The 57386-nt window shown below is 69.6% G+C and carries 56 protein-coding genes, 3 tRNA genes and 1 other RNA gene (2 of these 60 running past the window's edge); 26 read left to right on the plus strand and 34 right to left on the minus strand.

The genetic code is table 11. The features are described 5' to 3' along the window. The 6 genes from PSS76_RS16510 to PSS76_RS16535 all read left to right on the plus strand — a co-directional run. Positions 1–102, plus strand: the final stretch of a protein-coding gene (locus PSS76_RS16510) for a GntR family transcriptional regulator (RefSeq protein WP_005512425.1). Its footprint begins 585 nt before the window's first position; the window shows 102 of its 687 coding nt (coding positions 586–687); its start codon lies beyond the left edge, outside the window; the stop codon is at positions 100–102. Positions 103–306: 204 nt separating this feature from the next. Then, positions 307–1464: an ABC transporter substrate-binding protein gene (locus PSS76_RS16515; protein WP_337456366.1), complete on the plus strand. Its 1158-nt coding sequence runs from the start codon at positions 307–309 to the stop codon at positions 1462–1464. Then, on the plus strand, positions 1445–2506 hold the full coding sequence (locus PSS76_RS16520; protein WP_041674302.1) for a FecCD family ABC transporter permease: 1062 nt from the start codon (positions 1445–1447) through the stop codon (positions 2504–2506). The genes PSS76_RS16515 and PSS76_RS16520 overlap by 20 nt, the downstream gene beginning before the upstream one ends. Beyond that, positions 2499–3284, plus strand: a complete 786-nt coding sequence (locus PSS76_RS16525; protein WP_041674303.1) for an ABC transporter ATP-binding protein — start codon at positions 2499–2501, stop codon at positions 3282–3284. Before PSS76_RS16520 ends, PSS76_RS16525 begins: the two co-directional genes overlap by 8 nt. Further along, positions 3281–3916: a hypothetical protein gene (locus PSS76_RS16530; protein WP_337456367.1), complete on the plus strand. Its 636-nt coding sequence runs from the start codon at positions 3281–3283 to the stop codon at positions 3914–3916. The genes PSS76_RS16525 and PSS76_RS16530 overlap by 4 nt, the downstream gene beginning before the upstream one ends. Continuing rightward, positions 3913–4593 (plus strand): hypothetical protein, encoded by a 681-nt coding sequence (locus PSS76_RS16535; RefSeq protein WP_286461684.1) that lies wholly within the window; start codon positions 3913–3915, stop codon positions 4591–4593. Before PSS76_RS16530 ends, PSS76_RS16535 begins: the two co-directional genes overlap by 4 nt. 84 nt (positions 4594–4677) lie before the next feature. Here the strand turns inward: PSS76_RS16535 and PSS76_RS16540 are convergent, their stop codons facing one another. The 4 genes from PSS76_RS16540 to PSS76_RS16555 all read right to left on the minus strand — a co-directional run bounded on the left by PSS76_RS16540 (position 4678) and on the right by PSS76_RS16555 (position 11284). Further along, entirely contained in the window at positions 4678–5178 is a 501-nt protein-coding gene (locus PSS76_RS16540; protein WP_084847513.1) for a hypothetical protein, read from the minus strand. A 14-nt stretch (positions 5179–5192) separates the two neighbouring features. After that, entirely contained in the window at positions 5193–8207 is a 3015-nt protein-coding gene (locus tag PSS76_RS16545; protein ID WP_337456368.1) for a bifunctional [glutamine synthetase] adenylyltransferase/[glutamine synthetase]-adenylyl-L-tyrosine phosphorylase, read from the minus strand. Positions 8208–8304: 97 nt separating this feature from the next. Next, on the minus strand, positions 8305–9645 hold the full coding sequence (gene glnA, locus PSS76_RS16550; RefSeq protein ID WP_013416420.1) for a type I glutamate--ammonia ligase: 1341 nt from the start codon (positions 9643–9645) through the stop codon (positions 8305–8307). A gap of 67 nt (positions 9646–9712) precedes the next feature. Continuing rightward, on the minus strand, positions 9713–11284 hold the full coding sequence (locus PSS76_RS16555) for an alpha/beta hydrolase (protein ID WP_064079273.1): 1572 nt from the start codon (positions 11282–11284) through the stop codon (positions 9713–9715). 189 nt (positions 11285–11473) lie between these two features. Between PSS76_RS16555 and panB the strand changes: the two genes are divergently transcribed. From panB to PSS76_RS16575, 4 genes are all read left to right on the plus strand, one after another. Then, the gene (gene panB, locus PSS76_RS16560) at positions 11474–12313 is read left to right on the plus strand and encodes a 3-methyl-2-oxobutanoate hydroxymethyltransferase (protein WP_005512410.1); all 840 of its coding nucleotides are present in this window, start codon (positions 11474–11476) and stop codon (positions 12311–12313) included. Between the two features lie 124 nt (positions 12314–12437). Next, entirely contained in the window at positions 12438–12899 is a 462-nt protein-coding gene (locus PSS76_RS16565; RefSeq protein WP_064079274.1) for a hypothetical protein, read from the plus strand. A 3-nt stretch (positions 12900–12902) separates the two neighbouring features. Further along, the gene (gene pip / locus PSS76_RS16570) at positions 12903–13859 is read left to right on the plus strand and encodes a prolyl aminopeptidase (RefSeq protein ID WP_064079275.1); all 957 of its coding nucleotides are present in this window, start codon (positions 12903–12905) and stop codon (positions 13857–13859) included. Positions 13860–13904: 45 nt separating this feature from the next. Continuing rightward, positions 13905–14801, plus strand: a complete 897-nt coding sequence (locus PSS76_RS16575; RefSeq protein WP_005512405.1) for a CHAD domain-containing protein — start codon at positions 13905–13907, stop codon at positions 14799–14801. A 75-nt stretch (positions 14802–14876) separates the two neighbouring features. On the opposite strand, the gene PSS76_RS16580 is transcribed toward PSS76_RS16575, so the two are convergent. Both PSS76_RS16580 and rnpB read right to left on the minus strand, forming a co-directional pair. After that, on the minus strand, positions 14877–15062 hold the full coding sequence (locus tag PSS76_RS16580; protein WP_005512404.1) for a hypothetical protein: 186 nt from the start codon (positions 15060–15062) through the stop codon (positions 14877–14879). A gap of 373 nt (positions 15063–15435) precedes the next feature. Beyond that, an RNA gene (gene rnpB / locus PSS76_RS16585) (RNase P RNA component class A) lies at positions 15436–15863 on the minus strand. 76 nt (positions 15864–15939) lie between these two features. On the opposite strand from rnpB, the gene PSS76_RS16590 reads away from it, so the two are divergent. Both PSS76_RS16590 and PSS76_RS16595 read left to right on the plus strand, forming a co-directional pair. Then, a complete protein-coding gene (locus PSS76_RS16590) occupies positions 15940–16467 on the plus strand; it encodes a DUF1697 domain-containing protein (protein WP_064079277.1) in 528 nt (175 codons plus the stop codon). Between the two features lie 23 nt (positions 16468–16490). Beyond that, the gene (locus PSS76_RS16595) at positions 16491–17726 is read left to right on the plus strand and encodes an SLC13 family permease (RefSeq protein ID WP_013416427.1); all 1236 of its coding nucleotides are present in this window, start codon (positions 16491–16493) and stop codon (positions 17724–17726) included. Positions 17727–17732: 6 nt separating this feature from the next. Here the strand turns inward: PSS76_RS16595 and PSS76_RS16600 are convergent, their stop codons facing one another. Beyond that, positions 17733–19118: a dicarboxylate/amino acid:cation symporter gene (locus PSS76_RS16600; protein WP_005512397.1), complete on the minus strand. Its 1386-nt coding sequence runs from the start codon at positions 19116–19118 to the stop codon at positions 17733–17735. A gap of 314 nt (positions 19119–19432) precedes the next feature. On the opposite strand from PSS76_RS16600, the gene PSS76_RS16605 reads away from it, so the two are divergent. Continuing rightward, positions 19433–19888, plus strand: coding sequence for a DUF4383 domain-containing protein (locus tag PSS76_RS16605; protein WP_217627395.1), 456 nt, complete (start codon positions 19433–19435; stop codon positions 19886–19888). Here PSS76_RS16605 and PSS76_RS16610 read toward each other — a convergent pair. The 4 genes from PSS76_RS16610 to cobC all read right to left on the minus strand — a co-directional run bounded on the left by PSS76_RS16610 (position 19866) and on the right by cobC (position 24048). Then, positions 19866–20999 (minus strand): bifunctional RNase H/acid phosphatase, encoded by a 1134-nt coding sequence (locus PSS76_RS16610; RefSeq protein WP_005512393.1) that lies wholly within the window; start codon positions 20997–20999, stop codon positions 19866–19868. The genes PSS76_RS16605 and PSS76_RS16610 overlap by 23 nt on opposite strands. Further along, on the minus strand, positions 20996–21733 hold the full coding sequence (locus tag PSS76_RS16615; protein ID WP_005512392.1) for a zinc ribbon domain-containing protein: 738 nt from the start codon (positions 21731–21733) through the stop codon (positions 20996–20998). The genes PSS76_RS16610 and PSS76_RS16615 overlap by 4 nt, the downstream gene beginning before the upstream one ends. Before the next feature lie 123 nt (positions 21734–21856). Continuing rightward, positions 21857–23005: a Nif3-like dinuclear metal center hexameric protein gene (locus tag PSS76_RS16620; RefSeq protein WP_064078067.1), complete on the minus strand. Its 1149-nt coding sequence runs from the start codon at positions 23003–23005 to the stop codon at positions 21857–21859. Continuing rightward, positions 23002–24048, minus strand: a complete 1047-nt coding sequence (gene cobC / locus PSS76_RS16625) for an Rv2231c family histidinol phosphate aminotransferase CobC (RefSeq protein ID WP_242420556.1) — start codon at positions 24046–24048, stop codon at positions 23002–23004. The genes PSS76_RS16620 and cobC overlap by 4 nt, the downstream gene beginning before the upstream one ends. 63 nt (positions 24049–24111) lie before the next feature. Between cobC and PSS76_RS16630 the strand changes: the two genes are divergently transcribed. Genes PSS76_RS16630 through PSS76_RS16640 form a run of 3 tightly spaced genes read left to right on the plus strand, consistent with a single transcriptional unit; the run spans position 24112 to position 26250 of the window. Beyond that, entirely contained in the window at positions 24112–24789 is a 678-nt protein-coding gene (locus PSS76_RS16630) for an HAD hydrolase-like protein (protein ID WP_081186688.1), read from the plus strand. A gap of 7 nt (positions 24790–24796) precedes the next feature. Next, positions 24797–25252 carry a low molecular weight protein-tyrosine-phosphatase gene (locus tag PSS76_RS16635; RefSeq protein ID WP_013416434.1) on the plus strand — a complete coding sequence of 152 codons (456 nt, stop codon included), beginning with the start codon at positions 24797–24799 and terminating at the stop codon, positions 25250–25252. Between the two features lie 29 nt (positions 25253–25281). After that, a complete protein-coding gene (locus PSS76_RS16640; protein WP_084978875.1) occupies positions 25282–26250 on the plus strand; it encodes an SURF1 family cytochrome oxidase biogenesis protein in 969 nt (322 codons plus the stop codon). Between the two features lie 15 nt (positions 26251–26265). Here PSS76_RS16640 and PSS76_RS16645 read toward each other — a convergent pair whose 3' ends face one another. The 8 genes from PSS76_RS16645 to PSS76_RS16680 form a co-directional block, all read right to left on the minus strand. Beyond that, positions 26266–26541 (minus strand): putative quinol monooxygenase, encoded by a 276-nt coding sequence (locus tag PSS76_RS16645; protein WP_064078070.1) that lies wholly within the window; start codon positions 26539–26541, stop codon positions 26266–26268. Further along, positions 26538–27524: a cobalamin biosynthesis protein gene (locus PSS76_RS16650; RefSeq protein WP_242420557.1), complete on the minus strand. Its 987-nt coding sequence runs from the start codon at positions 27522–27524 to the stop codon at positions 26538–26540. Before PSS76_RS16650 ends, PSS76_RS16645 begins: the two co-directional genes overlap by 4 nt. Positions 27525–27595: 71 nt before the next feature. Then, a complete protein-coding gene (locus tag PSS76_RS16655; protein ID WP_242420558.1) occupies positions 27596–28045 on the minus strand; it encodes a hypothetical protein in 450 nt (149 codons plus the stop codon). A gap of 95 nt (positions 28046–28140) precedes the next feature. Further along, the gene (locus tag PSS76_RS16660; protein WP_425355239.1) at positions 28141–29706 is read right to left on the minus strand and encodes a polyamine aminopropyltransferase; all 1566 of its coding nucleotides are present in this window, start codon (positions 29704–29706) and stop codon (positions 28141–28143) included. Continuing rightward, positions 29703–30173, minus strand: a complete 471-nt coding sequence (locus PSS76_RS16665; protein WP_037085118.1) for a DUF350 domain-containing protein — start codon at positions 30171–30173, stop codon at positions 29703–29705. Before PSS76_RS16665 ends, PSS76_RS16660 begins: the two co-directional genes overlap by 4 nt. 32 nt (positions 30174–30205) lie before the next feature. Continuing rightward, positions 30206–30619: a DUF4247 domain-containing protein gene (locus PSS76_RS16670; RefSeq protein WP_005512381.1), complete on the minus strand. Its 414-nt coding sequence runs from the start codon at positions 30617–30619 to the stop codon at positions 30206–30208. Then, positions 30607–31110: a DUF2617 family protein gene (locus tag PSS76_RS16675; RefSeq protein WP_337456369.1), complete on the minus strand. Its 504-nt coding sequence runs from the start codon at positions 31108–31110 to the stop codon at positions 30607–30609. The genes PSS76_RS16670 and PSS76_RS16675 overlap by 13 nt, the downstream gene beginning before the upstream one ends. After that, a complete protein-coding gene (locus PSS76_RS16680) occupies positions 31107–31703 on the minus strand; it encodes a DUF4178 domain-containing protein (protein WP_005512379.1) in 597 nt (198 codons plus the stop codon). The genes PSS76_RS16675 and PSS76_RS16680 overlap by 4 nt, the downstream gene beginning before the upstream one ends. 134 nt (positions 31704–31837) lie before the next feature. On the opposite strand from PSS76_RS16680, the gene PSS76_RS16685 reads away from it, so the two are divergent. Beyond that, entirely contained in the window at positions 31838–32584 is a 747-nt protein-coding gene (locus PSS76_RS16685) for a VIT1/CCC1 transporter family protein (RefSeq protein ID WP_005512377.1), read from the plus strand. On the opposite strand, the gene PSS76_RS16690 is transcribed toward PSS76_RS16685, so the two are convergent. The 4 genes from PSS76_RS16690 to PSS76_RS16705 all read right to left on the minus strand — a co-directional run bounded on the left by PSS76_RS16690 (position 32561) and on the right by PSS76_RS16705 (position 34294). After that, a complete protein-coding gene (locus PSS76_RS16690) occupies positions 32561–33106 on the minus strand; it encodes a protein-tyrosine phosphatase family protein (RefSeq protein ID WP_013416444.1) in 546 nt (181 codons plus the stop codon). The genes PSS76_RS16685 and PSS76_RS16690 overlap by 24 nt on opposite strands. Before the next feature lie 110 nt (positions 33107–33216). Next, a tRNA-Val gene (locus PSS76_RS16695) sits at positions 33217–33288 on the minus strand. A gap of 33 nt (positions 33289–33321) precedes the next feature. Continuing rightward, positions 33322–33786 carry a peroxiredoxin gene (locus PSS76_RS16700; protein WP_022596652.1) on the minus strand — a complete coding sequence of 155 codons (465 nt, stop codon included), beginning with the start codon at positions 33784–33786 and terminating at the stop codon, positions 33322–33324. Positions 33787–33871: 85 nt separating this feature from the next. Continuing rightward, entirely contained in the window at positions 33872–34294 is a 423-nt protein-coding gene (locus PSS76_RS16705) for a DUF3052 domain-containing protein (protein ID WP_022596654.1), read from the minus strand. 387 nt (positions 34295–34681) lie between these two features. Between PSS76_RS16705 and aceE the strand changes: the two genes are divergently transcribed. From aceE to PSS76_RS16735, 6 genes are all read left to right on the plus strand, one after another. Next, positions 34682–37540, plus strand: a complete 2859-nt coding sequence (gene aceE, locus PSS76_RS16710; RefSeq protein ID WP_037085115.1) for a pyruvate dehydrogenase (acetyl-transferring), homodimeric type — start codon at positions 34682–34684, stop codon at positions 37538–37540. A gap of 98 nt (positions 37541–37638) precedes the next feature. After that, positions 37639–38988 carry a PucR family transcriptional regulator gene (locus PSS76_RS16715; RefSeq protein ID WP_005512372.1) on the plus strand — a complete coding sequence of 450 codons (1350 nt, stop codon included), beginning with the start codon at positions 37639–37641 and terminating at the stop codon, positions 38986–38988. 127 nt (positions 38989–39115) lie between these two features. Further along, on the plus strand, positions 39116–40033 hold the full coding sequence (locus PSS76_RS16720; protein WP_081263959.1) for an ACP S-malonyltransferase: 918 nt from the start codon (positions 39116–39118) through the stop codon (positions 40031–40033). A 90-nt stretch (positions 40034–40123) separates the two neighbouring features. Further along, positions 40124–40435, plus strand: a complete 312-nt coding sequence (acpM, locus tag PSS76_RS16725; RefSeq protein ID WP_005512370.1) for a meromycolate extension acyl carrier protein AcpM — start codon at positions 40124–40126, stop codon at positions 40433–40435. A gap of 7 nt (positions 40436–40442) precedes the next feature. Continuing rightward, positions 40443–41690, plus strand: a complete 1248-nt coding sequence (locus PSS76_RS16730) for a KasA/KasB family beta-ketoacyl-ACP synthase (protein ID WP_145272800.1) — start codon at positions 40443–40445, stop codon at positions 41688–41690. 96 nt (positions 41691–41786) lie between these two features. Then, complete coding sequence (locus tag PSS76_RS16735) at positions 41787–43220, plus strand: acyl-CoA carboxylase subunit beta (RefSeq protein WP_005512368.1); 1434 nt, start codon at positions 41787–41789, stop codon at positions 43218–43220. Positions 43221–43446: 226 nt separating this feature from the next. On the opposite strand, the gene PSS76_RS16740 is transcribed toward PSS76_RS16735, so the two are convergent. From PSS76_RS16740 to PSS76_RS16765, 6 genes are all read right to left on the minus strand, one after another. Beyond that, entirely contained in the window at positions 43447–43956 is a 510-nt protein-coding gene (locus PSS76_RS16740; RefSeq protein ID WP_005512366.1) for a DUF3145 domain-containing protein, read from the minus strand. Positions 43957–44095: 139 nt separating this feature from the next. Beyond that, complete coding sequence (locus PSS76_RS16745) at positions 44096–44917, minus strand: serine hydrolase domain-containing protein (RefSeq protein ID WP_337456370.1); 822 nt, start codon at positions 44915–44917, stop codon at positions 44096–44098. Positions 44918–44951: 34 nt separating this feature from the next. After that, positions 44952–46079, minus strand: a complete 1128-nt coding sequence (locus PSS76_RS16750) for an NDMA-dependent alcohol dehydrogenase (protein WP_005512363.1) — start codon at positions 46077–46079, stop codon at positions 44952–44954. A 195-nt stretch (positions 46080–46274) separates the two neighbouring features. Next, positions 46275–47612: a WS/DGAT domain-containing protein gene (locus PSS76_RS16755; protein WP_005512362.1), complete on the minus strand. Its 1338-nt coding sequence runs from the start codon at positions 47610–47612 to the stop codon at positions 46275–46277. A gap of 72 nt (positions 47613–47684) precedes the next feature. Beyond that, positions 47685–48410: an MBL fold metallo-hydrolase gene (locus tag PSS76_RS16760; protein ID WP_005512360.1), complete on the minus strand. Its 726-nt coding sequence runs from the start codon at positions 48408–48410 to the stop codon at positions 47685–47687. Between the two features lie 582 nt (positions 48411–48992). After that, positions 48993–49066 (minus strand) — tRNA-Ile (locus PSS76_RS16765). A 165-nt stretch (positions 49067–49231) separates the two neighbouring features. On the opposite strand from PSS76_RS16765, the gene PSS76_RS16770 reads away from it, so the two are divergent. Then, positions 49232–49918: a 3'-5' exonuclease gene (locus PSS76_RS16770; protein WP_005512359.1), complete on the plus strand. Its 687-nt coding sequence runs from the start codon at positions 49232–49234 to the stop codon at positions 49916–49918. Between the two features lie 68 nt (positions 49919–49986). On the opposite strand, the gene PSS76_RS16775 is transcribed toward PSS76_RS16770, so the two are convergent. Further along, positions 49987–50059: transfer RNA gene (locus tag PSS76_RS16775), tRNA-Asn, on the minus strand. Between the two features lie 136 nt (positions 50060–50195). On the opposite strand from PSS76_RS16775, the gene PSS76_RS16780 reads away from it, so the two are divergent. Beyond that, the gene (locus PSS76_RS16780; protein ID WP_005512358.1) at positions 50196–50444 is read left to right on the plus strand and encodes a hypothetical protein; all 249 of its coding nucleotides are present in this window, start codon (positions 50196–50198) and stop codon (positions 50442–50444) included. A gap of 19 nt (positions 50445–50463) precedes the next feature. On the opposite strand, the gene dnaG is transcribed toward PSS76_RS16780, so the two are convergent. From dnaG to PSS76_RS16795, 3 genes are all read right to left on the minus strand, one after another. Further along, complete coding sequence (dnaG, locus tag PSS76_RS16785) at positions 50464–52392, minus strand: DNA primase (protein WP_037085112.1); 1929 nt, start codon at positions 52390–52392, stop codon at positions 50464–50466. An 81-nt stretch (positions 52393–52473) separates the two neighbouring features. Beyond that, positions 52474–53763: a deoxyguanosinetriphosphate triphosphohydrolase gene (locus PSS76_RS16790; protein WP_064078952.1), complete on the minus strand. Its 1290-nt coding sequence runs from the start codon at positions 53761–53763 to the stop codon at positions 52474–52476. Then, the gene (locus PSS76_RS16795) at positions 53760–54455 is read right to left on the minus strand and encodes a YdcF family protein (protein WP_005512355.1); all 696 of its coding nucleotides are present in this window, start codon (positions 54453–54455) and stop codon (positions 53760–53762) included. Before PSS76_RS16795 ends, PSS76_RS16790 begins: the two co-directional genes overlap by 4 nt. A gap of 67 nt (positions 54456–54522) precedes the next feature. Between PSS76_RS16795 and PSS76_RS16800 the strand changes: the two genes are divergently transcribed. Continuing rightward, positions 54523–56574 (plus strand): TPM domain-containing protein, encoded by a 2052-nt coding sequence (locus tag PSS76_RS16800; RefSeq protein ID WP_337456371.1) that lies wholly within the window; start codon positions 54523–54525, stop codon positions 56572–56574. A gap of 82 nt (positions 56575–56656) precedes the next feature. Here the strand turns inward: PSS76_RS16800 and PSS76_RS16805 are convergent, their stop codons facing one another. Further along, positions 56657–57386 carry the 3' portion of a glycine--tRNA ligase gene (locus tag PSS76_RS16805; RefSeq protein ID WP_337456372.1) on the minus strand. 662 nt of this gene lie beyond the right edge of the window, so only the last 730 of its 1392 coding nucleotides appear in the window; its start codon lies beyond the right edge, outside the window — the gene reads right to left on this strand; it ends in the stop codon at positions 56657–56659.

Raw genomic sequence — 57386 nt, forward strand, 5'->3', positions numbered from 1 at the left:
GAGGCGATCCGCGCTCGGGACGAACGGTCCGCACGGGAGCACATGCGCACCCACCTCGAGCGCAGCCGCGAGCAGCGGATCCACCTCTTCGCGAACGGCTGAGGCCGGTACGCCTCCACGGGTCCGCGGACGGTTTCGTCCGCGGACCTCGTCGTTTCGAAACCAGCCGGGGTCCAAAACCCGACAAAGGGTACTCAGGTAAGCCTTACTTTCTTTATTGTAGGCTTACCTGACCTTCCGATCCCGGAGGGTTGCTGCCGTTCCTCGAACGGCCACCGAGCCAACGACTTCTGCCTGCGGAGCCCCATGTCGACCCCTCCCCGTTCCCCGAACTTCACCGCCGCGATCACCCGCCGAGACCTCATGCGCTCGATGGGGGTCGCAGCGCTCGCGCTCGGCGCCCTCGGCGTCACCGCATGCTCGAGCCGCGAGACCGTCTCCCCGACGGCCGCCGACGCCGCGACCGGCGGTCCCGTCACGATCGTCGACCAGTACCGGAACACCGTCACGTTCGACACCCCGGTGGGCCGGATCGCGTCCGCCATCATCCCGGTGCCGTCGATGATCATCGGGTCGGACCAGTCCACCGCCCGCAATGTCGGCGTCAATCAGGTCGCGATCTCGATGGCTTCGAAAGGCATGCTGGGCACGATGTTCCCGCAGTTCCTCGACACCCCGGTGGTGGCGGGCAACGACTTCGTGCCGAACGTCGAGCACATCCTGAGTCTGAACCCGGACGTCGTGATCCAGTGGGGCGACAAGGGCGACGACATCGTCGCGCCGCTGCGCAACGCCGGCCTGAAGGTGATCCTGCTCAAGTACGGCACGCAGGAGGATCTCGAGGCCTGGATCCGGATCTTCGGCGAACTGCTGGGCAAGAAGGCCGAGGCCGACGCGGTGCTCGCGAAGATGGCCGACGACCGCGCGCTGGTCGAGAAGACCGCCACTGCACACGCGGCCGCGGCACCGCGGGCGCTCTACCTGTACAACGCGCCCGAGATCAAGGTCGGCGCCGACAACAGCTACATGGACTTCTGGATCGACCTGGCCGGCGGCCGGAACGTCGCGTCCGGCGCGGGTAGCGGCTCCAGCCTGGGGGTCACCCGCGAGCAGGTGCTCGGCTGGGACCCGGAAGTGCTGATCCTCGGCAACTTCGAGCCGACCACCCCCGCCGACGTCTACGCCGACCCCAAGTGGGCGTCGCTGTCGGCGGTGAAGAACAAGCGCGTCTACAAGGCCCCGATCGGCGGCTTCTCGTGGGACCCGCCGTGCAATGAGTCGAACCTCATGTGGCTCTGGGTGAACTCGGTGTTCTTCCCGGACGTGAACCACGGACTGCGCGAGCGCATCCGGGAGACGTACCGCGCGCTGTACGCGTACGACGTCACCGATGCGGACGTCGACCGGGTCCTCCAGATGCCGGCCAACTCGGGTAGCGCGGGCTATGACGCCTTCCGTGCTTGAGACCGCAACCGAGCAGCGGACGCGGCGGTCGTCGCGCTTCGTGGTGCCGGTGGTCCTCACCGTCGGGATCGTCGCAGTCGGACTGATCTCGCTGTCGGTGGGCCGGTACACGGTCCCGGTCAACGAGGTGGCCCGCATCCTGATCAACGAGGTGATCTCACTCCCCCGCACGTGGACCGACGCCGAGTCCAACGTCGTTCTCGGCGTGCGCCTTCCACGAGTCCTGCTGGGGATGCTCGTCGGCGGCGGCCTGGCGCTGGGCGGTGCCGCACTGCAGGCCGCGTTCCGCAATCCACTGGTGAGCCCGCAGATCCTGGGCGTCTCCTCGGGCGCCTCGTTCGGCGGCGTACTGGCCCTGATGTTCGGCCTGGGCTCGACGTTCCTCGTCGGCGGCGCGTTCCTGTTCGGACTCGCCGCACTCGGCATGGTGCTGCTGATCGGCCGGAGCCGGTCGGGTGGCGCGATCCTCATGATCGTCCTCGGCGGCGTGGTCACCAGCGCGTTCTTCTCGGCCCTGGTGTCGTTCATCACCTACGTCGCGGATCCGTACACGACGCTGCCGTCGATCGTGTTCTGGCTCATGGGATCCCTTGCGACCGCGGACATGGCGAAGGTGCTCGTCGCGGCGGTCCCGATCCTCGCGGGATCGGCCGTGATCATCGGACTGCGCTGGCGAATCAACATTCTCTCGCTCGGTGACGACGACGCCGCCTCGCTCGGGGTGAATCCCGGACGGCTGCGTGCCCTGCTGCTGACGATGGTGGCGCTCATGACCGCGGGCGCCGTCGCCGTGTCCGGCGTCATCGGGTGGGTCGGCCTGGTGGTTCCGCACATCGCCCGGCTGTGGGTCGGACCCGATCACCGGATCTCGATGCCCACGACGTTCGTGCTCGGTGCCGCCTACCTGACGATCATCGACACCCTCTCGCGCACGGTGAGTTCCGGCGAGATTCCGCTCGGCATCCTCACCGCGATCATCGGTGCGCCGGTATTCGTTCTGCTGCTGCGGAACTCGCGTAGACAGGCCTTCATCGATGCTTGAGATTCAGGACGCAGGTTTCCACTACCCGCGCCGGGACTGGGTGTTCCGGCACGCGAACCTGCGGATCGAGGGCGGCATCACGTCGATCCTGGGGCCCAACGGCCAGGGCAAGACGACGCTGCTCCGGTGTATTGCGGGGCTCACGCCGTTGCGCGAGGGGCGGGTGGAGCGGGACACCGCGATCGGCTACGTCCCACAGGCCGCGCTGTCGAGCTTTGCGTACTCGGTCTTCGACATGGTCCTGATGGGCCGGGCGAAGAAGGTCTCGGCCTTCGCGGTGCCCGGTAGGGCCGACATCGCCCGTACCCGCGAGGTGCTGGACCGGGTCGGCATCGGCAATCTCGCTCGGCGCAGCTTCGCCGAACTGTCCGGCGGCCAGAGGCAACTGGTGCTCATCGCGCGGGCGCTCGCCTCGGACGCCACGTTCATGATCCTCGACGAGCCCGTCTCGGCCCTGGACCTGCGCAACCAGGCGAGGGTGTTGGAACTGCTGCGCGACCTCGCCGCGGACGGCATGGGCGTCCTGCTCACGACGCACCATCCGGATCATGCGCTGCACCTCGGTGGGCGCGCGGTCGTGATGTGCTCGCCCGAGGACATCCGCATCGGCGCCGTCACCGATCTCGTCACCGACGACATGCTCAGCGAGCTGTACGGCATCGACGTCGTGAGCGCCACCGTCGACGACCGCGGGGCTCCGCGCACCGTCCTCTACACCCGCTACGACACATTCACGGCCGCCGACCCGGCGGCCACCCTGCAGAAGGCTTCACGATGACTCTCGACACGACTGCGCCGCAGTCATTTCCACCGGTCCTGCACCTGGTGATGGGCACCAACACCGGCATGTCCGGCGGCACCACCGCTGCCCGCCGGGTGCAGCCCGTCGACCTGTACGACCTCGACACTCTCGACCTCGTCTCGGTGCGCGGCTTGCTGGTGAACGGCAACTGCGACCAGATCTTCCTCGAGCGCCGACGCGACCTGCTCACCGGCTTCGTCACCGGCGGCGGCCGCATCGCGATCATGGGTCACCCGCTCACCGACTTCCTGCCAGGCCTCGGCCAGTGGCGCAAGCTGCAGTACTCGGGCCCCAAGGATCTGGCGATCACCGCCGGTGAACCGCACCCGGTGTGGGAGGGTGTCGACCGCGCCGACGTCAGCTTCCGGCGCGGGGTGTCCGGCTTCTACGGTCGCGGCTACAGCCAGAAGCTGCCCGACGGCGCCGTCGTGACCAACCGCATCGGACGGCACGCGCTGCCCGTGGACTACGTGTATCCGCTCGGTGCCGGCGAGGTGCTGGTGCACGGCGGCATCGATCTGGCCGTGTACCAGGAGGATCCGAACACCTCCGCCCGCATCTTCCCGAAGCTGCTCACGTGGCTGGCCCAGCAGGAGGCACAGGCATGACCACCATCGAACCCTTCGCCCGCACCGATCGAGCCCCCCGCTCCCGGCGTCGACTCGCACTGGTACACGGTGGATCGCACTTCCACCTGCAGACGCTGAAGGACCCGGCGGTGATCGCACACCAGCCCGAGTTCCTGTACCTCGCGGACCTCGCCGACGGTGACCTCGATGCGTTCGACACCGTGATCCTCGCCGACCGCCTGCATCCCGAGTTGTTGCGTCGGCACACCGCGCGGATCCTCGCGGTCGCCGAGCGCGGCGGAACGCTCGTCGTCCTCGGCGAGAACGCGGCGCACACGTGGCTGCCCGGCGTGACGTGGACGGCGCGACCCACCAACTTCTGGTGGTGGCTCGAGGGCGAGGATCCGCTGATCCGCACCCGCAGCCCCGAACACGAGGCGTGGGAATACCTTTCGACGAAGTCGGTGATCTGGCACCACCACGGGCTGCTGCACACCGACGCGGATGTCGTGCCGCTGCTGGTGTCGGAGGAGCCCGACGAGAACGGCGACCTTCGCGACGCCGGGATGATGCTGTTCGAGGACACCGTCACCACGCCGGGCCGGATCATCGCGACCACGCTCGACCCGACGTACCACCACGGCAACAACTTCATGCCGGGCTCGACGCGCTTCCTCTACGCGCTGCTGCGCTGGCTGGACAACACCGGCAGCTGAGGCAAGCCCCCCCCCACAGCTGAAGGGTCCCTTCGTGCGCTCGGGGGCGCCGAAGGGACCCTTCAGCTGTCGGAGGGGAGTTTCTCAGTCGACGTCGTAGACCTCGGTGGCCGGCACCGCCAGCAACCGGTCCGTCATCTCCTGCTTCAGCACGACCAGGCGGGCCTCGTCGGCGTCGTTGCGCCCACTCCTGTTCACCAGTTCGATGAACTCGTCCGCCACGAATCCGTCGCGCACCTGCAGCGTCACGGAGGAACCGCGGTAGTCGAGCCGAAAGACGTAGTTGGCGAGTGTGCTTCCGCGCTCCGGCCGGGCCAGCGCCGGATCCACGACGTACCGACCGCCCGAGACGGCGCGCGTCACCATCTCGAACGCGTCCCGCACGCCCGGTCCGCCGTGCGCCGTGGCGATCTCCACCTCACGACGCTCGATCGGGTGCCCCTCGTCCAGCAACGGCAGCGCGCGTTCGAGCACCTTGAACGCGTGCGCCACACCGCCGGGCGCGCTGGGCCCGTGGTATCTCATCAGATCGCCGAACGTGTAGACGAGCGGTACCCCGCCCTCGACGACCGATACCTCCGACACTTCCGACCTCACGATCACTCCCCTCCGAACACCCTCTGCACCACGGCCTTCGCCCGCCGGGTGACCCGCAGGTAGTTGTCGAGGAACTCGTTGGCGTCGCCACCCGGCCAGCCGGCCACCTGCGCGACGGCGGCGAGCACCTTGCCCGGTCCGGGCAACTGGTCGGTGGGCTTGCCGCGCACCAGCACCAGCGCATTGCGTGCCTTGGTGGCGAGCAGCCAGGCGTCGCGCAGCAGCTCGACGTCGCTCTCGCTCAACAACTCCGCCCCACCGATGGCGTCCAGCGTCTCGAGGGTCGACGTGTTGTGCAGTGACGGGATCTCGTGCGCGTGCCGCAACTGGATCAGCTGCACGGTCCACTCGATGTCGGCGAGGCCGCCGCGACCGAGCTTGGTGTGCGTGGCCGGGTCGGCGCCGCGCGGCAACCGCTCCGAGTCGACGCGGGCCTTGATCCGCCGGATCTCCCGCACCGCCTGCTCCGACACCCCACCCTCGGGGTATCGGGTCTTGTCGATCATGTGCAGGAACCGCAGCCCGAGCTCGGCGTCCCCCGCGACCGCGTGGGCCCGCAGGAGCGCCTGCACCTCCCAGGCCTGCGCCCACTGGGCGTAGTACGCCTCGTACGACGTGAGTGTCCGCACCAGCGGGCCGCTCCGTCCCTCGGGCCGCAGGCCGATGTCCACCTCGAGCGGCGGGTCGGTACTGGGAGCGCCGAGCAGGGTCCGCACCCGGTCGCCGATCAAGTTGGCCCACTTCACCGCCCGCGTCTCGTCGACGCCCTCGTGCGGCTCGCACACGAACAGCACGTCCGCGTCGGAGCCGTAGCCGAGTTCGCCGCCGCCGAGGCGACCCATGCCGATCACCGCGAACCGCGCCGGTGCGGGCTCTCCCGCCTCCGCCTCGTGCGCGCGGATCACCGTCGCGAGCGCGGCATTGAGTACCGCCGCCCACACCGACGACAACGCCTTGCACACCTGCGGGACGTCGAGCATGCCGAGGATGTCGGCGCTCGCGACGCGCGCCAGCTCGTAGCGGCGCAGCGAGCGGGCGGCACCGATGGCCCGCACGGGGTCGACGTACCGCGCCGACGACGACAGGATGCCCCGCGCGACATCCTCGGGCTGCGGCTCGAGCAGTCGCGGACCGGACGGGCCGTCCGCGAACAGCCGGATCACGTCGGGGGCCTTGATGAGCAGGTCCGGGATGTACGCCGAGGACCCGAGCACCGTCATGAGACGCTGCGCCACGGACGCCTCGTCCCGCAGAAGCCGCAGGAACCACGTGGCGTCGACCAGGGCGTCGGACAGGCGCCGGTACGCGAGCAGGCCGGCGTCCGGATCCGGTGTGTCACCGAGCCATTCGAGCAACGTCGGCAACAGCAGGGCCTGGATGCGTCCCTTGCGGGACGCCCCACCGGTGAGGGCGGTGAGGTGGCCGAGCGCGTTCTGCGGCGCCGAGTAGCCGAGCGCGGCCAACTGGCGGACCGCGGCGTCCGGGCTCAGCCGCAGGGCTTCCTTGTCGATCCGCGCCACCGACTCGAGCAGCGGACGGTAGAACAGCTTGGCGTGCAGGCGCCGCACCCGGTGCGAGTTGCGCTTGATCTCCGCATTCAGCACCCCGAGCGCGTCGTTGCGCCCGTCGGGGCGCATGTGCGCGGCGCGAGCGAGCCAGCGCAGCGCTTCCTCGTCGTCCGGCGGCGGCAGCGTGTGGGTGCGCTTGAGCTTCTGCAACTGCAGGCGGTGCTCGAGCAGGCGCAGGAACTCGTACGAGGCAGTGAGGTTCGCGGCGTCGTCGCGACCGACGTATCCGCCGGCGGCGAGAGCCGTCAGGGCGTCGACGGTGCTCTTGACCCGCAGCGACGTGTCGGCCCTACCGTGCACCAATTGCAGGAGTTGGACGGCGAATTCGACGTCCCGCAGGCTCCCGCGACCGAGCTTGAGTTCCCGCTCACGCAGTTCCGGCGGCACCGAGTTCTCGACCCGGCGGCGCATCGCCTGCACCTCCGGCACGAAGTCCTCGCGCTCGGCCGCCGTCCACACCATCGGGCCCAGGGCCTCGGTGTACTGCCGCCCCAGGTCGAGGTCGCCGGTCATCGGCCGGGCCTTGAGCAGCGCCTGGAATTCCCACGTCTTGGCCCACCGCTTGTAGTACGCGATGTGCGAGTCGAGGGTGCGGACCAGCTCCCCCCGCTTGCCCTCGGGACGCAGGGCGGCGTCGACCTCGAAGAAGGCCGCCGACCCGATACGCATCATCTCGCCCGCGATGCGGCTCGAGACCGCATCGGACGGTTCCGCGACGAACACCACGTCGACGTCGCTCACGTAGTTGAGTTCCCGCGCACCGCACTTGCCCATCGCGATGACCGCGATCCGTGCCGGGCACGGCTCGTCGGGCGACACCGCGGTGACGGCGACCGCCAGGGCCGCGGTGAGCGCGGCGTCGGCCATGTCGGAAAGCTGGTGCCCCACGGTCTGATATGGGACGACGGGCTCGTTCTCGACGGTGGCGGCGAGGTCAGCAGCCGCCAGCACCATCATCTGATCCCGATAGCACTTGCGGAGGGCGGCAATCGCTTCCGGCCCGGTGAGCTCGGCGCGGTACAGCATCGACGACGCGTTCGGGCCGGTCTCCGGGACGGCGCCGACGCACGCGAGCAGCCGCCGCGTCATCTCTTCCTTCGACGGCAGCGTCATGTCGCCCGCCAGCAGCTTCCACGACGACGGGTCCGCGACGAGGTGGTCACCGAACGCGCTGGACGCACCGATCAGCCCGAACAGCCTGCCGCGCAGGCCCTTGTCGGTGTGCAACGCGCTGTCGAGCTCGGCCCACGCGTCGCCGAGCCCCTCCTGGATGCGCACCAGCGTGCGGAGGGCCAAATCGGCATTCGCGGCGCGCGACAAGGACCAGAGCAACTCGACCGAGTCGAGGTCGGACCAGCCGATCGCCTTCAGCTCGTCCGGAGCCGTGGGCTCCACGAGCCCCAGTCGGCCGACCCCGGGGACCGCCGAGCGAGCATACGGAGGCTTCACCGGAGCACCCCCGTCCGGACGTCGTCACCAGCGGAACATGGACCGGCCGGACGGGGCACGCGCGTCACCTCTCGGGATCTTCCTGGTCGGATCGGCCCTACAGGCCGAGGTAGGCCTTCAGCTCGAAGGGAGTGACCTGGCTGCGGTACTCCTCCCATTCGCGTCGCTTGTTGCGGAGGAAGAAGTCGAACACGTGCTCACCGAGTGCCTCGGCGACGAGTTCCGACTTCTCCATCTCGGCCAGGGCTTCGGCCAGGCTGCCGGGCAGCGGCTTGTAGCCCATGGCGCGGCGCTCGGCACCGGTGAGCGCCCACACGTCGTCCTCCGCCTCGGGCGGCAGCTCGTAGCCCTTCTCGATGCCGCGCAGTCCGGCGGCGAGCAGGACGGCGAACGTCAGGTACGGGTTGCATGCCGAGTCGGGGCTGCGGACCTCGACGCGCCGCGACGACGCCTTGTTGGGCGTGTACATCGGCACGCGGATCAGCGCGGACCGGTTGGACGGGCCCCATGTCGCGGCCGTCGGCGCCTCGCCGCCGTGGACGAGCCGCTTGTAGGAGTTCACCCACTGGTTGGTGACGGCACTGATCTCGTTGGCGTGCTCGAGGATGCCGGCGATGAACGCCTTACCGGTCGCCGACAGCTGGTTGGGGTCGTCCGGGTTGTGGAAGGCATTGGTGTCGCCCTCGAACAGGCTCATGTGCGTGTGCATCGCCGAACCGGCCTGATCACCGAAAGGCTTGGGCATGAACGACGCCCGCACACCCTCGTCGATGGCGACCTCCTTGACGACGTACCGGAACGTCATCACGTTGTCGGCCATCGAGAGCGCGTCGGCGTAACGCAGGTCGATCTCCTGCTGGCCCGGCGCGGCCTCGTGGTGGCTGAACTCCACCGAGATGCCCATCGACTCGAGCGCGTCGATCGCGTGGCGACGGAAGTTCGGTGCCCGATCGTGCACGGCCTGGTCGAAGTAGCCGCCGCTGTCCGCGGGGACCGGTGGGCTGCCGTCGATCGGCCCGTTCTCCAGCAGGAAGAACTCGATCTCGGGGTGCACGTAGCACGAGAAGCCGAGGTCACTGGCCTTCGCCAGCTGGCGGCGCAGCACGTGCCGCGGATCGGCCCAGGACGGGGTGCCGTCGGGCATCGCGATGTCACAGAACATGCGCGCCGAATGCTGGGCGCCGTCCTTGTGTGCCCACGGCAGGATCTGGAAGGTCGAGGCATCCGGCTTGGCGACCGTGTCCGCCTCGGAGACCCGCGAGAAGCCCTCGATCGCGGAGCCGTCGAAGCCGATTCCCTCCTCGAAGGCGCCCTCGAGTTCGGCGGGCGCGATCGCCACCGACTTCAGGTAGCCGAGGACGTCGGTGAACCACAGCCGCACGAACCGAATATCGCGCTCTTCGAGGGTGCGTAGCACGAACTCCTTTTGGCGATCCATGCTCGCGAGCGTAAGCACATCGCGTTAAATCTGTGTTACATCGTGAAATCGGTCTCGTCGGCGCAGCTCAACACGTCAGGTCCGGATCGGGAACCGTGAGGTCCACGAAGTAGCGGGTGAGCGGATCGTCGATGCACGCGACACCGTCGAACGACGCGGTGTGCTGCGCGCCCCGGTACGTCACCAGCGCGGCGTCCAACTGTTTCGCCAGGTCCACGCCCGCCTGGTAGGGGGTGGCGGGGTCCTGCGTCGTCGACACCACCACGAGCGTCGGCAACCCCTCGACCGACGCCGGGTCGATCGCGTGCGGCGCACCGGTGTTCGGCACGGGCCAGAACGCGCACGCGTCGAGCGGTGCGTTGCCGGTCCCGCGCCCGTCGTCGAGGAACGGGGCAGCCTCCCGGTAGCGCATGTCGGCCTCCCCGGCCACGGCCCGGTCGGTGAGCGGCGGATCGTCGACACACCGGATCGCGTTGAACGCGTCGTTGATGTTCGAGTAGCTGCCGTCGTCGGCTCGCCCCTCGTACAGGTCCGCCAGCAGCAGGAGCGTGTCGCCGTTGCCTTCCGCGAGACTCGACAGCCCGCCGCGCAGCGAACTCCACAGGCTCGGCGAGTACAGCGCCTGCGTCACACCGGTGATCGCGTCCGAGTAGCTCAGGCCCCGCGGGTCGGTGGTGGCGGCCGGTCGCGCGACCAACGGATCGACGAGGGCCCGGAAACGCGCGTTCGCGGCGCTCGGATCGGTGCCGAGTGGGCAGTTCGACGTCTGCGCGCACTCCGCGGCGAACGCGTCGAACGCCTGCTGGAAGCCCGCTCCCTGGAGCACGACCTCCTCGACCGGATCCTGCTCGGGGTCGAGAGCGCCGTCGAGCACCATCGCCCGCACGTTCCGGGGGAATGTCTCCGCGTACTGCGTGCCGATCCGAGTGCCGTACGAGAATCCGAGGTAGTTCAGCTTCGCGTCGCCCAGCACCGAGCGGATGACGTCCATGTCCCGCACCACCTCGCGGGTACCGACGTGCGCGAGCAGGGGCAGCCCCGAGCGTTCCGCGCAGCGGGCGGCATACGTCCGGTTCTTCTCCTCGACGTACGCGATCCCCGCGGGGCTCATGTCGACGTCCGCGTCGCGCCGCTCGGCGTCGCTCTCCTGCGGGGTCAGGCAGCGCACCTGGGGTGTGGACGCGCCGATCCCCCTCGGATCGAAGCCGATCATGTCGAACCGCTCGGCCAGTTCGGTGCCCTCGGTGATCGACGCCGAACTCAGTCCGGACGCACCCGGGCCACCGGGATTGACGAGGATGGAACCCAGCCGGGCCCCGGTCGCCGGCGCACGCGAGATCGCGATCTGTGCGGTGTCCCCGGCGGGCGCGGCGTAGTCGAGCGGGACCGTGACCTTCGCGCACTCGAGCGACGGGCTCAACTCGTCCCCGTCGGTGGCGAAGCCGTCGCACGACCCCCACGTGATCTGCTGCGTGTAGAACGCCTCGAGTCCGGGCGGCACCTCGCCCGCGCCGGCGACGGCCTCGGCCACAGGCGTCCCGACGACGGTGTCCGATCTGTCCGCCGAGCTGCAGCCGGCCGCCAGGACGGCCACCGTCCCGATCGCAGCGGCCACGAACAAGCGGGGTCTGGACTGCATACTTAGATCGTGCCACGCGACCCTGAACCCCCGGTCGAGCCGCTGAACGCGGGAGAGGGGCGCGGCCGGGTGTGACGAACGGCACCGAAACAGCCCTACGAGGCTTCGCGACGCGGTGGCAGACTGAGACGCGTCAGCATCCCACCCGGGGACCCGCACGGCGGGCCTCGAGGCCAGAAAGGGACAACGATGTCCGAAAACGCTGTCTACGGCTCCGCCGCACCCGCGGCCCCCAAGCGCAAGACCCGCATCCATCACCTGCAGGCGATGAAGGCCGAGGGCACCCGCTGGGCCGAACTCACCGCATACGACTACTCGAGCGCCCGACTGTTCGAGGAAGCCGGCATCCCGGTCCTCCTCGTCGGCGACTCGGCCGCGAACGTCGTCTACGGATACGACACCACTGTGCCGGTCACGATCGACGAGATGCTTCCCCTGGTGCGCGGCGTGGTGCGCGGCGCACCGCACGCCCTGGTGATCGCCGACCTGCCCTTCGGCAGCTACGAGGCCTCCCCGCAACAGGCGCTCGAGACCGCGTTCCGCTTCATGAAGGAGGGACAGGCGCACGCCGTCAAGCTCGAAGGCGGCGAGCGTGTGGCCCCGCAGATCGCGGCGCTCACCGCGGCCGGCATTCCCGTGCAGGCCCACATCGGCTTCACTCCGCAGTCCGTCAACAGCCTCGGCGGATTCCGGGTGCAGGGCCGCGGCGACGGCGCCGAGCAGCTGGTCGCCGACGCGATCGCGGTCCAGGAGGCCGGTGCGTTCTCCGTCGTCATGGAGATGGTCCCGGCGGAACTCGCCGGACAGGTGACCCGCAAGCTCACCATCCCGACCGTCGGCATCGGCGCCGGTAACGAGTGCGACGCCCAGGTGCTGGTGTGGCAGGACATGGCCGGGTACACCAGCGGTAAGACCGCGAAGTTCGTCAAGCGCTTCGGCGAGGTCGGAACCGCTCTGCGCGACGCGGCGGCCGCCTACGCCTCCGAGGTGGAGTCCGGGGCCTTCCCCGCCGCGGAGCACAGCTTCTGACGCTGCCCACACGACAGACGACGGGAAGGCCGGCCGACGAGATCGGACGGCCTTCCCGTTTTTTGGCACACTCGACATTCCGGACTGCGCAGCAGCCACCCCCGATCAGAACCGAGGTGCATCCATGACCGCACGCCGAGGACGCCTCGCGGCGACCGCCGCCGCGACCGCCGCACTCGCCGCCCTCGTCGGCGGGTGCAGCAGCACCGGCGATTCCCCGACGCCCGGTAACAGCGCACAGACGTCCGCGCTGACGTCGGCCCCGTCGGCCCCGCAGCCCTCGGCCACAGCGGGCGGGAACAGCGGTTCCGTCACCGGTGTCACCGACGCCCAGGCTGCGCAGCTGTGCTCGGACATCGACGAGCAGCTGCAGAACTGGCGCACCTACACGCCGACGATCGGCAAGGGCGGGCTCAACACCGTCGTGATCTCGTGGGCCACCTCGAACGGCGTCGACCTGCTGAAGCTCGCCGGTGACCGCGGGCAGGTCGACGCGATCACCAGCGCGCAATGTCCGCAGGTGCGCGACGGTGCGCTGTACGCGCTCGAGATCCCCGATCTCGCGTCCGCGCTGATCGGATTCTGAGCCGTGCGGACGCCGTACCCCCCGATCGCGCCGCACCGCACGGGATTCCTGTCCGTCGGTGACGGGCAGAGCGTCTACTGGGAGGTCAGCGGAAATCCCGACGGCAAGCCGGTCGTCTTCCTGCACGGCGGTCCGGGCGGCGGCACCGATCCCGCGCACCGCAGCTTCTTCGATCCCGCGGCCTACCGGATCGTGCTGTTCGACCAGCGCGGCTGCGGGCGGTCCACGCCCCACGTCGCCGACGGCGCGGACCTCTCGGTGAACACCACCGATCACCTCGTCGCCGACATCGAAGCGCTACGAGAGCATCTCGGCGTCGACCGCTGGCAGGTCTTCGGCGGCTCCTGGGGATCGACGTTGGCCCTGACCTACGCGCAGCGATACCCCGAACGCGTCACCGAACTGGTGCTGCGCGGAATCTTCCTGCTGCGCCGCACCGAAATCGACTGGTACTACAACGGCGGCGCCGGGAACCTCTTTCCCGAGCGATGGGAGCAGTTCCTCGCGCCGATTCCGCCCGAGCAGCGCTCCGGCGACCTCGTCGAGGCGTACCACGAGCTGCTGCACTCCGACGATCCCGATGTCGCCGTGCGAGCGGCGATCGCGTGGTCCGGTTGGGAGGGCGCCACCAGCACGCTGCTCCCCCGCCCCGAACGGATCGACGAGACGTCCGAGCCGCGATTTGCCTTGGCATTCGCGCGGATCGAGAACCATTACTTCCGCAACGCGGGCTTCATCGACGAGGGCCAACTGCTGCGCGATGCCGCTGTTCTGGAATCCGTCCCGGGTGTGATCGTGCAGGGCCGCTACGACGTCGTCTGCCCCGCCACCAGCGCGTGGGAGCTGCACCGGGCGTGGCCCGGCTCCGAACTGCACATCGTCGACGACGCCGGCCACGCGGCCGCCGAGCCCGGCATCACCCACCACTTGGTCGAGGCCACGGACCGCTTCCGCGCCTGACGGTTTCGGTCGACGCGTAGCCACCGGCACTGGTAGACCTGAAGCGTGGCCGCACAGAAGCACGGGCGTGGAGATTCGGTGCCCGACGTGATCGTTCCCGCGGCGCGGGGACACTACGAGCGACTGGTGTCGCTCGCCGTCGACGTGCGCGCGGACGCCGACGATTCCGTCCACCAGATGCGCGTGTCCACCCGCCGCCTGCGCAGTCTGCTCGGCTCGTACAAGCACGCGTTCCCGTCGGAGGCAACCCGCACGGCGCGCGCCGAACTGCGCTGGCTCGGATCGGTTCTCGGCAAGGCCCGGGACGCGGAGGTGCTCGCCGAGCGCTTCTCCGCCCTCATCGACGCACAACCCGGTGACCTCGTCGTCGGGTCCGTGCACCAGCGGCTGGTCGGGACGCAACAGGACCTGTACCGGGCCGCCCACGCGAGCGCGGTGGAAAGCCTCGACGAGCCGCGGTTCGCGGCGCTGTGCGCGCTGCTCGACGAGATCACTTCCGGCCGGCACCCCGTCCCCGCGGAGGTGACCCTGCGCTCCGGCCTCGACAAGGCCCACCGCCAGCTCCGCAAGGCTGCGAAGAAGGTCCGCCGGCTCCTCGACGACGGCGCCGAGGCGGGGCCGGCACTGCACCGGGTTCGCAAGCGGGCCAAGAAACTCCGGTACGCCGCCGAGGCCGTCGCGGTGGCCGAGCCGTCGGCGGCCGATGTCGGCAGTGCCGCAAAGGCTCTGCAGACGGTCCTGGGCGATCACCAGGACGGTGTGCTCGCCCGCGCGTGGATCATCGACACGGTCGCGCAGGCCCGCGAGGACGACGAGGACACCTTCACGTACGGGCTGCTGTACGCCACCGAGGAGCAGCGGGCCGATCGCGCCGTCGACGCCCTGCCGCAGCACGTCAAGGCGATTCGGCGCGCCTACCGGCGGCTCGAGCGGAAGTCCTGAGGCAGCTCCCGCGCAACGCCCCGGGCGTCCCCGGCCGTCGGCGCGAGCCGCGCCGACGGTTCGAGGCGGGTCAGGTCAGGCGTTCCACTCGTCGTCCGCGTCGTCCGCGGCCTTGTTCCGTTCGGCCGCGGTCTGCAGCGCCCGCTCGGCGCTCTCCCGGTCCGGATACGGTCCCATCCGGTCGAACACGTTGGCCGCCTTACCCTGGCTGACCGATCCGTCGCTGAGGCTGAAGTACCACTGCTTGTCGTCGTCGCTCATACCCCACAGTGTGCCCCGCCGAACGCACAGCCACCACGCCATCCGGGATCGGCGCGTGACGGCCGCGTGACATCACGGTGAAGTCGTGGACGTGGGTCTGTGACAAAACGCTGCCGACTGCTAATCTCTGCGCGTACCGCGCATTCTCGCCGACGCCTCGCGTCACTGGATTCTCGACGCGCTGGCGTCACAGATCGGAGCCCCGCATGTCCTACATCATCTTCGACACGCTTCTTCCCTACCTCGGCCAGACCGGCGCCGAGTACTGGGCCAAGCTGCTCATGATCAACCCGATCGGCGGCTACTTCCAGTAGGACATGCAGACGAAGGCCCCCGGTGTGCACCGGGGGCCTTCGTCGTATCGGCGTGTGGGCGGACGAGTTGGCGTGTAAGCCGGATCCTGTCCCCTGCGCTCGCGCGCCGGGTGGCGACCATCCATCTGGGCACACCGTCGCCGGGTACCTCGAGCAGTCCACCCGCAGGCTCGGGCGAGCAGCCCTCGAACACCTGCGCAGCCGCACCCGTGGTCCCGGAGGACACCGGTGCGGCCTTCGACCTTGCTCCGGGCGGGGTTTACCTAGCCGCCCCGGTCACCCGGGGCGCTGGTGCGCTCTTACCGCACCTTTTCACCCTCACCGACGCCTGAGCGTCGGCGGTCTGTTTTCTGTGGCACTGTCCCGCGAGTCACCTCGGGTTGCCGTTAGCAACCGCCCTGCTCTGTGGAGTCCGGACTTTCCTCGGCCCCGGGCCTGACACCTCGAGGATGTCGGTTCCCGTAGCCGCGGCCGCCCGGCCAACTCGTCCGCACGACAAGACTACTGGGTGCGGTCGCCGTGTCCGAACCCGCGGTGTCGGTGCTCGGCACTATCGTCGCGCCATGACGCGTTACGTGGCACTTCTGCGGGGAATCAACGTCGGCGGGATCAACATCAAGATGGCCGACCTGCGGCAGGTCTTCGTGGACCTCGGGTTCGACGAGGTGAAGACCGTCCTCGCGTCGGGCAACGTCCTGTTCTCCTCCGACCAGGTGGACGTCGCCGGCCTGAAGGCCACCATCGAGACCGCACTCCGGAAGGTGTTCGGGTACGAGGCGTGGGTGTTCGTGCTCGAGACGGCGACGCTGGCCCGGATCGTCGACGCCTACCCGTTCGATCCCGAACGCGCCGGCTGGCACCCGTACGTGATGTTCACCGCCGAGCCGTCGGTGCTTGGCGGACTGCTCGAGGTGCAAGACCGGCTCGACCCGGACATCGAGCGCATCGCGGGCGGCGACAATGTCCTGTACTGGGAGGTCGAGCGTGGGCGCACGCTCGACAGCACCTTCGGGAAGAACACGGGCAAGCCGAAACTCAAGTCGGTGACCACCACTCGCAATCTGCGCACCCTGGTGAAACTGCTGAAGTAGCCGCTGCGTGACATCATTCGTCGGTGACGATTGTGGCGGTGCTGCTGGTAGCCGCTGTGCTGATCTTCGCCGTCACACGCCCGCGCGGGCTGCCGGAGATAGTTGTCGCCGGCCCGGCCGCCCTCGTCGCACTCGCTGTCGGCGTGGTGACGCCGAGCCAGGCATGGGACGAGATCACCGCCCTGGCACCGACGGTCGGATTCCTCGCGGCGATCCTCGTGCTCGCCCACCTCGCCGACGCGCACGGGGTGTTCACCTGGGTCGCGGGTGTCCTGACGCGGACGGGCGGGGGTCATCCCCGACGCCTGCTCGCGCTCGTCTTCGCGGTCGCCGCCGCAACCACTGCCGTCCTCAGCCTCGACGCGACCGTCGTACTGCTCACACCGGTCGTCATCCGGGCGGCGCGGGCACTGCGCGTCTCGGTGCGTCCCGGCGCGTATGCGACGGCCCACCTGTCGAATTCGGCGTCGACGCTGCTGCCCGTGTCGAATCTGACGAATCTGATCGCGTTCTCCGCGACGGGGTTGACCTTCGTCCACTTCACAGCGGTGATGGCGCTGCCGTGGCTGGTCACGGTGGTGATCGAGTTCGCGATCTTCCTGGTGTTCTTCCGCCGCGAACTGACCGGCCCGGACGGCCCCCTCCCCACAGCGACGACGGCGGCGGAGCCCGCTCCGGTTCTGGCGTTGGCGGTGCTCGCCGCGACACTGGCCGGATTCGCGCTGGGCGGGCTGGTGGGTGTCGCGCCGGGGTGGATCGCGGCGGCGGGGGCCGCCGTGCTCGCGGTGCCGGCGCTCAGGGACGGACGCACGACGCCGAAGCGCATCGTCTACGCCGCCGACGTGTGGTTCTGCGCGTTCGTCCTGGCGCTCGGTGTGGTGGTGGCGGGTGTGGCCGCCGGACCGATCGGCGAGTGGATCGGCGAACGTCTGCCCGACGACGCCGGTCTCGTCGGCATGCTGGCGACCGCCGCGATCGCGGCCGTCGCCGCGAATCTGCTCAACAATCTGCCGGCGACGCTGCTGCTGCTCGCAGCGCTGGGGCCGGGCGCGCCGACCGGACTGGTGCTGGCGCTGCTGATCGGGGTCAATCTCGGACCCAATCTCACCTACGTCGGTTCGCTCGCCACGATGCTGTGGCGCCGCGTCGCTGCGGCCGGCGGGTGCCGGCCCGAGCTCGGCACGTTCACCAAGCTCGGGCTGGCCACCACACCACTGACGATCGTCGCGGCGACGACGGCGTTGTGGTTGGTCCTGTGACCGCGGTCAGCGGGCCGGTTCGAGCGATTCGTCCGCGAATGGATCGCCCTGGCGCGGTGCGTTGTACAGCTCCTCGTCGAGGATGCCCTCCCGCTTCGCGACGATCGTCGGAACCAGCGCCTGGCCGGTGACGTTGAGCGCGGTGCGGCCCATGTCGACGATCGGTTCGACCGCCAGCAGCAGACCCACACCGGCGAGCGGCAGGCCGAGGGTCGACAGCGTCAGCGTCAACATCACGGTGGCGCCGGTGGTGCCCGCGGTGGCGGCGGAGCCGATCACCGACACCACGACGATGAGCAGGTAGTCGGTGATGCTCAGATCGATGCCGTAGAACTGGGCCACGAAGATCGCCGCGATCGCCGGGTACACCGCCGCGCAGCCGTCCATCTTCGTGGTGGCACCGAGCGGCACCGCGAACGACGCGTACTCGCGCGGCACACCGAGGTTGCGTTCGGTGACGCGCTCGGTGAGCGGCAGCGTGCCGATCGAGGACCGCGAGACGAAGCCCAACTGGGTCGCCGGCCACACACCGGAGTAGAAGTTCTTCACCGACAGGCCGTGCACGCGAATGATGATCGGGTACACGACGAAGAAGACGATGGCCAGGCCGATGTAGATGGCGATGGTGAACACGCCGAGCTGGCCGATGGCATCCCAGCCGTAGGTCGCGACGGCCTTGGCGATCAACGCCGCGGTCCCGATCGGGGCGAGGCGGATGATCCACCACAGCACCTTCTGCACGATGGCGAGCAGCGCGGCGTTGAAGTTCAGGAACGGCTCGGCCTTCTCACCCACCTTGAGGGCGGCGATGCCGATAGCGATCGCGACGACCAGCAGCTGCAGCACGTTGAAGCTCAGCGACGTGGTCGCGGAGAATCCGGAGGCCGCGTCGCCGGTGACGGTGGTCTTGGCGCCGAGCCCGAGGAAGTTCTGCGGTACCAGGCCGGTGAGGAACGCCCACCACGACCCACCGCTCTTGGGAGCGGACGCCGTGTCGGCGTCGACGGTGGTGTTCGACCCGGGCTGGGTGATCAAGCCGACGACGATGCCGATCAGTACCGCGATGAACGCGGTGATCGCGAACCACAGCAGCGTCTGCACTGCGAGACGGGCCGCGTTCGCGACGTTGCGCAGGTTCGCGATGGAACTGACGATCGCGGTGAAGATCAGCGGGATGACCGCGACGGTCAGCAACGCCACGTAGCTCGAGCCGATCGTCTTGACGGTGCCGACGAGCCAGTTCTCGTTGCCGTCGGCCGCGTCGGGCATGGCGCGGGCGATCAGTCCGAGGACGACGCCGAGGATCAGACCGGCGACGATCTGCGGGCCGAACGAGGTTGCCCACTTGGGCAGGGCGCGCCGGGAGGGCGCGTCGAGGGTAGGGGCCGACATTTTGGCCTTTCGGGTGAAGATGTGGAGACGGCGGCGCACGACGACACGCGCGCGACCGGGATGGACGCACGGAAGGCTCGGAGATGGAGAGCCGTCCCGGGACTCGAGTGGTCGACCGGGTGTCAGCAGTGACAGACCGCGCTCGCCTGCAGACAGTTGTCGACGTAGCGGCGACAGGTCAGCAGGGCGTTCACAACGGTCGAGGCTACGCCTGCCGTCCATCCGTAATCCAATCGGATGCCCACCGCGTGGGAGTGCTGGGAGAATGGGTAGCCGGGAGTCGAGCAACCGTGCTGCCACCGGAGGTGGAATCGATGGACGAGCCCGAGGGCCTCGCCCGGACGACGACCCAACTCGCCACGACCGTCGTCGCGGCCGCGCTGCTGGCCACCGGGCTGCTCGGTTTCGTGCCCGGTGTCACGTCGGGTGTCGACGACATCGCGTTGGCCGGCCCCGGAACGGGCGCGCGCATGTTCGGGCTGATGGAGGTGTCCGTCCTGCACAACCTCGCCCACATCGTCAGCGGGGCGATCGGACTGGCGATGTCGCGCAAGCTGGCCACCGCGGAGATGTTCCTCATCGCCAGCGGCCTGGCCGCCGTGATGCTCGCCGTGTACGGGCTGGTGATCCGGCCCGACACGGCATCGAACTTCATGTCGATCAACTACGCGTCGAGCTGGCTCCACCTCGTGGCCGGCGTGGTACTGGTGTTCCTCGGCGTCGCGTTGCCGAGGCACGACGACGGCCCTACAAGTGCGACGTATCGTTGACCAGCCGGACCGACGAACCGCCGTCCGGGTAGAACTCGGCGATGCTCAGCGACGCCAGATCCAGATGCAGGCGATACAGCAGCGACGGTCCGACGTCGAGCGCCAGTTGGAGCAGTGTCTTGATCGGCGTCACATGCGTCACGACCAGGATGTTGGCGCCGGGATAGGACGCCGTCAGGTCGTCCCGGACCGTCTCGATCCGGGCCCGCACCTCGTCGAAGCTCTCGCCTTCCGGCGGGCGCACCGACGTGTCCGACAGCCAGCGGGTGTGAACGTCGGGGTCGCGCTGCTGGGCCTCGGCGAACGTCAGCCCCTCCCACTTGCCGAAATCGGTCTCGATCAGGCCGTCGTGGACGGTGACCGGCAGTCCCAGCGCCTCAGCCGCCGCGGCGGCGGTCTCGCGGGCCCGGCCGAGTGGTGAGCTCACGACCGCGGCGATCGCGCCCTTGTCGGCGATCCGCTGCGCCGCCGACCGCGCCTGGGTACGCCCGAACGCGGTGAGCGGCGGGTTGCCGCGGCCCGAGTACCGGCGTTCGACGGACAGTTCGGTCTGGCCGTGGCGCAGCAGCAGCATGCGGGTCGGCGCCCCGACCGCGCCGGTCCAGCCGGGGGACGTCGCGGCGGCGGACTCGGTGTCGGTCGCGGGGGAAGTCTCGGAGCCGGTCGCCGGGTCGGTATCCGCGAACCCGGACGTGATGGCGTCCTCCCCGTCCATCGCCTCGTTGGCGAGGCGATCGGCGTGCGAGTTCTCGGCTCGCGGGATCCACGTGAAGTCCACCCGGGCGAACCCGTCGGCCAGCTCCCGCGCGCGCTGTGCGAGCGGGATCATGTCCGGGTGCTTGACCTTCCAGCGTCCCGACATCTGCTCGACGACGAGCTTGGAGTCCATCCGGACGTCCACCTCGTGGGCACCGAGGTCCCGGGCCGCGGCCAGTCCGGCGATCAGTCCGCGGTACTCGGCGACGTTGTTCGTGGCCACCCCGAGGAACTCCCGACGCTCGGCGAGCACCCGGCCACGGTCGGCGTCGAACACCACCGCGCCGTAGCCCGCCGGGCCGGGATTACCGCGGGATCCGCCGTCGGCCTCGACGACGACACGATCCGAGGTCACAGACCGGACTCCTTGGTGCGCACCATGATTGCGCTGCACTCGGGGCATCGGACGACGACGTCGGCGGGGGTGGCGGCGATCCGGGCCAGCTCACCCCGGTCGATCTCGATGCGGCACGCTCCGCAGCGGCGGGCCTGCAGCAACGCCGCACCGACACCGCGCTCGGCGCGCTGCTTCTCGTAGATCGCCAGCAGCTCGTCGGGGAAGAGCCCGACGAGGCCGGAACGATCGGCGTCGCAGCGCTCCTGCGCCTTGTCGAGGTCGGCGACGGCGTCGTCGCGGCGGCGTTCGGCGTCGATGAGTTCGTCCTCGACCTGGGTCAGGCGTGCGCCCGCGTGGTCGTGGTCGGCCTGCGACGCCTCACGGCGCTCCATCACCTCGAGCAGCTCGTCCTCGAGGACGCTCTGCCGGCGCTCCAGGCTGCCGAGTTCGTGCTGCAGCTCGGACAGCTGCTTCGGCGCCAGCGTGCCGCCCTCGAGCAGCTTCCGGTCCCGGGTCTCGCGCTGGCGGACAGCGTCGACCTCACCCTCGAGCTTCTTGATGTCGCGATCCAGGTCGTCGAGCACGATCTCCACGGCCACGGCGGCGTCCTTGCGGGAGAGCCGCTCGGCCTCGAGCCGCTCCACTTCCTGCTGCTCGGGCAGGGCGGAGCGACGGTGCGCGAGCCGTGCCAGCTCGGTGTCCACACCGGCGAGCTGGAGAAGCTTGGACTGCACTGAGGGATCGACGTTCACGCGTGGAAGCTCCTGCTGTGTTCTTGTTGGTCACGAGTTCTCGAACGGGCCGAGATCAGGTGTCAACCGTACCCCCGACGGCGCGGTGTACCGACCACATCGGGCACCCCGCCGCCGCCTGCGTCAGTGGCAGGCGACCGTCCACGGGTCGGTGCGCAGTTCGGTGACCCGCACGTCCCACCCGTCGACGCTTCCGAAGCGGCCGTCGAGCACGCCCTTGGCCTGCGCACACCACGGCTGTTCGCTGGCCCAGTGCGCCACGTCGACGAGGGCCGGCCCGCCTCGGCGCAGGTGCTCGTCGGCCGGATGATGTCGCAGATCCGCGGTCACGTAGACGTCGGCACCGAGCCCGGACACCGTGTCCAGCAGCGAATCGCCCGAGCCACCGCACACCGCGACGGTCCGAACGACGCGGTCGGGGTCGCCGGCCGCCCGCACGCCCCACTCCGTCCGGGGTAGCGCCGCGGCGACACGGGCGGTGAACTCCCGCAGGGTCTGCGGTTCGGGTAGTTCGCCGATACGTCCGAGCCCGCGGCTGCCGGGGAAGTCCGCCGTCTCGAACACGTCGAACGCCGGTTCCTCGTACGGATGCGCGGCCCGCAACGCGGCCAGGATCCGGGCCCGCGACCGGCGCGGTGCGATCACCTCGACACGGTCTTCGCGCACCGTCTCGACCTCCCCGACGACGCCGAGCGTCGGGGCCGCCCCGGGCAGCGGGCGGAACTGACCGTCGCCGGTCACCGTCCAACTGCATTCGCGGTAGTCGCCGAGCTCGCCGGCCCCCGCCGCGAACAACGCCTCGCGGATCCGAACGGTGTCGGTGGTGGGGACCATCACCACCCACTTGTCGGTGGCGGTGTCCGGAATCGGGACCAGCGGGCGCGTCGCGACGAGGCCCAACGCGCCCGCGAGCGCGTCGGAGACTCCCGGGTCGGCGCGGTCGGCGTTGGTGTGGGCGCTGTAGAGCGCGCAGCCACCGCGGATCAGGCGGTGCAGCAGCGCACCCTTCGGCGTGTGTGCGCCGACGGTGTCGACGCCGCGCAGCAGCAGCGGGTGGTGCACCAGCAACAGCTGGGCACCGCTCGCGAGCGCCTCGTCCACCACGGCGGCGGTCGCGTCGACCGCGACGACCACCTTGCGCACCTCGTCGGCGGGGTCGCCGGCCACCAGGCCCACCGAGTCCCAGGACTCGGCGAGCGCCGGGGGGTACGCCGTCTCGAGTGCGCCGATCACGTCCGCCAGGGTCGGGACGGTCGTCGAGGTTGCGGTCACAGAATCTCCCTCATGGTCGTGATCAACTGTTCGGTCATCGCTCGCGGCCGGACCGCAATGCGCAGGAAATCGGGGCCCAGGCCCGGGAAGGTGTCACAGCGGCGCACCGCGACGCCCCTCCCCCGCAGGTGGGTGCGCATGCGTTCGCCGTCGGGCAGGTGCAGCAGCAGGAACGGCGCGGCAGCCGGGGTGTGCACCGCGATCCCCGCGTCCCGCAGCAGCGCCACCGCGGTGTCGCGGTCGGCCCCGATCCGCAGCGCCATCTGTCCCGCCTCGGCCACGGCGGCGGGCTCGCTGCACGCGGCGATCGCTTCGAGCTGCAGGCTCCCGACGGGCCAGTGCGGGCGCCCCACTGTCAGCCGGTCCAGGACGTCGGGATGGCCGAGGGCGTACCCGCACCGCAGTCCGGCGAGCGCCCACGTCTTGGTCAGGCTGCGCAGCACCAGGACGTCGGGCAGGGAATACCCGGCGACCGACGCCGCCTCGCCCGGGACGGCGTCCATGAACGCCTCGTCGACCACCAGGATCCGGCCCGGCCGCCGCAGCGCGAGGACGTCGGTCGCCGGGTGCAGCACCGACGTCGGGTTGGTGGGGTTGCCGATGACGACGAGGTCGGCCGATTCCGGCACCGCCGACGGATCGAGCCGGTACGGCGCGTCCAATCTCACGTGCGTGACCGGAATCCCCGCCTCGCGCAGGGCGAGTTCGGGTTCGGTGAACGACGGGTGGATCAGCGCGGCCTCACGCGGCCCCAGTCGCGGCAGCATCGCGAACCCCTCGGCGCCGCCCGCGAGTGCCAGCACCTCGTCGGGCGCACGCCCGTGCCGGGCCGCGACCTGCTCCCGCGCCCGCCGGTCGGACGCCTCGGCGGGATACCGGCCCAGCCCGGTCAGTGTGTCGGCGAGTCGGCGCCGCAGCCACTCGGGCGGGCCGTCTCCCTGCACGTTCACCGCGAAGTCGAGCAGTCCGGGAGCCGCCTCGGCGTCGCCGTGGTGCCGCAAGCGCGCGAGCGCGTCGAGCGCCGTTCCCGAACCGAATTCCATAGCCGTCGAGCCTACGGCGCGAGCCGGTGCTCACCGCCACGGACGTCCGATCACAATGGATGGGTGACGACGACCGCTGCACCCCTCGCGCCAGTCCTGCTGTTCGACCTCGACGGCACCCTCACCGACTCCGCACTCGGCATCCACAACGGCTTCCGGCACGCGCTGGCCGCGGTCGGTGCGCCCGCCCCCACCGCGGAAATGCTGGGGACGGTCATCGGACCACCGCTGATGGATTCGATGCGCGGCATGGGGCTCGACGACGCGGCCACCGCGGCGGCCCTGGCCGCGTACTTCGAGCGGTACGACGCCGTCGGCTGGTCCGAGAACCAGGTGTACGACGGCGTCGAGGCGATGCTCGCGGCGGCCGGTGCCACCGGGGCGAGGATGGCGGTCGCGACGTCCAAGACGGAGAAGTTCGCGATCCGGATTCTCGAGCACTTCGGGTTGGCCGACTACTTCGAGGTGATCGGCGGCGCCAGCAGCGACGGGTCGCGGCGCGCCAAGGCCGACGTCATCGGACACGTCCTCGGCGGGCTGGGGCTGTCGGCGACGACGGGCGGCACCGCCGACGTCGTCATGATCGGTGACCGCGAGCACGACGTACACGGCGCCGGGCACTGGGGTATTCCGACCGTGTTCGTCGAGTGGGGCTACGGCACCACCGCCGAGGCGGGACAGGCACGCTGGACGGCTCCGACGGTCGCCGACCTCACCCGGATCCTGACGGGGACGGCGTGACACGAGCATGATTCACGTCACTTTCGTGTGCACCGGAAACATCTGCCGCTCCCCGATGGCGGAACGCATCTTCGCCGAACACGTGCGCCGCGAGGGCCTCGGTGACCGGGTCCGGGTCACCAGTGCGGGCACCCACGGCTACCACGTCGGTGACGGGGCGGACCCGCGCACGGACAAGGTCCTCGAGGCCGCCGGGTACCCGACCGGGCACCGCGCCGCGCAGGTCGGCGACGACCATCTGTCCGCCGACCTGGTGGTTCCCCTCGACACCGGCCACGACCGGATCCTCGCGCGACTGGGGGTGCCCGCCGAGCGGCGCCGTCTGCTGCGCAGCTTCGACCCCCGCGCCGACGGCGATTCGGTGCCCGACCCGTACTACGGCGATGTCACCGATTTCGAACTCGTCCGCGACCAGATCGAAGCCGCCGTGCCCGGCCTGCTGGACTGGGTGCGGGAGAACTGACCTGCGCGCGAGCCAGTACCGTGGTAGCCGTGCGTAGGCTGACGTTTCTGCTGCGACCCGGCTGGCTGGCATTGGCTGCCGTCGTCGCCGGTTTCGCCTTCATGTGCTTCACCGTGCTGGCCCCGTGGCAGCTCGGGAAGAACACCCGGACCGAGCAGCGCAACGGGCTGCTCGAGCAGTCCCTGAACGCCGAGTCCGTGTCGATCGACACGCTGCTCGACGGGGGCGGACCCACCGAGAACGACGAGTGGCGCAGGGTCCTCGTCACCGGCACCTACGTACCGGACAGCGACCTGCTGGTGCGGCTGCGCTCGGTGGAGGACAAGCCGGCCTTCGAGGTGCTGACCCCGCTCAGGATGTCCGACGGCGACACCCTGCTCGTCAACCGCGGCTACGTCCGCCCCGAACAGGGCACGCAGGCTCCGCCCATCCCGGCTCCGCCCACCGGCGAAGTGACGGTCGAGGGCCGGATCCGGATGTCGGAGGGCACCGTCCCCGGTAAGGAGCCGATCAACGAGGCCGGCACCCGCCAGGTGTACTACATCGACTCCGGCCAGATCGGACAGTTCATCGGCACCGATCTGGTGACCGGCTACCTGCAACTCGACGACGCCCAGCCGGGCGGACTCGGCACGATTCCGCTGCCGCAGATCGACGCCGGGCCGTATCTCTCGTACGGCCTGCAGTGGCTGGCATTCGGCATCATGGCCCCGCTCGGTCTCGCGTACTTCGTTCGTGCCGAGCTGCGCGAGCGGCGGAAGGCCAAGCAGCGCACCGCGCCGACTGCGGCGCCCGACACTCCTGCGGCGCCCGACGCTCCCCCGGTGCCCGCCCCCGTCGAGGCGGCCGCGGAACCGACGCCCGCGCCGGCGGTTCACACAGCCGACGACTTCCAGCTGCCGGCCCGACGCGGACTGCGCCGCAAGAAGAAGACCGAAGAAGCCCCGGTCACGGCGTCGGAAGCGAAGCTCGCCGATCGCTACGGCAAGCACCGCTGACGGAGCGTCGGCCGGTCACGGCCGCTCGCACTCGAATTCGCGGACGTCGATCGCGAGGATGCGCGCCGTCAGATCGTCGCCCGGCCCGTCGCCGCGGAAGTCGTCGAGCGCGGACCGCGTCGTCCACATCTCCAGCACGTTGATGCGGTCCGGTTCCAGGAGGTCGGCGCCGAGCGCGTACTCGATGCAGCCGGACGCCGAGCGGGCCCGCGAGACGACGTCCCTGCACGAGTCCAGGTAGTTCGCGCGGTCGTGCGCCGCCACCGTCAGATGTCCCGCCACGATGATCATCGTTGCCTCCTCTCCGACATTCTTCCGGAGACGAGGACCGTCAGTGCAGCAACGAGTGCGGCCCCCGCCTGGACCGCCGACGACAGACGCGCGGCCCGCTCGAGGTCCGCGATCACCGGTGCCGGACCCGAGCCGAGCGTGGGCCGCATCTCCACGCCGTGCGCGTACTCGGTTCGGCCGCCCAGTTGCACGCCGAGCGCACCGGCCGCCGACGCCTCCGCCACTCCCGCGTTGGGGCTCGGATGCGCGGCCGCATCCCGGCGCCACGCCTGCACCGCGGCGCGCGGCGAGCCACCGACGACGGGGGCCGCGGCGACCGTGAGGGCTCCCGCCAGCCGCGCCGGAGCGAGGTTCACCACGTCGTCCCAGCGCGCCGCGGCCCAGCCGAAGCGGCCGTACCTGTCGTTGCGGTAGCCGATCATCGCGTCGAGCGTGTTGGACGCCCGGTACGCGAGCAGACCGGGCACCCCCGTGACCGCGCCCCAGAAGAGCGCCCCGACGGTGGCGTCGGAGGTGTTCTCCGCGACGGATTCGAGGCTGGCGCGCGCCAACCCGTCGGCGTCGAGGACACTCGGATCCCGCCCGCACAGCGACGGCAGGAGCGCCCGCGCGGATTCCAGATCGTCGGCGTCGAGGTGCCGGGCCATCGTGCGCCCCGTGTCGGCGAGTGATGTGCCGCCGAGGACCGTCCACGTCGCCGCGGCCGTCACTGCCGTCTGCCCCACCCAACCTGCGCGCCTGCCGCTGCGCTCGGCGAGCACGCCCAGCGCAGCGGTCGCGCCCACCAGGATCGCGGTGTGCGTGGCACCGGAGAGTCGGCTGTCCGCGTAGGTGCGCTTCTCCAAAGCCATTGCCGCGAGCCCGAAACCGGCCACGGGGTGCAGGCGTCGGGGATCACCGAGAGCGCGGTCGGCGAGGTATCCGAGGACGAGTCCCGTCGCGCGGGCTGTGGGCCGGGAACCTCGGCGGGGCAAAGAAGACACGACGGTATTTCTATCAATCCGGGCGTCCGGCGACGTAGCCGGTGCGACGAGGCCGTCGTGCGGTCGAGTCCCTAGGGGGTCCGCCACAGGTCGGCGTGTTCACACAGCTCACCGACCGGGCCGACCGTGACGTCACCGTGGGGGTCCACCCAGACCGGCTCCCCCGCACGCAGCCGAGGAACGAGTAGGTGCCGGCCTCGGCTCGGCCACTGGACGAAGTCGTATCCCGCGAGATTGTCCTGAACCACTTCGGCGACCCAGGTTGCCGATTCACCGAAGGTGGCGTCCATCGACAACGCGCCACCGATCCCGAAGCCCCCGATCCCTCGGACACCATGCCAGCCGATCCAGACGTGGTAGTTGCCGTCGATCACCAAGTCCCACTCCAGCCGATCGGTGTCGGCATACCGTCCGTACCGCAGGCAACGCAGGTCACGGCCAACCGCGACGAGCGCCCGCGTCCACGGGGCCGGAGGGTCGAAACCGGGTCCGTCGATGAATCCGGATCCGCCATCGATCATGGGTAGACGCCACACCAAACTGTCATTCCAGGGATCGAAACGGGGCATCGCACCATCATTGCCGACACGCCACGGCGAGGGACGTAGCTCGTGGACTACCGCTCGAACCCGCGCCGCATGTCGTCGACGATCCGCGGCCGGTCGAGGGTCGACGGCTCGAGGTCGCGCCGGGGCCGGTCGAGCGGGAAGACCGCCGCCGCAGCGAGGGTCGCGTCGTCGAGGAACCTGCGCGGCGGCGCGGACGGCGAGAGCGCCAGGGTCGGGGCCGGTCCGGCCTGCGCGAGAACGTATCCCCAGTCCCCGAAGCTGGGCACGTAGGCGTGGTACGGCGTCACCCCGAGCCCCACCGATGCGACGGTGGACACGGTGCGCCAGTAGGCGTCGGGCGTCGAGTACGGGCTGCCCGACTGCACCACCATCAGCCCGCCGGGGTTCAGCGCGGCCGCGACCAGCCCGTAGAACTCGGTGGAGTAGAGCCGGCCCAGTGTCGGGGTGTCGGGGTCGGGCAGGTCGACGATCACCGCGTCGAAGCCGTCCCCGCCGCGTTCGCGCAGCCACCGGAACGCGTCGGCGGTCACGACGTCCACCCGATCGTCCTCGAGCGCGCCACCGTTGAGGTCACGCAGCTTGGTGTTCGCCAGCTCCAGGACGGCGGGATCGAGCTCCACCTGCACGATCTCGCGGACCCCTTCCTGCCGCAACACCTCTCGCGCCGCGAGGCCGTCGCCACCGCCGAGGATCAGCACACGCTGTGGATCCCGGGCGAGCGCCGGGTAGACGAGCGACTCGGTGTAGCGGTGCTCGTCGCGGCTCGAGAATTGCAGGTCACCGTCCAGGTACAGGCGGATGTCGCCGGAACGCTCGGTCACCACGATCTCCTGGTACTGCGAACGCTGCGCGTACACGACCGGGTCGGGGTAGAGCCGCTGCCGCGACGTCGTCTCGATGTTCGACGCGCGCACCAGCAACGTGCCGAGCAGTGCGGCGGCGACGAGCAGCGCCAGCATCGACGCGGCCCGCGCCACGGGCTTCAGGTGCCCGCGGAGCAGGAACAGCGCGGCGACGGCCGCGGCCACGAGATTCACCATGCCGGTGAGCGCGGTCCCGCGGATCAGCCCTGCCGCCGGCAGCAACAGGAACGGCCACGCCAGTCCACCGATGAGAGCGCCGGCGTAGTCGGCGGCGTTGAGATTGGCCAGGACCTTGCCCGTGTCGGCGGCGTCGGTGTCGCGGCCGGTCTGGAGCAGCGTCATGAGCAGCGGCACCTCGGCGCCGACGAGCATGCCGATGGCCGCGGTCGCCAGCACCAGCACCCACGTCGACGAGCCCAGGAACGTGAACGCGACGTAGAGCGCGGCGGCGCTCACGCCGCCCACCAGACCCAGTACCACCTCGACCGCGACGAACGCCGGCGCCGCCCGCGTCAGCAGCGGCTTGGCGGCCAGTGCGCCGAGACCGAGCGCCGCGACGAATCCGGCCACGATGAGCGAGGTCTCGGTGATTCCGCCGCCGGTCAGGCTCGCCGACAGCGTCAGCAGCGCCAGCTCGTAGACCAGCCCGCACGCCGCGCACGCGGCGACGGCGGCGAGCAGCAGCACCCGCGACCGTCGCCCCAGCGCGGGGGCCGCCGCGACGGTCTCCGGCGGCGCGGTCACGGTCACGACAGGGCGGCGGCGTTGACCAGGCCCACCGAGAACAGGGTCACCGCGACGGCCCACGCCGCGCCGCACATGCGGGGCTCGCCCACCAGCGCGACGAGCCGACCAGGCAGAAGCACGTTCATGATCGCCAGCGCGGCGGCCTGCAACACCACACCCACCACGCCGTAGACCAGCGAATCGGCCAGACCCTGCGCGAAGCCGTCGGAACTGGTGAGGATCGCGGTGACGACGATGATGGCGAGCGCCAGGTGGTTGGCGCCGAGCAGCAGCGCCGCGTTGGGGTTCTTCTCCACGTACACCTGATGACGCAGATTGCCCGGGGTGAGGGCGTCGAGCATCGCGAAGCCTGCCGCCAGCACGGCGACGCCCACCGCGAAGAACGCGAGGGTGGCGAGCACGCCCCCGACCATCGGCAGGAACTCCACGGTTCCGATCTCGGTGGCGGCGGCCAGGTTCGTGACGGTCATGTTCGCGCTCCCGGATTGCTGAGTGATGGTGGTCATTTCGCGTCCCCGGATCCCCCGGAGGTGTTGCCGGCGGCCGGCGATCCGGGCGTGAACCCGGGCCCGAGATAGACGAAGTGGCCGCCGCGGTATCGGCCGTCGAGGTCTTCGACGGAGATGTTGCTGCCACCGCCCGCCGCCGGGCCGACGGTGACGATGTCGTCGTTGTAGCGCAGGTACTCGTTGCCGCCGTCGGCCTTACGTGCCGCCGGTTCGTCCTCGTCGACGATCCGGGTCACGGTGGTGCCCACCGGGTCCGGTGACCAGTAGTTGGTGATGTCGCCCTGCGAGCCGCGGTGCTCGAATCGGTCGGCGAGGTGGTCCCGCACATTGCTGCCGCCGCATCCGGCTGTGAGCGCGACGACCGCGCCGAGCAGCGCGCCGGCCACGACCCGCCTCACGGCCGCCACCGGCTCTCGGTCGAGACCACGGTGCCGCCGCCGCCCCCCGGATACAGATGCCAGGTGCGCCAATGCCATTGCCCCGCACGTGCGGCCGCGGTCAGCGCGGTGAGCGCGTCGCGATCGCCCGGGAATGCCCCGCACACCCAGCCCTCCCCCGACGACTGCTCGCGCAGCGCCGCGGCGCGAAGACGGAACTCGTCCTCCGGCACCAACTCGGTTCGGGAGACGAATCGATAGCCGTGCCGCTCTTTCACTTCCGGCAACCGCATGCCACCGGAGCGGACGGCCTCACACGAGACCTGCTCGGTGAGCATCCGGCCGCCGGCCTCGGCGACCACCACGTGCGACGCGCCCAGCACGCCCAGCGTCAGCGATCCGGCGAGCCCGTCGTGCAGGTGCAGTTCCGCGAGCGTCGCGGGTACGGGAGCGTCCAGCACGAGGCCGAGGGCATCCGCGGCGACGTCCGCCGGTTCGACCTCGAGTAAGTGGACGCTCACTGCGCGGGACCGGCGTGGATCACGGTCAGTTCGCTGCGAGTGACGGCGCGTCCGGTCGACACCTCCCACGACGAGGTCCGGGCCCAACGCTCGAACGCGAGCAGGCCGGTCTTGTCGGCGGTCTCGTAGTCGGCGTAGTCCATCGATCCGGTCGGAGCGGTGCCGGTGGTGCCCTCGGCGGTGAAGCGTGCGGAGCCGGACTCGATCTTCCGGTAGACACGGTCGTCGAGGACGACGTCGCCGCCGGGTTCCAGACCGGTGCCCTCGCGGCGCATCCACAGCGTCATCTCGAGCTCACCCTCGTCGTCCTCGACGGTGAGCCAGCGGCGGCCGGTGGAGCCGTCCAGCAGGTGTTCACGCCACTGGTAGCCCTCCTCGTCGAGGACGATGGTGCCGCGCACGACGTGGTCGATGCCCGCGTACGTGACGATGTCGCCGACACCGATCTTGTGCGGGTCGTAGACCTCCGGGTAGTCGGCCAGCGGATCGACGCGGCGCGGCGCCGACTTGGGCTTCGTGCGCTGGACGACCACGACGATCCCGACGATCACAACCAGGATCAGCAGGACGACGAGAAGAATCATCACACCCATCAGGACATTTCCCCCATACTCGATGTGTTCCGGGGCACGACCCTACCTGCGCCTCGCGGGCCGCATCCAACCCACGACTTCGGACAGCCTTCCATTGCTGGTCGAGGGGACGCGGCCGCAATAGTCTTCGAGACGTGACCTCACACAAGGAGTCGCCCGAGCAAGCCGGCCCCGCCGGAGTCCACGACGCGGAACCGCACCTGGGATCGCTCTCGTCGCGGCTGAACTGGTTGCGCGCAGGCGTACTCGGCGCCAACGACGGCATCGTCTCGGTCGCCGGCCTGGTTGTCGGCGTCGCTGCGGCCACCACCGACCGTGGACCCATCCTCACCGCGGGCCTGGCCGGTCTCGCGGCCGGCGCCGTGTCGATGGCGTTGGGCGAGTACGTCTCCGTGAGCACCCAGCGCGACACCGAACGGGCGCTGCTGGCCAAGGAGAAGCACGAGCTGTCGACCATCCCCGAGGCCGAACTCGAGGAACTGGCGTCGCTGTACGAGGCGAAGGGCCTGTCGTCCGAGACGGCTCGAAAAGTGGCCGAGGAACTGACCGAGCACGACGCGTTCGCCGCGCACGCCGAGGCGGAACTCGGCATCGACCCGGACGAGCTCACCAACCCCTGGCAGGCGGCCGGCGCCTCGGCGATCTCGTTCACCGTGGGAGCGATCCTGCCGATGCTCGCGATCCTGCTGCCCCCGGCCACCGCGCGAATTCCCGTCACGTTCGTGGCCGTCCTGGTCGCACTCGCGATCACCGGCAGTCTCAGCGCCCGACTGGGCGGCGCGCGCCGGTCCCGCGCCGTGCTGCGGGTGGTGACCGGTGGTGCACTCGCGATGGCCGTCACCTACGGGATCGGTCAGCTACTCGGGGTTGCGGGAGTCTGACGCGGGTTCGACGGGTTCGCCCAGCAGCCAGGCCTCGAACGCCTCGTTGCACAGGCAGGCGGGCGAACGCCGCTCCCGCAGCACCGCGATCGCGCCGGCCGGATCGGCCTCTTCGGACAGCACCATCGCCCGCGCCGCGACCAGACTCGACCGGTTGAGCCCCACCTGGCAGTGGATCAGTACCGGGCCGGTCTCCCGGCACACGTTCACCCACGCCGCGAGTGCGTCCACCTGTTCGAAACCCTGCTCGGCGCTGTCGTACATGCGCACGTACATCTCGGAGTCGACGGTGTGCCGGATGTCGTACTGCTCCCACGGATACAGCGAGACGAGGTGTTTGACGAAGTCCGGCAGGACCAGCCCCTCCCGACACCCGCCCTGCCACAGATTCCGCGAAATCTCACTGATCACCGGGACATCGAACGGCAGGTGCTTGTGCGCGGTGATCCCGATCAGATGCTGCCGCATCGGGTCCAGCGCGATGTCGATCGCTGTCGGATCGACGGTGGGGTCCGTCGCCATCTTCGTCCGTTCCGTCGTCGTCCTTCCAGTATCGACTCGGCACGCTCCGGATTCGGGGCGAACGCACGCGAAAACCCCGCATCGCAATTCGCGAGTGCGGGGTTTCGATGTGGGCGCGGAGGGTTTCGAACCCCCGACCGCTGGTGTGTAAAACCAGAGCTCTACCACTGAGCTACACGCCCGAAATCCGGCGACCGAGGTCGCCGGATTTGCCTTCAGGACTTTAGCGCGGTGAGCGCTTTCTCCCAAGCTGCCTGGTCACGGGGTTCGCCGGGGCCGTTCATCTCGGCGAACCGGATGACGCCTTCCTTGTCGATGGCGAACGTGCCGCGGTTGGCGAAGCCGAGTTTGTCGTTGAAGACGCCGTAGGCCTCGGCGACGGCTCCGTGCGGCCAGAAATCCGACAGCAGCGGGAAGGTGTATCCCTGCTCGGCGGCCCAGATCTTGTGGGTCGGCGACGGGCCGACGGAAACCGCGAGGATCTCGGCGTCGTCGTTCTGGAACTTCGGGAGCTCGTCCCGCACGCGGCACAGCTCGCCCTGGCAGACACCGGTGAACGCCAACGGGTAGAACACGAGCAGAACGTTCTTCTTCCCGCGGAAGTCCGACAGCGTGACTTCCTGGTTGTTCTGGTCCTTGAGTGTGAAATCGGGCGCGACTGCGCCCACCTCGAGAGGCATGCCTGTTCCTAACGTCGGGTACGGCAGCACGTCCGTCACGACCAAAGTACGCCGTGCGGAAGTGCGTGGATGAGGCTTCGAGCGGTCAGCGCTTGGGGGCGCGGGCCTTGGGCTGCACCAGTCGGCTACCGCTCCACATGCCGAGGTTCGCTGCCGAGGTCTGGGTCAGACCTGCGGTGGGTGCGGATTCGGCGATCTCACTGGGCTCGACGTGCCCGGGCTGCCCGGTCTTCGGGGTGAGCACCCACACGAATCCGTCGTCGGACAGCGGTCCGATCGCATCCATCAGCGCGTCGACCAGGTCACCGTCGCCGTCGCGCCACCACAGCAGCACGACGTCCATGACCTCGTCGGATTCCTCGTCGACCATCTCGCCACCGATGGTCTCCTCCACCGCCGAACGAATGTCGTCGTCGGTGTCCTCGTCCCAGCCCAGTTCCTGAACCACCATTTCGGGGGTAATGCCAAGCTTCTGAGCGTAGTTCTGAGCGTCCGCCGCGGCGACCACGGTGGTGTCCTCCTCTGTTCGGTCGGCCGCAGCATCCGCGAAACCCTCCGCGAGGTGCTGCTGACCTTGGTGGCGATCGAGCGTCCGTCGATCAATAGGTGAAAGCGAACATGGTCGGAAGCTTTCGCGCAAGCCGACGAACCCGAAAACCTCGAGAAAGTCCGCGCGAATTCCTGAGAATCGCCGCGAACTGGACGTTCTCCGACCGAACCGTCGGACCGCGACGCGCCGGGTACCGGACAACAGGAGCGGGGGTGCCTCCGGAGTCCGGATGGGGAAAGATGAGGGCTGCGCCATATTCATATGGAAAGTCGGACGGTCCTAACAAGGACCGCCCGGATGGAGCGGACGCGATACCGCGCGTCCCACCACAATGAGGAGCACACCTTGTCAGACCTGATCCAGGGGCCCGCGTCTCAACCGAACGCCGACACACCGGGCGTTTCCGGAGCGGTCCAGCCACCTGCCGCGAACGCGCAGCCCGGAGCCGACGGCCGGGTCCGCGTCATCCGCGAGGGCGTGGCGTCCTACCTGCCGGACATCGATCCGGACGAGACCACCGAGTGGCTCGAATCTTTCGACGGTCTGCTGGACCGTTCGGGTTCCGCCCGTGCCCGCTACCTGATGCTGCGCCTCCTCGAGCGCGCCGGCGAGAAGCACGTGGCGATCCCCGCCCTCACGTCCACGGACTACGTGAACACGATCCCGACCGAGAACGAGCCGTGGTTCCCCGGTGACGAGGACGTCGAGCGCCGGTACCGCGCCTGGATCCGCTGGAACGCCGCGATCATGGTGCACCGCGCGCAGCGGCCCGGTGTCGGCGTCGGCGGCCACATCTCGACGTACGCGTCGTCCGCCGCCCTCTACGAGGTCGGCTTCAACCACTTCTTCCGTGGCAAGGACCATCCGGGCGGCGGCGACCACATCTTCGTGCAGGGCCACGCCTCGCCGGGCATCTACGCCCGCGCGTTCCTCGAGGGCCGCATCCCGGCCGAGCAGATGGACGGCTTCCGCCAGGAGGCCAGCCACGCCCAGTCCGGCGGCGGCCTGCCGTCGTACCCGCATCCGCGCCTGCTCCCGGACTTCTGGGAGTTCCCGACGGTGTCGATGGGCCTGGGCCCCATGAATGCCATCTACCAGGCACGCTTCAACCACTACCTGAACGACCGGGGCGTCAAGGACACCTCGGATCAGCACGTGTGGGCCTTCCTCGGCGACGGCGAGATGGACGAGCCGGAGTCGCGCGGCCTCGCGCACGTCGCGGCCACCGAGGGCCTCGACAACCTGACCTTCGTCATCAACTGCAACCTGCAGCGCCTCGACGGTCCGGTCCGCGGCAACGGCAAGATCATCCAGGAGCTGGAGTCGTTCTTCCGCGGCGCCGGCTGGAACGTCATCAAGGTCGTGTGGGGCCGCGAGTGGGACGCGCTGCTGCACGCCGACAAGGACGGCGCGCTCGTCAACCTCATGAACGAGACGCCGGACGGCGACTTCCAGACGTACAAGGCGAACGACGGCGCGTTCGTCCGTGAGCACTTCTTCGGCCGCGACCCGCGCACCAAGGCGCTCGTCGCCGACATGAGCGACCAGGAGATCTGGAACCTCAAGCGCGGCGGCCACGACTACCGCAAGATCCACGCGGCGTACGCGGCGGCGATGGCACACAAGGGCCAGCCGACGGTGATCCTGGCGCACACCATCAAGGGCTACACCCTCGGTAAGCACTTCGAGGGTCGCAATGCCACGCACCAGATGAAGAAGCTCACGCTCGACGACCTCAAGCGGTTCCGCGACATCCAGCGCATCCCGATCTCCGACGCGGAGCTCGAGAAGGATCCGTACCTGCCCCCGTACTACCACCCGGGGCCGGATTCGCCGGAGATCCAGTACATGCTGCAGCGCCGCAAGGCCCTCGGCGGCTTCCTGCCGTCGCGCCGCACCGACGCCGCCCCGCTCCCGCAGCCGGCGGACAAGACCTACGACGTCGTGCGCAAGGGCTCGGGCAAGCAGGAGGTCGCCACGACGATGGCCGTCGTGCGCATCCTCAAGGAACTGTTGCGCGACAAGGAAATCGGCAAGCGCATCGTGCCGATCATCCCCGACGAGGCCCGTACGTTCGGTATGGACTCGTGGTTCCCGTCGCTGAAGATCTACAACCGCAACGGCCAGCTGTACACGTCCGTGGACGCCGAACTGATGCTCGCCTACAAGGAGAGCACCGTCGGCCAGATCCTCCACGAGGGCATCAACGAGGCCGGCTCGACGTCGTCGTTCACCGCGGTGGGCACGTCGTACGCCACGCACGGTGAGCCGATGATCCCGGTCTACATCTTCTACTCGATGTTCGGGTTCCAGCGGACCGGCGACGGCCTGTGGGCGGCCGCCGACCAGATGGCCCGCGGCTTCGTCCTCGGCGCCACCGCCGGCCGGACCACCCTCACCGGTGAGGGTCTGCAGCACGCCGACGGCCACTCGCTGCTGCTGGCGTCGACCAACCCCGCGGCAGTGTCCTACGACCCGTCGTTCTCGTACGAGATCGCGCACATCGTCAAGGACGGCCTGCGCCGCATGTACGGCGGAACGCCGGGCGTCGACGGCTTCGGTGGCGAGAACATCTTCTACTACCTGACCGTCTACAACGAGCCGTACCAGCAGCCCGCCGAGCCGGAGAACCTGGACGTCGAGGGCCTGCTCAAGGGCATCTACCTGTACAAGCCGGCCGAAGGTTCGGGACCGCGCGCCCAGATCCTCGTCTCCGGCGTCACCATGCCCGACGGTCTGCGCGCACAGCGGCTGCTCGCGGACGAGTGGGGCGTGGCCGCGGACGTGTGGTCGGTGACGTCGTGGGGCGAGCTGCGCCGCGACGGTGTCGAGTGCGAGCGCGAAGCGCTGCACAACCCCGGCGCCGACGCCCCGACGCCGTACGTGACCAAGGCGCTCTCGCAGGCGCAGGGCCCGTTCGTCGCCGCCTCCGACTGGATGCGCGCGGTGCCGGACCAGATCCGTCAGTGGGTGCCCGGTTCCTACACGACGCTCGGCACCGACGGGTTCGGCTTCTCCGACACCCGCCCGGCCGCGCGCCGCTTCTTCAACGTCGACGCCGAGTCGATCGTCGTCGCGGTGCTCTCCGCGCTGGCGAAGTCCGGCGAGGTCGACCGGTCGAAGGCCGTCGAGGCCGCAGCCCGGTACCGGATCGACGACGTGCTGGCCGCGCCGGTGTCGATGGCGGATCCCGGCGTCGCCTGAGCCCACCGGATGACACGGCCTCGCGGCCGCTGAACATGCCCGTCGCCTGCTCGAGTGTCCCCGAGACCTCGTGCAGGCGGCGGGCGTAAGTTCCTTTCATGGCCGAGGATCAGCCCGAGACGTCGAACAGCTCGCCGGAGCTGCCCGCCCTGCGCGAGGTACCGGCGCGACGTGTCCGCTACCAGCCCCCGCCACCCGCGACGGGCGGCCGGCCCACCCGGGATTCGTTGCCGGATGCACTCCTGCGCCGGGTCAAGCAGTTCTCGGGACGACTGTCCACCGAGGCGATCGCCTCACTTCAGGACCAGCTGCCGTTCTTCGCCGACCTCGACGCCGAGCAGCGCGCAAGCGTGCAGATGATCGTCCAGAAGTCGGTCGTGAACTTTCTCGAATGGCTCACCGACTCGGACAGCGACATCCGCTTCACCATCGATGCCTACCAGGTGATTCCGCAGGACCTCGCCCGCCGGCTGACCCTGCGCCAGACGGTCGACATGGTCCGCGTGGCCATGGAGTTCTTCGAGCAGCGATTGCCCGCTCTCGCCCGCAACGACCGGCAGCTGGTGGCCCTCACCGAGGCGATCCTGCGGTACGGCCGCGAGCTGGGCTTCGCAGCCGCCTCCGTGTACGCCAGCGCCGCCGAGTCCCGCGGCGCATGGGACACCCGACTCGAGGCCCTGGTCGTGGACGCCGTGGTGCGCGGCGACACCGGCTCCGATCTGCAGTCCCGGGCCGCCACCCTCAACTGGGACGCCACCGCCCCGGCGACCGTTATCGTCGGCACTCCCCCGCCCGAGGAGGGCGTGTCGGTGATCGGGACCGTGCACAGTACGGCGCAACGGCACGGCCGGGGAGCGCTCGCGGTGATCCAGGGCGACCGGCTGGTCCTCGTCGTCAGCGGCGAGTTGCACGGGAGCAAGGCGGCGCGCGAGTTCATGGCCGACCTGATGGACAAGTTCTCCGACGGGCCCGTCGTGATCGGACCGACCACCCCGAGCCTGGGCGCCGCCCACTTCAGCGCGGTCGAGGCGTTGGCCGGGATGGAGGCCGTCGTCGGCTGGCGTGGTGCGCCGCGCCCGGTGTTCGCGGCGGAGTTGTTGCCCGAACGTGCCCTGCTCGGGGACACCGCGGCGGTCGCCGCCCTGACCGAGCGTTTGATCCAGCCACTGACCGGCTCGGGGACCGCCCTCGCCGACACCCTCGACGCCTACCTGGACTCCGGCGGCGCCGTCGAGGCCTGTGCCCGTCAGCTGTTTGTTCATCCAAATACGGTCCGATACCGCTTGAAGCGAATTTCAGAAATCACAGGGCGCGATCCGACGAACCCGCGAGACGCGTATGTGCTCCGCGTCGCAGCGACGGTGGGCCGACTTGCCCAAACGCCCGTTCAAACGTCGACTTCCGACACATCCGTCACAAACTTCACAATCCGGAGGGTAGGAACGTAACGCTGGGGTGCCCGAATTCGATAGGGAGCGCCCACGTGCATTTTTGTAGGGAACCTACAAAACACGTGTCCGGGTTTCATCCCCGACAACATCTCGCAGCACCGCGGGAGGGTGTTCCCTTGAATGCGTGATTTCGTTGCTAGCCCCGGGTCAGGGCTCTCAGACACCCGGCATGCTCAGCCCCTGGCTGGACCTGCCGGGCGCGCACGATCGCGTGACGCTGTGGTCGAAGGCTTCCGGTCTCGATCTCGTCCGGCTCGGCACCACCGCCACCGCCGAGGAGATCACCGACACGGCGGTCACCCAGCCACTGGTCGTCGCCGCCGCACTCCTCGCTTACGAGGAGCTCGAGCGACGCGGCTCACTTCCTGCCGACACGATCGCCGCCGGGCACTCGGTCGGCGAACTCGCCGCGGCCGCGGTCGCCGGAGTCCTCGCGTCCGACGACGCCGTAACCCTCGCCGCGATCCGCGGCGCCGAGATGGCGAAGGCGTGTGCCCTGGAACCGACCGGAATGTCGGCGGTCCTGGGGGGCGACGAGGACGCGGTGCTGTCCCGGCTCGAGGAGCTCGACCTCACGCCGGCCAACCGCAACGCGGCCGGTCAGATAGTCGCGGCCGGGCGGCTCGAGTCTCTCGAGCAGCTCGCCGCCAATCCTCCGGAGAAGGCCCGCGTACGGGCCCTCCCGGTGGCCGGGGCGTTCCACACCCGGTTCATGGCGCCCGCGCAGGACGCCGTCGCCGCCGCGGCCGCACGGATCACCCCCGGGGATCCGACGCGGACGCTGCTGTCCAACTCGGACGGCGCGCCGGTCACTTCCGGCGCGGACGCCCTGACTAAGCTGGCCGCGCAGGTGACCCGACCTGTGCGCTGGGATCTGTGCACCGCGACGTTGCGGACCGCTCAGATCTCGGCCATCGCGGAACTTCCTCCGGCAGGCACCCTGATCGGGATCGCCAAGCGTGAGATGCGTGGCACCCCGACCGTGGCGCTGAAATCTCCCGGGGACATTCCCGCCCTGACCGAACTCACCGAAATCGGTTAGCTCCGTGCGCGCACACCACGCGCGCACCGGTCCGGCGTCCGTCGGGCCGAAAGCCGAGACACGAACATCGAAAAAGAAGGGAGCCACCTAGTGGCCGCCAACCAGGAAGACATCATCGCCAACCTCGCCGAGATCATCGAAGAGGTCACCGGCATCGAGCCGTCCGAGGTCACCATCGAGAAGTCGTTCGTCGACGACCTCGACATCGACTCGCTGTCCATGGTCGAGATCGCGGTGCAGACCGAGGACAAGTACGGCGTGAAGATCCCCGACGAGGATCTGGCCAGCCTGCGCACCGTCGGCGATGTCGTCGCGTACATCCAGAAGGTGGAGGCCGAGGGTGGCGAGGCCGCCGAGACCGTCAAGGCCAAGCTCGAGGCCACCAAGAACGACGACGAGTGAGCCAACCGTGACTTCCGCTTCTGCCCGAGGGTTATTACCGAACATCGTCGTCACCAGCCTTTCGGCTACGACGTCGGTTGCCGGAGATGTGGATGGCACGTGGAAGGGCCTGCTGGCCGGTGAGAGCGGCATCGACGTTCTCCACGGCTCCTTCGTCGAGGACTTCGATCTGCCGGTGCGTTTCGGTGGCCAACTCAAGGTCCCGTTCGACGATGCGCTGAGCCGGGTCGAGATCCGACGCATGAGCTTCGTGGAGCGTCTCGCGCTCGTACTCGGTCGCCAGGTCTGGCAGAACGCCGGCAGCCCCGAGGTCGACAAGGATCGTCTCGGGGTTGTCATCGGCACCGGACTGGGCGGCGGCGAAGCACTCATCGACGCCGTCGACAGGCTGCGCGAGGGCGGGTACCGCAAGGTGTCGCCGTTCGCGGTCCAGATGGTGATGCCGAACGGTCCGTCGGCCACCGTCGGACTCGAACTCGGCGCGCGCGCCGGGGTCATCACGCCGGTATCGGCGTGTTCGTCCGGGTCGGAGGCCATCGCGCATGCGTTCCGCATGATCGCGATGGGCGACGCGGACATCGTCGTGACGGGTGGCGTGGAGGGGGCCATCGGCTCGGTTCCGATCGCGAGCTTCGCCATGATGCGCGCGCTCAGCACCCGCAACGACGACCCGAAGGCGGCCTCGCGCCCCTTCGACAAGGACCGGGACGGATTCGTCTTCGGTGAAGCCGGAGCCTTGATGATCCTCGAGACGGAGGAGCACGCGAAGGCGCGTGGGGCGACCATCCACGCGCGTCTGCTGGGCGCCGGCATCACCTCGGACGGTTTCCACATCGTGGCACCCGATCCGGAAGGCACGGGCGCGGCACGCGCCATGACCCGCGCCATCGAGACCGCAGGTCTCACCAAGTCCGACATCAAGCACGTCAACGCGCATGCGACCGCCACCCCGATCGGCGACATCGCCGAGAGCACCGCCATCAAGGCAGCGGTCGGCACGCATCCCGCGGTGTACGCGCCCAAGTCGGCCCTGGGCCACTCGATCGGCGCCGTCGGCGCACTCGAGGCTGTGCTCACGGTCCTCAGCGTGCGGGAGGGCGTCATTCCTCCCACACTGAATGTGGACAACCAGGATCCGGAGATCGATCTCGACGTCGTGAAGGGTGAACCCCGCTACGGCGACATCGATTTCGCGATCAACAACTCGTTCGGTTTCGGTGGGCACAACGTCGCGCTCGCCTTCGGCCGGGCATAACCCAGCCGAACCTTGCTGGATCGCCAGGTGGGGACCCGCACCCGGGTCCCCACCCCCCGACCTTTCGCCCCAGGTGGGCATGCTCAGGAGGACATCATGACCGTCTTGGCTCCCGCGACGCAGTCTGAAGCATCGACCGATCCGCGCGATCCGCTCGCGCGTCTCGCCAAGCTCTTCGATGCCGGCACCGTCGCACCGCTGCACGACCGCGACAAATCCGGAGTGCTCGCCGCATCGGGCGAGATCGACGGCGTTCGCACCATCGCCTACTGCTCCGACGCGACCGTCATGGGCGGCGCGATGGGCGTCGACGGCTGCAAGCACATCGTCGCCGCGATCGACACGGCGATCGCCGAGAAGGCCCCCGTCATCGGCCTGTGGCATTCCGGCGGTGCACGCCTCGCCGAGGGTGTCGAGGCGCTGCACGCCGTCGGACTCGTCTTCGAGGCGATGGTCCGCGCCTCCGGTCTCGTCCCGCAGATCTCCGTCGTCCTCGGCTTCGCTGCCGGTGGCGCCGCGTACGGCCCCGCGCTCACCGACGTCGTGATCATGGCCCCCGAGGGCCGCGTGTTCGTCACCGGACCGGACGTCGTGAAGAGCGTCACCGGCGAGCAGGTCGACATGGCGACCCTCGGCGGCCCCGACACGCACAGCAAGAAGTCCGGTGTGGCCCACATCGCCGCCCGCGACGAGGACGACGCCTACCACCGCGCCCGCCGCCTGGTGTCGATGTTCTGCGAGCAGGGCGAGTTCGATCTCGCCGCAGCCGAGCGCGGCGACACCGACCTCCGCGCGCTCATGCCGGAGTCGGCCAAGCGCGCCTACGACGTTCGCCCGATCGTGCACGAGTTCCTCGACAACGTCGAGGGCGAGTCGAGCTTCGAGGAGCTGCAGGGCAACTGGGCTCGCAGCATCGTCACGGGCGTCGGTCGTCTCGGCGGCCGCACGGTCGGCGTGATCGCGAACAACCCGCTGCGTCTGGGTGGTTGCCTCAACTCGGAGAGCGCCGAGAAGTCGGCGCGCTTCGTGCGCCTGTGTGACGCGTTCGGCATTCCGCTGGTCGTGATCGTCGACGTCCCCGGCTACCTGCCCGGCGTCGGCCAGGAGTGGGAGGGCGTGGTGCGCCGCGGCGCGAAGCTGCTGCACGCCTTCGCCGAGGCCACGGTCCCCCGTGTCACGCTGGTCACCCGGAAGATCTACGGCGGCGCCTACATCGCTATGAACTCGCGGGCGCTCGGTGCGACCGCGGTCTACGCGTGGCCCGACTCCGAGGTTGCCGTCATGGGCGCCAAGGCCGCCGTCGGAATTCTGCACAAGCGCGCTCTCGCCGCAGCGCCCGAGGAGGAGCGGGAAGCCCTGCACGACCGGCTCGCCGAGGAGCACGAGGCCATCGCCGGTGGCGTCGGTCGGGCGATCTCGATCGGCGTCGTCGACGAGACGATCGATCCCGCCAAGACGCGCAGCATGATCAGCCGCGCACTCGCAGCGGCGCCCGCGAATCGCGGACAGCACAAGAACATCCCGCTGTAACCCTCACGGGCACAGTCGAACACCGCGAAGCCGAGGCCTCCCGCACCTGCGGGAGGCCTCGGCTTCGTTTCCGGCGCACCTCCCCGGACCGACGGCCGGACGCGCGCCGAAGGACGCTATCGACGTGAACCTGGGCACACGACTGGACTTGCAGAAACGAATGCCCGACAACGCATTTCGGCCGTCGATGTGACACTTCAGGTGAGGCGCCCCAGATTTCGGAACGTCAGCCGACGTCGCGGCGGAGCCACGTCACCTCGGCGCCCTCACCGCCGCTGCGGTACGACTCGAGCACCTCGTCCCACTCGGTCCCGAGGGCGTGCTCGATCGCCTCGGCCAGATCGCTCCCGCCCGCGAGCAACGACCGCAGGCGCATCTCCCCCACCACCACGTCACCGCACGCGCTCGTCGCGCCGTGCCACAGGCCGAGGCCGGGGACGTGACTGAACCGCTCGCCGTCGACGCCCTCGCTGGGGTTCTCCGTCACCTCGAAGTAGAGCAGCGGCCATGCCCGCAGCGCCGCGGCGACCCGGGATGCCGTGCCGACCGGGCCGATCCAGTCGCAGGTTGCCCGCAGTGTGCCGGCGGCGGCCGGCTGCGCGGTCCACTTCAGGTTGGGCCGCGCATCGAGGATCGAGGTGAGCGCCCACTCGACATGCGGGCACAGCGCGGCGGGCGACGCGTGGACGTAGACAACTCCGGCCGTCGCATCCGCGAACTGGTTCAACGAGCGCACTGCAACACCTCCAGCTTCGACGAGGGACGTCTTCCCCAACGACCTCGGCCGATACGTGGAGCCGGATGCGCCGCAACGGGACACACCGACGACCAGTGTGCCTTGTGATGCCACTGTTACGCCAGTGGTAGCTGTAAATTTATCTGCGGCGACCGCGAAGTTCGGTGGCGACCGCGTCGCTCAGGTCGGTCCACAGCGGCTTGGCCCAGTCCCCGAACGCCCGGTCCGTGAGCACCACACATGCGGCATCCAGCGCCGGGTCGACCCACAGAAAGGTCCCGGACTGCCCGAAGTGACCGTAGGTGGCGGGCGAGTTGCCGGCGCCCGTCCAATGCGGCGACTTGCCGTTCTTGATCTCGAAACCCAGGCCCCAGTCGTTGGGGCGCTGCGGGCCGTAGCCGGGGAGCAGTCCCGCCAGCCCCGGGAACTGCACGGCGGTGGCCTCGGCCAGCATCTGTGGGGAGACCAGCGTCGGCCTGAGTAGTTCGGCCGCGAATCGGCTCAGGTCGTCGATGCCGGCCTGCGCGCCGTGGCCGGCCGGCCCGACGAGAGCGGCCGTGGCCATCCCGAGCGGTTGGAACACGGCCTCGGCCACGTAGTCCGGGAACGCAATGCCCGTCTCGGCCTCGACGAAGTCCGCCAGTACCTCGAAGCCCGCACTCGAGTAGATGCGCTTGGCGCCCGGCTCCGCCTGCACCTGGTTCTCCCCGAAGGCGAGACCCGACGCATGCGCGAGCAGGTGCCGCACGGTGGCGCCCGGTGGGCCGGCCGGCTGATCCAGCTCCACCGCGCCTTCCTCCACCGCGACCAGGGTGGCGTACGCGCACAACAGCTTCGTCACCGACGCGAGCGGGTAGATCCGCTGCCCGTCACCGAAATGCGCAACGCCTCGGCTGCCGTCGACGACGGCAGCCGAGGCGTTGTCCACCGGCCATTGCCCGATCCGATCGAGAGTCTGCACCCGATCAGACTACGAGGGCGGTCTGGTCAGGAATTCACCAGTCTGCTTCGGTGTAGCGGATGACACCGCGGATGTTCTTGTTGTCGAGCATGTCCTGGTAGCCCTCGTTGAGCTGCTCGAGCGAGTAGGTGTTGGTCACCATGTCCTCGAGGTTCAACAGCCCGGCCCGGTACAGATTCAGCAGGTTCGGGATGTCGACGCGGGCGTTGCAGCCGCCGAAGATGTTGCCCTTGAGATCCTTCTGCAGCATCGACATCAGGAACGTGTTGAGCTTGACGTCCATGTCGGCCATGTGACCCATCGCGGTGACGACGCAACGGCCGTTCTTCGCGGTGAGCGTCATGGCGGGATCGATGTACTCACCCTTCATCTCGCCGACCGTGATGATCGTCTTGTGGCACATGCGGCCCCACGTGATCTCCATGATCGGTGCGATCGCCTCTTCCATCGACGGGAAGGCGTGCGTGGCACCGAACTTGAGGGCCTGCTCCCGCTTGAAGGGCGACGGGTCGATCGCGAACACGTAGCGTGCGCCCGACGCGACGGCGCCCTGCAGTGCGCTCATGCCGACGCCGCCGACTCCGATGATGGCCACCGACTCACCCGGCTTGACCTCGGCGATGTGCGTCGCCGAACCCCAACCGGTCGGTACACCACAGCCGACGAGGGCCGCGAGCTCGAACGGGATGTCCTTGTCGATCTTGACGACGGAGGACTCGTGCACCGTCATGTACGGAGCGAACGTGCCGAGCAGGCACATCGGGATCACGTTCTGCCCGCGCGCCTGGATGCGGTAGGTGCCGTCGGAGATGGCCTGGCCGCTGAGCAGCCCCATGCCCAGATCGCACAGATTCGAGTGCCCCTCCGAGCACGACGGACAGCGTCCACAGGCCGGGATGAACGACAGTACGACGTGGTCGCCGACCTCGACGCCCGTGACGCCCTCGCCGACCTTGGTGATGACGCCGGAGCCTTCGTGGCCACCCATCGCGGGGTAGGACGGCATCGGCGTCGCACCGGTCACGATGTGGTGATCGGAGTGGCACATGCCGGCAGCTTCCATGCGGATCTGCACTTCACCGGCAACCGGGTCACCGAGTTCGATCTCCTCGATCGACCACTTCTCGTTGACACCCCACAGCAGCGCGCCCTTGGTCTTCATTGCTTCCGCCCTTCGATACCGACTACCAATGGCTGTGACGATAGCCACAAATCTTCCAAATTGAAACATGTTCTAGGTGTCGAGTAGTGAAACCACCCGCTGAGCGGGAGATTTACAGCGCGCTCGTCGGTGTAACGCGTGTCGGTGAGTCGGTCGGTCGACCAGTTACGAGCGCACGCGACCCGGATCGACGGATCACGTGAGGGCCCGGAACGCGGCGTACTCCTTCGCCAGCAGATCCATGTAGTGGTCGATGTCCGGCAGCATCCCGGTGTCGCAGGACACCGAGAGCGTGAGCGCGTCGCCGATCGACGTGGCGACGTGGCCCACCCCGCGGCCGTCGATCACGTCCCCCACGCTCACCGTCGTGTGCACCGGGATTCCGAGGAACTCGAGGTCCGCGGCACCGCGGGGCACGTTGCTGACGATCGTGTTCGGATGCCCGATCACCTCCGTATCCGCGTCGGGACGCGCGGACGGGGCGGTCAGCCGCCGGAGGAGCGGAGCCGGAAGTGAATCGAGGATCTGCATCCGGTCGGATCCGGATCGCTCGGCGCGGCCGCGTTCGCGGCCGGCGGAGTCGGAGATGGCGGCGAGACGCTCGCAGCGATCCTCGAGATCGGTGTGGAGATCGACGATCATGGAGACGATCTGGTTACCGACGGGCGGCCCACCCGCGCGAAGCGACAGCGGCACGTGGGCGGCCAGGGACGCGGCCGGCAGCTCGCCCGCCTCGACGAGGTAGGCGCGCTGGGCGCCCGCCACGACCGCGACCAACAGTTCGTTGATCGTGTACTCCCCCAGAGCTTTCGCGGTGGACTTGGCCTCACCGACCGTGAGATTGAGAAATCGATGCGCGCGGCCACCGTCTGCGCGGCCGTTGAATCGGGTGCGCGGGTGCAGCGGGGCCGGCATCGGGACGTCGTCGGCGCGCCGCGCCGCAGCCCATTGCCGGACACCCACTCGACCCGTGCGGGCCAGCAGCGCGGGAAGGCGGACCGGCGCCGCGAGCCACCACGGCACGCTTCTACCGAATCGCCATTGCGTGGTGGCACTTTCGCCGAAAAGGGAACGGAGGAGATGAACGAACCCGAGACCGTCCGTCACGGAATGGTGAAGCCGGAGAGCGAAGACGACCGCTCGATCCGGGAACCCGTCCACGCCCGTGACACCGGTGAAGACCGAGGCCCGCCACGGCGGCATGTTCGGAGGGAGGCCGTCCGCGGTCATCTGCACCAGCTTCTCCCCTAACGTTTCCCACCCGGAGTCGGTGTGTTGCTCGACCGAGACGTGCCGCGCGACGTCGACGTTGCCCGGCACCCAGCGTGGGTGATCGAGCGACCACGGCACCGGGGCCAGTCGGTGGGTGAGGATGGGCGAGCGGTCCAACCGCTGCGCGATCCATCGTTCGACCTCGGCCTGGCCGATGCCACCGGTGTCCTCGAACACCAGTACACCGACCATCGTCGGTCGGTTCCACAAGTAGAAGATGGTGTCCGCCGCCGAAAGTCGAGCAGGTGCGATGAATGCCATGCCCGAACCGTACCGCTCGGTCGGTCATCCGACCGGGCACGGACTAGGTCGGCGATGCACGCGCGTGCTCGTTCACGTGCCGGGCGCGAACGGGTCCGTCGCGGCCGCGATCCGCCCGGACGCGTTCACCAGCACGGCTTCGCCGTGGCCGAAGCCCGCGATCCGGGCGCCGGTACCGGCGAGCACGGTCAGGGACCGGGCCGCCGCCGCCCGGTCCGTGTCGAACACACCCAGAATGACGTCGCCGTCGAACTCGGCCACAGCATCGCCTGTCAGGAGGGCCGAGACGTCGGGCAGGAACACGGCGATACTCCCCGGAGTGTGGCCGGGAGCAGCCAAGACACGCGCCCCACCGGCGAAGTCGAGGACGTCGCCGTCGCGCACCAACCGGTCGACGCGACACGGCGGACCGTGGGACGGCTCGTCGGACTCCGCGTGGATCGTCTTCTCCGCTTCGGTGAGGACGGGGAGTGGACCTCGCTGCGTACCCGTCACGAAGGGCGCATCGAGCTCGCCGGCGATCACCTCGACGGGCGCCCAGGTGGCGATCTCCGCCGCGGACCCGGCGTGGTCCTCGTGAAAATGTGTGAGCACGATTCTCCGGACATCGGCGCGGTCGCGTCCGAGCGCCGCCAGCGCCGCCGCGATCAAGTCCGCACTGTCCGGCCATCCTGTGTCGACGAGCGTGACGCCGTCCTCGCCGAGCCAGAGGAAACAGTTCAACAGGTGCGCCGGACCCGTGGGGATCCGCAGCCGGAACAACGCGGGGGCCAACTGCTGAAGATCAGGACTGGACATGCCGGAACACTACGTCGACAGGCGCGGGAGGACGTTCTATTTCGTTCTCGGCGAACATGTTCCGGACATTCGGACCGCGCTGTCGCCCCGAGGCCTCCACTGACCGCGTACCGAACCTGTTGATTTCCGAACAGTGGAAACAGGTATCCGAACAGGTATTCGTGCCCTGGGCCACCCCGGTGACCCGCGTGCACACTGAGCCGGTATCGATCAGCAGGATCTGCGGGAGAGTGCCTCGTGACGCTTCGACTTCGATCTGCGGCCGGCAGACCATGACGTGCTTCGGATACCGCTTCGCGACCGCCGACTCCGGGCTGCTCCGAACCGCACGCGCCCTCGCCGGCGTCCTGACGAACCCGGTCCCGACAGGATCCGTCGTCACGGCTCGTCCGGTGATCCGTGGACTGCGCACCTGGGACCACGCGCCGAGAACGATCGCGATCATCGCCCTCGACAGTGGCGTGTGGTGCTACGCGTGGCTCCTCGGCGGGAACGGCGCCCGAGGTGCGCGGGCCAGACTCCTCGGTCGCGCACCCGGCGACAAGTACCCGACCTTTGCCACGAATTCGGCGCCGGCCTGTGTGGGGCGGGCGGGGCTCGAACCCGCGACCAATGGATTATGAGTCCACGGCTCTAACCGACTGAGCTACCGCCCCGTACCGCGGCGTGTGTCGCCGACCGCCGAATGTTACCGCCCGAGCCCGGCGGCGCGGCGGCGCGGGTGCCGTGTGTCGCGGCCCGAGGCGCGCTGTCGGTACCTGCGAGCAGACTGACCGGCGAACAACCGAGCAACAAGCTCGGACGAATGCCGAAGGACCGCAATGACCCACTGGACCACCCGACCGATCTGCGCTTTCGATCTGGAAACCACAGGCCGAGACCCACTCTCGGCACGAATCGTCACCGGGTCGGTGGTCACGGTCGGCGGCGAGGGGCACCGGAGCCGGAACTGGATCGTCGATCCGGGCGTCGAGATCCCGGTCGACGCGGCCGCCGTTCACGGCATCTCCACCGCGCAGGCACGCGAACGCGGCCAGGACTATGCGTCGGGCTACCGGGAGATCCGCAGCGCGCTCACGGACGCGTGGGCGGCCGGCCATGTCGTCGTCGCCTTCAACGCGGCTTACGACCTCACCGTCCTGGACGCCGAGGGGCGCCGGCTCGGGTGGCCGCCGCTGTCGGGCTACGGTCTCGTCGTCGACCCCTACGTCATCGATCGGGAGATGGATCGCGACAGGCGGGGCAAGCGCACACTTGGCGCACTGTGCGAGCACTACGGGGTGGTGCTGGCGGCTGCGCACGAGGCCGAGTCGGACGCCCTGGCCGCGGCGGAGCTGGCCCGGATCCTGCCCCGGCGGTTCCCCCACCTCGCGGCCCTCGACGACGTCATGACCAGCCAGGCCGCGTGGCACGCCGAGCGTCAGCGTGACCTCGTCGAGTACCTGCGGAGCGAGGGCCGCGACGCGTCCGACGTCGACGGGCGGTGGCCCATCCGCGGCGCGGCGTGACCGCCCGCATCACGGCCGAAAACGACCGAAGGCCCCTCACCCGCTAGGGTGAGAGGCCTTCGTTCGGGCTCCCCCGGCTGGACTCGAACCAGCAACCGTTCGATTAACAGTCGAATGCTCTGCCAATTGAGCTACAGGGGATTGTCCTGCTCGGCGCTGCCCTTTCCGGCGGCGCCTGAGAAACTGTAGCCCATACCCCCACCCGAGTACCAAATCGCCTGAACAGAGACCGATCAGGCAGGATGTACACAGGCACTTCGACGGGAGGAATCCGGAAATGTTGCGGTTGTTGGTAGGCGTCGCTGCGGGCTACGTCCTGGGTACCCGGGCCGGCCGGGCCCGGTACGAACAGATCAGTAAGGCAGCCAAGGCCGTGGCGACCAGCCCTGCCACCAAGAAGGCGATCGAGGTGGGCCGGCAGAAACTCTCGGACTCCCTCAGCACACAGCCCAAGCTCGAACCGATGAAGCCGATCGACGAGCAGACGACGATCCTCGTTCCCCAGGACCAACTGCGCCGCAATTGAGCCGCGGATGCGGCGGGGGTCAGGCGATGCCCTCGCCGCTGGTGTCGCCGATCGCCTGATCGAGCAGGCTGCGCCGGTACTGCTCGAGCGCGACCAGATCCCCCAGGAGGGAATGGAACTCGTCGGAGTCGGTGGTCGGTGAGATGCGCTGCAGCTTCGACTTCAACTCGGCCACCTGCTCGCCCACCCACACCTCCTGCAGACGCGCGAGCACGCCCCGGATGTAGCGCGGGGCGACGTCCTCGTCGGTGGGCAGTGGATCGACTGCGAGTTCCATCACGATCGAGTGCACGGTGCCCTCACCGGCGGCGCGGCCGACCGCGTCCACCCACTCGGCGCCGCCGAGGCCCGCGCTCGTGCCGCCGGCCGCGGCGACCGCCTCACGGACCGCCGCGTAGGCGGGATGGGTGAACGATTCCGGCGGCAACGAGTCGAAGACGGTGCCCGCGATGGCGGGATACTGGAGCGCCGCCTTGAGGGCGTCACGCTGCGGCCACAGCGCCGGGTCGTTGGGCCGCGGACGCGCGATCCCCGGCGCCGGCGCGGGGAACGCCTCGACCTGCGCGGGATCGACGGGACGACGTTTCGCGGCGGGGGCACCGCCGCCGCGGGCGAACTTGCGCGCCTCGTCGCGCACCCGACGTCGAACGGCGGGGATGTCGTCCCAGCCCACCCAACCGGACAACTGCACCGCGTACCCGTCCCGCAGCGTCGGTTCCTTGATCCGGGCCACCACCGGGACGGTGCGGCGCAGAGCTTCCACGCGCCCCTCCGCGGTGTCCAGATCATGTTCGGCTAGAAGGGATTTGACGACGAACTCGAACATCGGAGTGCGGCGCGCCACGAGGTCGCGGACCGCGGCGTCCCCGGACTTCTGCCGCAGTTCGCAGGGATCCATCCCGTCCGGCGCGATCGCGACGAACGTCTGCCCCGCCATCTTCTGATCGCCCTCGAACGCCTTCATAGCGGCCGCCTGACCCGCCGCGTCGCCGTCGAAGGTGTAGATCACCTCACCGCGAAAGTAGCTGTCGTCCATCAACAGTCGGCGCAGCATCGCGAGATGTTCGTCACCGAAGGCGGTGCCGCACGAGGCGACGGCGGTCTTCACCCCGGCCAGGTGCATCGCCATGACGTCGGTGTAGCCCTCCACCACCACCGCTTGATGGCCCTTGGCGATATCCCGCTTGGCCAGGTCCAGACCGAACAGCACGTTCGACTTCTTGTAGAGGATCGTCTCGGGGGTGTTGACGTACTTGCCGGGCATGGTGTCGTCGTCGAACAGCTTGCGCGCTCCGAAGCCGATGACATCGCCCGCGAGGTTGCGGATCGGCCACAGCAGCCGGCGGTGGAACCGGTCGATCGGGCCCCGACGCCCCTCTTTCGACAGGCCTGCCGCCTCGAGTTCCTTGGCCTCGAATCCCTTCGCCATCAGATGCTTGGTGAGCGTGTCCCACCCGTCCGGGGCGTAGCCGCAGCCGAATTGGGCGGCCGCGGCGGCGTCGAAGTTGCGTTCGGTGAGGTAGTCGCGGGCGGCCTGCGCGTCGGGTTCCTTCAACCGGGCCGCGTAGAACTCCTGCGCGGCCGCGTTGGCCGCGACCAACCGCGCTCGGGTGCCGCGGTCGCGCTGGACCGACGGGCCGCCGCCCTCGTACGAGATCTGGTAGCCGATGCGGTCGGCGAGCTGCTCGACGGCCTCCACGAAGCTGACGTGCTCGATCTTCTGCAGGAACGAGTAGACGTCGCCGCCCTCGCCGCAGCCGAAGCAGTGGAAGTGGCCGTGATTGGGGCGGACGTGGAACGACGGCGACTTCTCGTCGTGGAAGGGGCAAAGCCCCTTCATGGAATCGCCGCCCGCGCGCTTGAGCGAGACGTACTCGCCGACGATGTCCTCGATCCGGGTGCGCTCGCGAACGGCCGCGATGTCTCTGTCAGGGATTCGGCCGGCCACCACGACAGTCTAGGCGCTTCGCGCCCGTGCGCCTTTCCGGTAGCCCGCACCACCGAAAAGGCGCACGGGCAGCTCCGCTGCCTACCCCCAGCTGGCCTGGGCCCCGAGGCTCTGCTTGTCGATCCGCTCGAGGCGGCTCTCGGTGCACGACGCGATCTGGTCGACCACCACCCGCACCCGGGCGGCGTCGTCTGCGGCCCGTTCCCAGGCGGGAAGGAACAGCGGATCGAGGCCGGCGGGTGCGGTGCGCAGGAGCCATTCGGCGACGCGGTGGATCCGCTCCCGCTGCCGGCCCTGATGCTTGAGATGTCCGGCGTCGGACATCACGTAGTACAGCGCGACGGTCTTCAGCAGCACCACCTCGGCCGCGACGATCGGAGGTACCTCCAGGTCGGCCTGATACCGCGCGAGCGGTCCGGGCCCGGTCACCACCCGGGTCCCCGCGACCGCCGCGGACGCGAAGCGGCCCACCAGTTCGCTGGTGAGATTCTTCAGAGCGACCGCGCTCGTCAGGGTGCCGTCGTAGCTGCCGACCGCCGCGACCACCGGCAGCCGCGACAACCGGGACGCGGCTTCCACCAGTTCGTCGACGGCGGGCCCGGGGAAGCGCGCCGCCCCCAGTTCGGCGAGCGCCCGGACCTCCGCGGCGTCGGCCAGCGCCCGCAGATCGATGCGTCCGGCGATGACGCCGTCCTCGACGTCGTGGACCGAGTAGGCGACGTCGTCGGCCCAGTCCATCACCTGCGCCTCGAGGCACTTGCGGCGCTCCGGTGCGCCCTCGCGGATCCACGCCAGGATCGCGGCGTCGTCGTCGTACGCACCGAACTTCGCGCCCGGCCGCGGACGGGTCCACGGGTACTTGATCGCCGCGTCGAGCGACGCCCGCGTCAGATTGAGCCCCACGCTCCGCCCCTCGGTGTCGAGCACCTTGGGCTCGAGGCTGGTGAGGATGCGCAGATTCTGGGCGTTGCCCTCGAAGCCGCCGCACACCGCCGCCACCTCGTCGAGCGCCTTCTCCCCGTTGTGGCCGTACGGCGGGTGGCCGATGTCGTGCGCCAGCCCCGCCAGATCGACCAGGTCGGGATCGAGACCGAGTCCGTCGGCGATGCCGCGGCCGATCTGCGCCACCTCGATCGAGTGGGTGAGCCGGGTGCGCGGGGTGTCGCCGTCCCGCGGCCCCACCACCTGCGTCTTGTCCGCGAGCCGGCGCAGCGCAGCGGAGTGCTGTACCCGGGCACGGTCACGGGAGAAGGGGCTGCGGTGCTGCGCCCCGTCGACACCAGACGTGAGGTCGGCCGTCTTGGGCGCCTCGGTGACACGGCGTTGCAGGTCGTGCGCGGTGTACGTCGCACGGTTGAAGGAGTCCGTCATTGACCCGCCGTGTAGCCGAAGTCCGCCGAGAAGTGCGTCAGCTGGTACCACAGCAGAGCGCCTGTCTCCCTGACGATTCCGTGCAGTTGCGACTCGCGGGTCATGACAGCGGGACCTTGCCGCGTGGGCGCCGTCCAGGCGTCCAGCCCCGCGTCGCGGGCCATCGTCCGGGTGCGCAGCGAGTGCCACGGGTCGCTCACGAGGACCGCGGAGTGCAGGCCGCGCGCGCCCATCTCCCGGCTGACCGCCTCCACGCTCAGCAGGGTGTCGGACCCCTCTTCGACCGCGACGATCGCGCCACCCGGCACGCCCTGGTCCATGAGGTAGTTGCGGCCGGACGCGGCCTCGGTGTACTCGTCACCCTCCTGCTTGCCGCCGACCGTCACGATCGTCGCGGCGACGCCCTGCTCGTAGAGCTTGTGGGCCTGGTCGAGCCGGGCCTCGAACACCGACGACGGGGTGCCGTCGTACTGCGCGGCGCCGAGCACGACGATCGCGTCGGCGGGTGTGGTGTCGGTGACCCGGGCCACCTGCCACACCCGGAGCGCGGTCCCGCCGACCAGCACCACACCGATCAGCAGTGCGCCGAGCACGATTCTGGTGGTCCATCGGGCGAGCGCGGCACCGAAGGACCGGCGCGGCACGGGACGTGACGACAACTCCGGCGGGTCGTAGCTGGGCGCGGTACTCACTCCCCGATTCTGCCAGTCGCCCACCGGGGCCGCCGATGACGACGCGCCAAGCGGATAGATTCGTCACATGGCCCAGGCTCTGTCGCGTCCCCTCCCCCGCCTCCGTGTCGCCCGACGGCCCGCCGCCGTCGTCGGGGCGCTGTTCGTCCTACTCGCTCTCGTGTTCGCACCCGCGACCGCGACGGCCGAGGCGCCGCTGCGGCTGCCGGACCACATCACCGATACCGCCGGGGTCCTCGACGCCGGGCAGCGGGCAGACGTCCAGAACGCCCTCGACACGCTGTACGACGAACACAAGGTCAGTCTCTGGGTGGTCTACACCGCGGACTTCGACGGCCTGTCGCGTGAGGCATGGGGCCAGCAGACGGCGAAGCTGAGCGCTCTCGGAAACCGGGACGCGCTCCTCGCGGTCGCGACGAACGCCGGCGACTACGACTTCGACGTCCCCCAGGCACTCTCGGAGGTCACCGACTCCGAGCTCGAATCGATTCGTCAGGACTTGGTGCAACCCGCTCTGCGCGAGGACGATTGGGCCGGTGCCGCGATCGCCGCGGCGGGCGGGCTGGGGGACGCGATGACCGCGACCAACACGTCGTTGAAGGTCCTCGGCGTCGGTATCGGCGTGGTCGTCGTGGCCGGTGCCGGCGTGTACCTGTACTCGCGCAAGAAGCGAGGTGACCGACTGGAGTCGTCGATCGCGCAGGCACGGCAGGTCGATCCGACCGACGCCGCCGCGCTGTCGGCGCTGCCGATCCCGGCGCTCGACGCGCTCGCGAAGGACGAACTGGTGGAGATGGACAACGCCATTCGCACCAGCGAGGAGGAACTGAACCTGGCCGTCGGCGAGTTCGGGGCGGACGCGACCGCGCCGTTCACCGCCGCGTACGACCGGGCCAAGGCGACGCTCGCGTCGGCGTTCGCGATCCGTCAGCGCCTCGACGACGACATCCCCGAGACGCCCGAGCAGCAGCGGCAGATGCTGGTCGAACTCATCACGACCTGCGAGCGCGCCGACCGCGAGCTCAATGCCCGTGTCACCGAATTCGATGCGATGCGCGACCTGCTGCTCGACGCCCCCGCCCGACTCGACGCCCTCACCCAGGCCGTGGTGGCCCTCACCGTCCGCATCCCCGAGGCCGAGGCCACGCTCGCCGCACTCGGCGGTCAGTTCCCGGCGTCGGTGCTGGCGACCGTGCACGACAACCCGGCCATGGCACGCGAACGGATCACCTTCGCGGAGCAGAACATCGAGGCCGGCCGTAAGGCCGCGACGCTTCCGGCGGGCAAGCAGGGCCCGGCAGTCGTCGCGATCCGCGCCGCCGAGGGCGCGCTCGACCAGGCTCGCCAACTGCTCGACGCGGTCGATCGCGCCGACACCGACATCCGGCACGCCATCGCGACCCTGCCCGCAGCGATGGCCGACGTGCAGGAGGGCATCGACGCCGCCGGACCGCTCGCGGAAAAGGGCGGACCGGAGCTCGCGGAGGCGAAGGCCGCCGCGGAGGCGGCGTTGCAGAATGCGCAGTCCGCCAAGGACACCGACCCGCTCGGCAGTTTCACCAAGGTGGTGGAGGCCGATGCCCGCCTGGACGCCGTCCTGGCCCAGGCACAGGAGGCGAACCGGCAGGCCGAGCGGGCACGCGCGCGTCTCGATCAGGACCTGACGGCGGCGAAGTCCCAGGTGTCGGCGGCCGCCGACTTCATCTCCACCCGGCGCGGCGCCGTCGGCGCGGAGGCCCGCACCCGCCTGTCGGAAGCGCAGCGGCACCTCGAGGCGGCGCAGCAACTCGCCGAGTCGGACCCGTCGAAGGCGTTGCAGCATGCACAGTCCGCCACCCAGCTGGCGTCGCGGGCACTGTGGGCCGCGCAGGCCGACGTCAACCGCTACCAGGACAACCAGCGTCCGCCGAGCGGCGGCGTGACCGGCAGCGGCGGCAACGCCGCCGGCGCGATCCTGGGCGGCATCCTCATCGACAGCATGCTGCGCGGCGGATTCGGCGGCCGCGGCGGCAACTGGGGCGGACGGGGGGGCGGCGGCTGGGGTGGGCCGGGCCCCGGCTCCTTCGGCGGCCCGAGCAGCTCGGACCGCATCGGCCGGGGCGGCGGCGGCCGCTTCTAGACCCGAAACCTCCGGCTCCGGAAACGCCGAATGTCACATGCGTCCAGTCGAACTGAACGCATGTGACATTCGGTCGGGGAAACTAGGAGCCGATCAGGCGCTGGGCGAGGTAGCCCTCCACCTGGTCGAGGGAGACGCGCTCCTGCGCCATGGTGTCGCGCTCACGGATCGTCACGGCCTGGTCTTCGAGAGTGTCGAAATCGACCGTGATGCAGAACGGGGTGCCGATCTCGTCCTGGCGGCGGTAGCGGCGGCCGATGGCACCGGCGTCGTCGAACTCGATGTTCCAGTGCTGGCGCAGCGTGGTCGCCAGGTCCTTCGCCTTGGGCGAGAGGTCGGCGTTGCGGCTGAGCGGCAGCACCGCGGCCTTGACCGGTGCGAGACGACGGTCCAGCTTGAGCACGGTGCGCTTGTCGACGCCGCCCTTGGCGTTGGGCGCTTCGTCCTCGGTGTACGCGTCGACCAGAAAGGCCATCAGCGAGCGGGTCAGGCCGGCCGCGGGCTCGATGACGTACGGCGTGTAGCGGTCACCGGACGTCTGGTCGAAGTAGCTCAGGTCGGTGCCCGACGCCTTGGCGTGCGTCGCGAGGTCGTAGTCGGTGCGGTTGGCGACGCCCTCGAGCTCCCCCCACTCGCTGCCCTGGAACTGGAAGCGGTACTCGATGTCGACGGTGCGCTTCGAGTAGTGCGACAGCTTCTCCTGCGCGTGCTCGTACAGGCGCAGGTTGTCCTTGTTGATGCCGAGGCCGGTGTACCAGTCCATGCGGTAGTCGATCCAGTACTGGTGCCACTCTTCGTCCTCGCCGGGCTTG

The sequence above is a fragment of the Prescottella sp. D32 genome, assembly GCF_037287305.1.
Lineage (GTDB): Bacteria > Actinomycetota > Actinomycetes > Mycobacteriales > Mycobacteriaceae > Prescottella > Prescottella equi.

Bases quoted from the DNA above. Each gene is read 5' to 3' on its own strand.
- PSS76_RS16515 (WP_337456366.1), top strand. From the start codon at position 307: ATGTCGACCCCTCCCCGTTCCCCGAACTTCACCGCCGCGATCACCCGC.
- PSS76_RS16520 (WP_041674302.1), top strand. From the start codon at position 1,445: ATGACGCCTTCCGTGCTTGAGACCGCAACCGAGCAGCGGACGCGGCGG.
- PSS76_RS16525 (WP_041674303.1), top strand. From the start codon at position 2,499: ATGCTTGAGATTCAGGACGCAGGTTTCCACTACCCGCGCCGGGACTGG.
- PSS76_RS16530 (WP_337456367.1), top strand. From the start codon at position 3,281: ATGACTCTCGACACGACTGCGCCGCAGTCATTTCCACCGGTCCTGCAC.
- PSS76_RS16535 (WP_286461684.1), top strand. From the start codon at position 3,913: ATGACCACCATCGAACCCTTCGCCCGCACCGATCGAGCCCCCCGCTCC.
- glnA (WP_013416420.1), bottom strand. From the start codon at position 9,645: ATGGATCGCCAAAAGGAGTTCGTGCTACGCACCCTCGAAGAGCGCGAT.
- PSS76_RS16555 (WP_064079273.1), bottom strand. From the start codon at position 11,284: ATGCAGTCCAGACCCCGCTTGTTCGTGGCCGCTGCGATCGGGACGGTG.
- panB (WP_005512410.1), top strand. From the start codon at position 11,474: ATGTCCGAAAACGCTGTCTACGGCTCCGCCGCACCCGCGGCCCCCAAG.
- PSS76_RS16565 (WP_064079274.1), top strand. From the start codon at position 12,438: ATGACCGCACGCCGAGGACGCCTCGCGGCGACCGCCGCCGCGACCGCC.
- PSS76_RS16580 (WP_005512404.1), bottom strand. From the start codon at position 15,062: ATGAGCGACGACGACAAGCAGTGGTACTTCAGCCTCAGCGACGGATCG.
- PSS76_RS16590 (WP_064079277.1), top strand. From the start codon at position 15,940: ATGACGCGTTACGTGGCACTTCTGCGGGGAATCAACGTCGGCGGGATC.
- PSS76_RS16600 (WP_005512397.1), bottom strand. From the start codon at position 19,118: ATGTCGGCCCCTACCCTCGACGCGCCCTCCCGGCGCGCCCTGCCCAAG.
- PSS76_RS16605 (WP_217627395.1), top strand. From the start codon at position 19,433: ATGGACGAGCCCGAGGGCCTCGCCCGGACGACGACCCAACTCGCCACG.
- cobC (WP_242420556.1), bottom strand. From the start codon at position 24,048: ATGGAATTCGGTTCGGGAACGGCGCTCGACGCGCTCGCGCGCTTGCGG.
- PSS76_RS16635 (WP_013416434.1), top strand. From the start codon at position 24,797: ATGATTCACGTCACTTTCGTGTGCACCGGAAACATCTGCCGCTCCCCG.
- PSS76_RS16645 (WP_064078070.1), bottom strand. From the start codon at position 26,541: ATGATCATCGTGGCGGGACATCTGACGGTGGCGGCGCACGACCGCGCG.
- PSS76_RS16655 (WP_242420558.1), bottom strand. From the start codon at position 28,045: ATGATCGATGGCGGATCCGGATTCATCGACGGACCCGGTTTCGACCCT.
- PSS76_RS16665 (WP_037085118.1), bottom strand. From the start codon at position 30,173: ATGACCGTCACGAACCTGGCCGCCGCCACCGAGATCGGAACCGTGGAG.
- PSS76_RS16680 (WP_005512379.1), bottom strand. From the start codon at position 31,703: ATGGGTGTGATGATTCTTCTCGTCGTCCTGCTGATCCTGGTTGTGATC.
- PSS76_RS16690 (WP_013416444.1), bottom strand. From the start codon at position 33,106: ATGGCGACGGACCCCACCGTCGATCCGACAGCGATCGACATCGCGCTG.
- PSS76_RS16700 (WP_022596652.1), bottom strand. From the start codon at position 33,786: ATGCCTCTCGAGGTGGGCGCAGTCGCGCCCGATTTCACACTCAAGGAC.
- PSS76_RS16715 (WP_005512372.1), top strand. From the start codon at position 37,639: ATGGCCGAGGATCAGCCCGAGACGTCGAACAGCTCGCCGGAGCTGCCC.
- PSS76_RS16735 (WP_005512368.1), top strand. From the start codon at position 41,787: ATGACCGTCTTGGCTCCCGCGACGCAGTCTGAAGCATCGACCGATCCG.
- PSS76_RS16750 (WP_005512363.1), bottom strand. From the start codon at position 46,079: ATGAAGACCAAGGGCGCGCTGCTGTGGGGTGTCAACGAGAAGTGGTCG.
- PSS76_RS16755 (WP_005512362.1), bottom strand. From the start codon at position 47,612: ATGGCATTCATCGCACCTGCTCGACTTTCGGCGGCGGACACCATCTTC.
- PSS76_RS16760 (WP_005512360.1), bottom strand. From the start codon at position 48,410: ATGTCCAGTCCTGATCTTCAGCAGTTGGCCCCCGCGTTGTTCCGGCTG.
- PSS76_RS16770 (WP_005512359.1), top strand. From the start codon at position 49,232: ATGACCCACTGGACCACCCGACCGATCTGCGCTTTCGATCTGGAAACC.
- PSS76_RS16780 (WP_005512358.1), top strand. From the start codon at position 50,196: ATGTTGCGGTTGTTGGTAGGCGTCGCTGCGGGCTACGTCCTGGGTACC.
- PSS76_RS16790 (WP_064078952.1), bottom strand. From the start codon at position 53,763: ATGACGGACTCCTTCAACCGTGCGACGTACACCGCGCACGACCTGCAA.
- PSS76_RS16800 (WP_337456371.1), top strand. From the start codon at position 54,523: ATGGCCCAGGCTCTGTCGCGTCCCCTCCCCCGCCTCCGTGTCGCCCGA.